Below are 57,671 nucleotides of genomic sequence, written 5' to 3'. Positions count from 1 at the left end.
CCGAGCGTGCCTTCCGCCCCGACGAACAGGCGGGTCAGGTCATAGCCGGCGGCCGACTTGCGGGCGCGCCCGCCGGTCTTGATGATCCGGCCGTCGGCCAGAACCACCGTCAGCCCCAGCACGTTCTCGCGCATGGTGCCGTAGCGCACGGCGTTGGTGCCGCTGGCGCGGGTGGAGGCCATGCCGCCGAGCGAGGCGTCGGCGCCGGGGTCGATCGGGAAGAACAGGCCGGTGTCGCGCAGATGCTCGTTGAGCTGCTTGCGGGTCACGCCGGCCTGGACGGTGACGTCGAGGTCCTCCGGGCTGACGCGCAGGACCTCCTTCATGTTCGACACGTCGATGCAGACGCCGCCGGCCAGCGCGGCGACGCCACCCTCCAGCGAGGTGCCGGTCCCGAAGGGAATGATCGGCAGCTTGTGCTTCGCGCAGAGCGTGACGATGGCGCTGACCTCCTCGGTGGAGGTGGCGAAGGCGACGCCGTCGGGCGGGAAGTTGGGGTGGTAGGACTCGTCCTTGCCGTGATGCTCGCGCACCGCCGCGGCGGTGGTGAAGCGGTCCCCAAGCAGGGCCTTGAACTCGGCCTTCATCTCGTCGGTGAAGGCGACGCGAGGCTGGGCGGCGGGTACGGCGGTCATGGACGATTCTCCCCGGGGGTCCTTTTGGCACGGTGCCGTGCGGTGGTAGGACCGGAGAAGCTAAGCCCCCCCGCCCGCGCAGACAAGCGACTCGCGCGCATGGGTGGGGGGCTTGCGCTTTTGGAAGCCCCTCGCCCCTCCGGGGAGAGGGAGGGGACCCGCGCCGCAGGCGCGGGAGGGTGGAGGGGTGGTCGGCGTTTGTCCGGTACGGTAGTCGCCGATCGCCGGACGTACTCGCCACCGCCGACCCACCCCTCCACTAACCCCTCTCCCCCGGAGGGGGAGAGGGGGATTGGCGCCGTCACGCCTCCTCGTAGCCGCCGCCGCCCGGGGTTTCGACGACCAGCACGTCGCCCTCCCCCATGGCGGTCTTGTCCTGGGGGCCGAGTTCCTCCACCGAGCCGTCGGTGCGCTGGACCCAGGTGCGCCCGATCTGGCCGGGGGCACCGCCCTTCAGACCGAAGGGGGGCACGCGGCGGTGGTTGGACAGGATGGCGGCGGTCATCGGCTCCAGGAACCTCAGACGCCGCACCACCCCGTCGCCACCACGCCAGCGCCCCGCCCCGCCCGATTCGCGGCGAATGCGGAAGCTGTCCAGCAGCACCGGGAAGCGCCATTCCAGCACCTCCGGGTCGGTCAGACGCGAGTTGGTCATGTGGGTGTGCACCGCATCCGTCCCGTCGAAGCCGGGACCGGCGCCGGAGCCGCCGCAGACCGTCTCGTAATACTGGTAGCGCTCGTTGCCGAAGGTCGTGTTGTTCATGGTCCCCTGGGCCGAGGCCAGCACGCCGAGCGCGCCGTACAGCGCGTCGGTGACGCACTGGCTGGTCTCCACGTTGCCGGCCACCACCGCGGCGGGGTAGCTGGGCGACAGCATGGTGCCCGGCGGGATGACGATCTCGATGGGCTTCAGGCAGCCCTCGTTCATCGGGATCTCGTCGTCGACCAGTGTGCGGAAGACGTAGAGCACCGCCGCCCGGCACACCGCCGTCGGGGCGTTGAAGTTGCTGGTGAGCTGCGGGCTGGTGCCGGTGAAGTCCACCCGCGCCGACCGCTCGTCCTTGTCGATGGTGATGCGGACCTTGATGACCGCGCCGTTGTCCAGCTCCTGCACGAACTCGCCGTCGGTCAGCACGTCGATGACGCGGCGGACCTGTTCCTCGGCGTTGTCCTGGACCAGCTTCATGTAGGCGTTGACCGTCTCCAGCCCGAACTGGGCGACGATGCGGCGAAGCTCCCGCGCGCCCTGCTCATTGGCGGCGATCTGGGCCTTCAGGTCGCCCAGGTTCTGCGCCACGTTGCGCGCCGGCTGCGGCCCGGCGGTGAAGAGGGCGACGACCTCCTCCTCCAGGAAGCGGCCGCGCTCGACCAGCTGGATGTTGTCGAGGAGGACGCCCTCCTGGTCGATGGTCGTGCTGTCCGGCGGCATCGAGCCGGGGGTGATCCCACCGACGTCGGCGTGGTGCCCGCGCGAGGCGACGTAGAACAGCACGCGCTCGCCGGCCTCGTCGAAGACCGGGGTGATGACGGTGATGTCCGGCAGATGCGTGCCCCCATGATAGGGGTCGTTCAGCATGTAGACGTCGCCGGGGTTCATCTCCCCCCGGCGCCGCTCGACGATGGCGCGCACGCTCTCGCCCATGGAGCCGAGATGCACCGGCATGTGCGGGGCGTTGGCGATCAGCCCGCCGTCGGCGTCGAACAGGGCGCAGGAGAAGTCCAGACGCTCCTTGATGTTCACGGAATAGGCGGTCTTCTCCAGCGTGAAGCCCATCTGCTCGGCGATGGACATGAAGAGGTTGTTGAAGACCTCCAGCATCACCGGATCGGCCTTGGTGCCGATGGCGAGGCGCTGCGGCAGCTCCTCGAAGCGGGTCAGCACGAGGTGGTTCTTGCGCGTCACCTCGGCGATCCAGCCGGGCTCGACCACCGTGGTGGCGATCTTCTCCTTGATGACGGCGGGGCCGGTCACACGGTTGCCGGGCTGGAGCTGGTCGCGGTCGTAGACCGGCGCCTCGCGGTCGGCGGCGCCGGTGTGCAGGGTGACGGTGGCGAGGCGGCGCGGCAGGGCGCCAGTGACGCTGGGCAGGTCCTGATCGTCGGCGCTCTCGGTGCGGCCCACCGCTTCCACCGACACGGCCTCGACCACCAGGGCCTTGCCCTCCATCATGAAGCCGTAGCGCTGGCGGTGCGCCGCCTCGAAGGCCGCGGCCATGGCGTCGAGCGGCCCGAAATCGACGACCAGCGGGCTGTCGGAGCCCTCCACCTTGATGTGCGCCTTGCGCAGGACGGCCAGCCGGTCCTCCGGCACGCCCTGGCGGGCCAGCTCCATCCGCCCCTCGGCCTCCAGCGCGGCGAGCGTGGCGGTCAGCTCGTCCACCAGGGCGTCGTCGAGGCGGGCCTCCACCGCGCGCTCGCGGATCGCCACCGTGTCGGCGAGGCCGATGCCGTAGGCGGACAGCACGCCGGCGTGCGGGTGGAGGAAGACCTTCCGCATGCCCAGCGCGTCGGCGACCAGACAGACATGCTGCCCCGCCGCCCCGCCGAAGCCGTTCAGCGTGTATTGGGTGACGTCGTAGCCGCGCTGGACCGAGATCTTCTTGATGGCGTTCGCCATGTTGTCCACGGCGATCTTCAGGAAGCCCTCGGCCACCTGATGCGGGGTCATCTCGGTGCCCAGCGCCTCGTTCACCTCCTCGGCCAGTTCGGCGAACCTCTCGCGCACGATGGTCGCGTCGAGCGGCTGGTCGGCCTCCGGCCCGAAGACGTGGGGGAAGAAGTCGGGGTGCAGCTTGCCGACCATCACGTTGCAGTCGGTCACGGTCAGCGGCCCGCCGCGGCGGTAGCAGGCCGGGCCGGGGTTGGCGCCGGCGCTCTCCGGCCCGACGCGGAAGCGCGCCCCGTCGAAGAAGCAGACCGAACCGCCGCCCGCCGCCACGGTGTGGATGTGCATCATCGGGGCGCGCATCCGCACCCCCGCCACCACCGTGTCGAAGGCGCGCTCATACTCCCCGGCGTAGTGCGACACGTCGGTGGAGGTGCCGCCCATGTCGAAGCCGATGACCCGGTCGAAGCCGGCCATGCGCGCGGTGCGCACCGCCCCGACGATGCCGCCCGCCGGGCCGGAGAGGATGGCGTCCTTGCCCTGGAACCAGCGCGCGTCGGTGAGCCCGCCGTTCGATTGCATGAACATCAGCCGCACGCCGGAGAGGTCCCCGGCCACCTGCTCCACATAGCGCCGCAGGATCGGCGACAGGTAGGCGTCGACAACGGTGGTGTCGCCGCGCCCGACGATCTTCATCAGCGGGCTGACCTGATGGCTGACCGACACCTGGGTGAAGCCGATGGAACGGGCCAGCGCCGCCACCTGCTTCTCATGGTCCGGGAAGCGGTAGCCGTGCATCAGCACCACCGCGGCGGCGCGGAAGCCGTCCTGGTAGGCCTGCTCCAGCTGGACCCGCACGGCGCGCAGGTCCACGGCCTTCAGCACCGTGCCGTCGGCCTTGACCCGCTCCGGCACCTCGGCCACCCGCTCGTAGAGCAGCTCGGGCAGCACGATATGGCGGGCGAAGATCTTCGGGCGGGCTTGGTAGCCGATGCGGAGCTGGTCGCCCAGCCCCTCGGTGATCAGCAGCAGCGTGCGCTCGCCCTTGCGCTCCAGAAGCGCGTTGGTGGCGACGGTGGTGCCCATCTTCACCGCCTCGACCGCCTCCGCCGGGATCGGCTGGCCGGAGGCGAGGCCCAGCAGGTCGCGGATGCCCTGGATGGCGGCGTCGCGGTAGCGTTCCGGATTCTCCGACAGCAGCTTGTGCGTGACCACCGACCCGTCCGGGCGTTTGGCCACGATGTCGGTGAAGGTGCCGCCGCGGTCGATCCAGAACTGCCACCGACCCTGCGCTTGGGACGCCATACCCAACTCCCTGATGTCTTGTCTCGACGCCTGATGTCTTGACGGGAGTGTGACGATACGCCGCCGCGGGTCAAGACGGGGTGCACGAAAGGGTGGGATGCGCCCCCTCCTCCTGCCCGTCCGGTCAGGCCGCCTTGAGCAGCGCGGGCAACCCGTCCAGCACAGCGCTTACCGCCCCTGCTCCGTCCTCGAACGCCTCCAGCGCCAGCGAGAATTGCGAGGGACGCGGCAGGTCGATGGTGATGGCGAACTCCCCGCCGTCGCGCTCCATGTGGCCGCCGAAGCGGCGCGACAGGACGCGCATGCGGGTGTTGTCGGACAGGCACATCAGGTGGACCTGCCGGATGCCCCGGTTGGCGGCGATGGACAGCGAGCGGCGGACCAGGGTGGAGCCGACGCCCCGCCCCTGAAACCCCTTCTCGACGCTGATCGCCAGCTCCGCCGCGCCGGGCCACAGCAGCCGATCGAAGCACAGCTCCACCGCGCCGCGCAGCTCGCCGCGGTCGAACAGGCCGACCAGCGTGGTCCGCGTCCAGTCGAGCGACTCGCAATGCTGGGCGATGACCTCGTCGGAGACGGTGCCGGTGAAGCGGGCGTAGCGGTCCGCCTTGTCCAGCCGCAGCAGATGCGCGCGGTACGGACCGCGCTCGGCGGGGAGAAGCTTGCGGATGGCGGACATGGGGGACTCGTGGCGCTGGTGATTCGGGACATCGCACCGCTTCGCGTCGTCCGCTTCCCCGTCGGCGGCCTGGACCAGCCACCCTCTTTTGTTGCGGCGCAACATGGAGAAGACGGGACCAAAGGGCAAGGCCCCTGGCGACGACGGCACGACTCTGTTGCAGTGCAGCAACATCCCGCCCCGCCGGAAAATCCCGTACCTCCAACGGATGAAAAGGACGCAGCGCACGAAGATTCTGGGAAACAACGAAAAAGTATGGGCCGGTTGGCGCGGCGCCGGACTGCCGGTATGCTGCTCCCGCGGGCGAAAGGCGGATAAAAATGAGCATCTGGGGCAGCGTCCTGGGCGGGGCGGCCGGTTTCACCGTCGGCGGCCCGATCGGGGGCCTGATCGGTTTGGCCGCCGGTTACGCGGTGGGGCGCGGCATCCGCGGCCTGTGCGGCCCGGCGGACGCCACCAAGTCCATCGCCTTCACCATCGGCGTGATCGCCCTGTCGGCGAAGATGGCCCGCGCCGACGGCGTGGTGAAGCGGGTGGAGGTGGACACCTTCAAGCGCCTGTTCCGCGTCCCGCCGGAGGAGCTGGACACGGTGGGCCACGTCTTCGACCTCGCCCGCAAGGACACCCACGGCTTCGAGGAATACGCCCAGCAGATCGCCGGCCTGTTCGATGACCGCCGCGCCGTTCTGGAGGAACTGCTCGACAGCCTGCTGGCCATCGCCGAGGCCGACGACGAGCTGCACGAGACGGAAGTCGAGTATCTGCGCACGGTCGCCCACATCTTCGGTTTCACCGACGAGGAGTTCGAGCGCATCGTCGCCGGCCACCACATCGCCGGCACGCCGAACGAGACCGATCCCTACGGCGTGCTCGGCGTCTCCCGCCGCGCCAGCGACGAGGCGATCAAGGCCGCGCACCGCCGCTTGGTGCGCGAGCATCATCCGGACGTGCTGATCGCCCAGGGCATGCCGCAGGAGTTCGTGGATCTGGCGACGCAGAAGGTCGCCGCCATCAACGCCGCCTTCGACCGGATCGAGAAGGAGCGCGCGCGCGGGTAAAGCCAGGCGTCGCGCCGTCCTTCCCTGCCGACGCATCCCCGCCCCGGCGCAATCGGGTGTCGCGAGCCTGCGGACCGCACGCTATATAAGCACACCTCCGCACACCGTACCGTTGGGTCATGGCTCCTCCCGCTCCGATCACCGCGCTCCAGGGCGTGTCCGTCACCTTCGGTGGCCGTCCGCTGTTCGAAACCATCGACCTGTCCATCGGGCGGGGCGACAAGGCCTGTCTGGTCGGGCGGAACGGGTCCGGCAAATCGACGCTGATGAAGGTGCTGGCCGGCATGATCCAGCCGGACGGCGGCACCGTCTTCACCCAGCCGGGCGCCCGCATCGCCTATCTGCCGCAGGAGCCGGACTTCACCGGCTGCGCCACCGTCCACGACTACGTCGCCGCCGGCCTGCCCGCCGACGAGCGGGACGAGACGCACCGGGTGGACGCCGTGCTGGACCGGCTCCAGGTGCCCGGCCATCTCGACCCCAACACGCTGTCCGGCGGCGAGGCGAGGCGCACGGCGCTGGCCCGCACGCTGGTCGGCGCCCCCGACGTCATGCTGCTCGACGAGCCGACCAACCACCTCGACCTCCCCACCATCGAGTGGCTGGAGGAGGAGCTGCTGGCCTACCGCGGCGGTCTGCTGCTGATCTCGCACGACCGCAGCTTCCTGAACCGGCTGGCCAAGCGCACGCTGTGGCTGGACCGCGGCACGGTGCGCGCCACCGACCGCGGCTTCGCCGAGTTCGAGACCTGGCAGGCCGAGGTGTTCGAATCGGAGGAGATCGCCGCCCAGAAGCTCGACCGCAAGATTGAAGGCGAGATGAAGTGGCTGCGCGAGGGCATCTCCGCCCGGCGCACCCGCAACATGGGCCGCGTGCGCGCCCTGCTCCAACTCCGCACCGACCGCGCCGAGCGCATCAAGGGCGGCCAGCAGGCCAAGCTCGCCGTCGCCGAGGCCGAGCGCGGCGGGCGCTTGGTCATCGAGGCCGAGCGCATCTCGAAGGGTTTCGACACGGCGGACGGCCGCAAGACCATCGTCAACGACTTCTCCACCCGCATCCTGCGCGGCGACCGGGTCGGGCTGATCGGGCCGAACGGCGCCGGCAAGACCACCCTGCTGAAGATGCTGACCGGCCAGATGGAGCCCGACAGCGGCACGGTCCGGCTGGGCACCAACATGGAAACCGCCTATTTCGACCAGCGGCGCGACGGGCTGGACCCCGAGGACACCATCCGCAAGGTGCTGTGCCCCTTCGGCGGCGACAGCGTGATGGTCAACGGCCAGCCGCGCCACGTCGCCGGCTACATGCGCGACTTCCTGTTCGACACGCGCCAGCTCGACAGCCCGGTCAAGGCGCTGTCCGGCGGTGAGCGCAACCGGCTGCTGCTCGCCCGCCTGTTCGCACGGCCGAGCAACATGATGATCCTCGACGAGCCGACCAACGACCTCGACATGGACACGCTCGACCTGCTGGAGGACGTGCTCGGCGACTACCAGGGCACGCTGCTGCTGGTCAGCCACGACCGCGACTTCCTCGACCGGCTGGTCACCAGCACCATCGCGGTGGAGGGGGACGGCGTGATCGCCGAGTATCCCGGCGGCTATTCCGACTATCTGGTGCAGCGCCCGCCGCCCAAGGAGAAGGCCGCCGCCCCGGCCAAGGCGAAGCCCGCCGCCCCGGCGGCCGCCAAGCCGAAGGGCAAGCTCAGCTACAAGGACCAGCGGGAGCTGGACGACCTGCCCGCCCGCATGGACAAGCTGACCGCGGAGGTGGCGAAGCTCGAAGCGGCGCTGGCCGATCCCGACCTGTTCGCCCGCGACGCCGCCAAGTTCCAGAAGACGTCCGATCAGTTGCAGGCGAAACAAAACGAGCTGGCCGGCGCCGAGGAGCGCTGGCTGGAGTTGGAGGCCCTGCGCGAGGAGCTGGAAGGCGGCCGCGGATGAGTCTGCGCGACTCGCTGCTGGCGCTCCTGGTCATGGCGACCTGGGGCCTGAACTTCGTTGTCGCGAAATGGGGGCTGGCCGAGTTCCCGCCGCTGTTCATCATGGCGCTGCGCTTCGTCGCGGTGGCGGCGCTGATCCTGCCCTTCAAGCGGATTCCGTGGAGCGCGGTGCGGCCCATCGCGATCCTGTCGGTGACGCTGGGGACCGTGCATTTCCCGCTGATGTTCACTGGGTTGAACGGCATCGACGCGGCCACCGCCTCGCTGGCCGCGCAGGCGCAGGTGCCCTTCTCCTCCCTGCTGGCCGCGCTGGTCTTCAAGGACAAGCTGGGCTGGCGCCGCGCCGCCGGGATGGCCGCCGCCTTCGCCGGCGTCATGGTCATCGCGGGGGAGCCGCGGCTGTCCGGATCGTTGCTGTCGCTGTTCATGATCCTGGGCGCCAGCTTCGCCTTCGCCGTCGCCAGCATCCAGATGAAGCTGATCGTCGGGGTGGACGGCTTCGCGCTGAACGGCTGGATGGCGCTGTTCGCCGCCCCGCAGCTGCTCCTGCTCTCCTTCCTGTTCGAGGAGGGGCAGATGGCCGCGCTCACCGACGCCACCCTGTGGGGCTGGGGCGCCATCGCCTACATGGCGGTGGGCGTGACGATCGGCGCCTATGGGATGTGGTACCCGCTGCTGCGCAAATACTCGGTCAACCAGACCATGCCCTTCCTGCTGACCGTGCCGGTCTTCGGCGTGCTGGCAGGCGTTCTGCTGATGGACGATCCCTTCACGCTCCGTCTGGTCCTGGGCGGGCTGTTGACCGTGGGCGGCATGGCCGTCATCGTGAAGCGGCGCCCGACGACGCTGGCGGAGAAGGTGACGAATCCGACCTGAGGAAGCCCGACCTGAGGACACCATGACGCGCACGGGCACCGGATGCATCGACCGCCCCTCCCCCAACCACGGGCCGCGCCCCGAGGGGGTGGGGGTGGAGCTGCTGATCCTCCATTACACGGGGATGCCCACCGCCGAGTCGGCGCTGAGCCGGCTGTGCGAGCCCGCCGCCCAGGTCAGCGCCCACTACACGGTGGACGAGGACGGCACCGTCTACGCCCATGTGCCGGAGGACCGGCGCGCTTGGCACGCCGGCCTGTCCTCCTGGCGGGGGCGGGCCGACGTCAACAGCCGCTCCATCGGAATCGAGATCGTCAATCCGGGGCACGAGTTCGGCTACCGCCCCTTCCCCGCCGCCCAGATGGCCGCCGTGGCCGATCTCTGCCTGGACATCATGGGCCGTCATGGGATCGCGCCCGCCGATGTGCTCGGCCACAGCGACATCGCCCCGGCTCGCAAGGAGGACCCCGGCGAGCTGTTCGACTGGCCGGGGCTGGCCGCGCGCGGGATCGGGCTGTGGCCCCAGCCCACCGCGGTGGACAACTCGCCGGTCGACTTGGCGGAGTCCGCAGAGGATGTGGCGGCGCTTCTGGGACGCTATGGGTACGACACCGCCGAATCGCGGGTCCTGCTGTCCTTCCAGCGCCATTTCCACCCCGAACGCCTGACCGGGAAGCCCGATCCGGAAACGCTGCGCCGCCTGCGCGCGCTGCTGCGGATGACCGGGCGCTGAGAATCCGAATCGCCCCCGAACACCGTTGCGAATCGAACGGCGACTCTGTACACAGTGCCGCGCCAGATGGCCGGATGGCCGCCTTCGACCTTTTGGATCGGGGGAGGAAAGTCCGGGCTCCACGGAAACACGGTGCCGGCTAACGGCCGGCGGGGGCGACCCTAGGGAAAGTGCCACAGAGAGCAAACCGCCACCGGCCTCGTGCCGGCGGTAAGGGTGAAAGGGTGCGGTAAGAGCGCACCGCGCGCCTGGCAACAGGGGCGGCACGGTAAACCCCACCGGGAGCAAGACCGAATAGGGGCGGCACGGCCCGCCATCTCCCCTGATCCTTGATCGGTTGGGATGGTTTGGGGCCAAGCGCGTTTCCGCGCCGCCGCCCGGGTTGGTTGCGTGAGGCGCCGGGCAACCGGCGTCCCAGATGAATGGCCATCCATCAGGGTAACCTGAGGACAAAACCCGGCTTACAGGCCATCTGGCGTTTATCCCCACCACCTCCGGATCACCGGACCACCCCTTTTCCGCGGCGCGGGACCGGGATGGCGCCCCCTTGTCCACAGATGTCCCCAGCTTCATCCACAGCCGGTGGATAACTGTGGGGCAAATTCCCATGCCGTCCCATGCCTCACCACGGCAGGTTACCCCAGCTGGCTATACCATTCGTAGGGTGCGATTCGCCTTTATGGAAAGCCACATGGTGGGAACCATTCGCGGGACTCACGGAACATCCTGCGAACTCTGTGGGGCAACGCCGCGTAATCGCTCATTAGCGCGCTGGTATATTGCCGATTCTCGCCGATTCGGTTCACCTATTTGCACGCTGGCAACACATCGCCCCAAAAGTCTTGACAGCACCATATGAATACTGGAGGGGGCGTTGACGCCCAAACTGTCCCATGCTATCCCATGAAAGCCCAGTTCGGAGGGGGAACTACCCAACCAAGGTAGCCAAACCGGGCGCGTTCAGCGGCAAGAGCGGATAGGGCTTCGCGACGGCGAAGACCGGCAACGGGATAAGGGGGGCGTTCGTCAGGCCGATGGCCATTTTCCTGTCCACATACGTCAACAAAGTTGACAGGAAAGGCCGCTGCTCCATCCCGGCGCAGTTCCGGCAGTCGCTTGCCAAGACGTCGGCTCCCGGCACCGTCTATCTCTGGCCTTCGCTGAATCATCAGGCGCTGGAAGGCGCCGACCAGGATTACCTCGACGTGCTTTCCGAAAGCTTGGAATCCCCCGATCTGGATTCGGACGAGCGCGACATGATCGAGACCTTCATCTTCGGCAAGCTGATCCCCGTCTCGCTGGACACCGAAGGCCGGATCGTCCTGCCCAAGGAACTCGCCGAATTCGCCGGAATCGACGAGGAAGCCGCCTTCATCGGCCGCCGCAAGACCTTCCAGATCTGGGAGCCCGGCGCCCTGAAGGCCCATGAACAAACGCTGCGCGACCAGGTCGTGCGCAAGGACATTTCGCTGAGCCAGATCGTCGCCAAGGCGTCCCGCGCCGCCGCCGGCCGGGGAGGGGAGGGCGCATGATCACCCCCGCCTCCATCTCCTCCGCTCCGGCCTCCCCCCACATCTCCGTCCTGCTGAACGAGGTCGTGGACGCGCTCTCCCCGCGCGACGGCGGCGTCTATGTGGACGGCACCTTCGGCGCCGGCGGCTATTCCCGCGCGATTCTCGATCGCGCCGACTGCCGGGTCTGGGGAATCGACCGTGACCCCGAAGCCATCGAGCGCGGCCGCCAACTCGCCCTCGCCTATCCGGGCCGGCTGGAGATCGTCGAAGGCCGATTCGGCGACATGGACCGGCTGCTCGCCGAGCACGGCGTCGAATCGGTGGACGGCGTGGCGCTGGACATCGGCGTCTCCTCCCCGCAGATCGACGAGCCGGAGCGCGGCTTCTCCTTCCGATTCGACGGTCCGCTCGACATGCGGATGGGACGCGATGGGCCGACCGCCGCCGACGTGGTGAACACCGCCACCCAGGACGAGCTGGCCGACATCATCTTCCATTACGGCGAGGAGCGCATGGCCCGCCGCGTGGCCCGCGCCATCATCGCCGCGCGTCTGGACACCCCGTTCGCGCGCACCAAGCAGCTGGCCGACGTGGTACGGTCGGTGGTGCCGAAGGGGAAGGGCGACGCCATCGACCCGGCGACCCGCACCTTCCAGGCGCTGCGCATCCATGTGAACGATGAGCTGGGCGAGCTGCGCCGCGGCCTTGCCGCCGCCGAATCGCTGCTGAAGCCCGGCGGCCGCCTCGCCGTCGTCTCCTTCCATTCGCTGGAGGACCGGGAAGTGAAGACGTTCCTGAAGGAACGCTCCTCGCCCCCGCCCTCCCCGTCCCGACACGCGCCGAGCCTTGCGGCGGACGCGCGTTCCCCATCCTTCCGGCTCCTGTCGCGCAAGCCCATCGTGCCGACGGATCAGGAAGCCCACAGCAACCCACGCGCGCGCTCTGCCCGGCTGCGCGCGGCTGAACGCACGGCGGCGCCGGCCTATCCGGCGCCCGGCAAGGAGGCGGCATGAAATACAAATCCGCACTTTTCTGGGGTGGCCTGATCGCCACCGCCGGCTTCGTTCTGTTCGAGACCAGCTACGAGGTTCAGGAGCTGGAGGAAAAGCTGGGCTCGCTCAACCGCAAGATCATGGTGGAGCAGGAGGCCATCCAGGTCCTCAAGGCCGAGTGGAGCTTCCTCAACGACCCGACCCGTCTTGAGAATCTGTCGCGCGAGCATCTGGCGCTGCAGCCGACCGAGGCACGCCAGTTCGTGGCGATGAACATCGTCCCGATGCGCCCCTCCCCCACCGTCGCGCCGGAGGAAGCTCCGCTGCCGCCGATGGTCCGCAACCAGACGCCGGGCAAGGCGCCGAACGTGGCGACGGCCTCCACCGGGGACAGCGTCGTGGGCGGCGGCGCCATCATTCAGGGTGGCGTGGTGATCCCGGCCTCGGCCTCGCCGATCAAGCCGGCCCCGATCAAGCCCTCGGCCATCGTGCCCGCCTCGGCCAAGGTCCCGCCCCTGCCCTCCGCCGCCAAGTCCGCCCCGGCTCCGGTGGTGACGACCAAGCCGACGGAGGTCGCCACCAAGCCGCCGGTCACCGCGCGGACGCTGGCGCCGCCGCCCGCGGCCCGTCCGCAGCCGCAGCAGGCCGGCTTCCAGGCCGCCCCGCCGCCGGCCGCGCCGGCCCAGCATGACAGCATCGGTCTTCTCGTCGCCCGTCTCGGAGCCAACCGATGAGCGTTCCGCCGCCCGGCATCGATCCCGCGCACGGCGCCTACAGCGTTCCGCCCCCGGCTTCCAAGCCGCGGACGTCGCTGTCGGTCGCGCTGGAGCAGAGCCGGAACCGGTTGATGGTGACCGCGGCCATGGTCGCCGTGGTCTTCTCCGCCATCGGCGTGAAGCTGGTGGACGCGACGCTGTTCAACCACGCGGCGGAACCGCGCCCGCGCATGGCCGCGGAGGTCGACGCCCCGCCGGTCAACCGTGCCGACATCGTGGACCGCAACGGCAACCTGCTGGCGACCTCGCTCGCCACGCAGTCGCTCTACGCCGACCCGAAGCTGATCAGCCGCCCGGACGAGGTGGCGCGCAAGCTGACCACCGCCCTTCCGGAGCTGGACTACAAGGACCTGCTGACCAAGCTCAGCGGCGACAAGCGGTTCGTCTGGATCAAGCGCAACCTGACGCCCAAGCAGCAGGCGGCGGTGTTCCGGCTCGGCCTGCCCGGCGTCTATTTCGAACGGGAGGAGCGCCGCTTCTACCCGGCCTCCAACCTGACCTCGCATCTGGTCGGCTTCACCGGCGTGGACAACAACGGCCTCGCCGGGCTGGAGCAGCAGTTCAACAAGCGGCTGACCACCGACCCCAAGCCGTTGCAGCTGTCGATCGACCTGCGCCTTCAGCACATCATGAAGAAGGAATTGCAGACGACGATCGACGAGTTCAGCGCCATCGGCGCCACCGGCATCATCTACGATGTCCGCAACGGCGAAGTCATGTCGATGGTCTCGCTGCCCGATTTCGATCCGCACAACCCGACGGGGCTCGACCCGGACACGCTGTTCAACCGCGCGACGCTCGGCGTGTACGAGATGGGCTCCACCTTCAAGATCTTCAACACGGCGATGTCGCTGGATTCGGGCAAGATCCGCGTCTCCGACACCTTCGACACGATCAACAACATCAAGGTGGGCCGTTTCACGATCCGTGAATACCACCCCTTCCGCCACAACCTGACGGTGGCGGAGGTGTTCCAGGAATCGTCGAACCTCGGGTCGGTGCGCATGGCCATGTCTCTGGGCGTGCAGCATCAGAAGTCCTTCATGACCAAGCTGGGCATGACCCGCCCGACCTCGCTGGAGCTGCCGGAGAACGGCTGGCCGCTGGTGCCGAATCCGTGGCGGGAGGTCAACACCATGACCATCTCTTTCGGCCACGGCATGTCGGTCAGCCCGATGCACACGGTCAACGCCGCCGCCTCGATCATCAATGGCGGCGTGCTGCACCCGCCGACCCTGCTGAAGCGCGACCCCGCGGTCGAAGTGCCGGGCGAGCAGGTCATCAGCCCGAAGACCTCGGCGATGATGCGCCGCCTGTTCCGCTTCGTGGTCACCGACGGCACGGCGAAGTCGGCCAACGCCAAGGGCTACGTCGTCGGCGGCAAGACCGGCACGGCGGAGAAGCAGAAGGGCCGGAGCTACGCCCGGAACTCCCGCATGTCGTCGTTCCTCGGCGCCTTCCCGATGCACGATCCCCGCTACATCGTCTATGTCCTGGTGGACGAGCCGAAGGGCACCAAGAAGACCTACGGCTTCGCCACCGGCGGCTGGGTCGCCGCTCCCGCGGTCGGCCGGATCGTGAAGCAGATCGGCCCGCTGCTGGGCGTCCAGCCGGTGGACGAGGCTTCCCCCGACGTCATCAACGCCACCTACATCAACACCGCCGGTCAGACGACCCCGCCCGCACCGCCGCCTCCGCCCGCGCAACCGAAAGGCAGCACCGTTGCTTCTGTCCCACCTGCTGGCAACAAGCCGCGCTGACGCTGCGTCCTCCTCCGTCGAGGTGCCAGCCGTCGAAGTGACCGGGTTGACCGCGGACAGCCGCGCGGTCAGGCCCGGTTTCGTCTTTGCCGCCCTGCCGGGCGCGAAGGCGGACGGGCGCGCCTTCATCGCCGACGCGCTCGCCAAGGGCGCCGTCGCAGTGGTGGCGCCCATCGGGACCGCGCTGCCCGCCGGCAGCGCCGCGACGCTGATTGCGGACGAGCAGCCGCGCCGCCTTTTCGCCCGCCTCGCCGCCGCCTTCCACGGGCAGCAGCCGGACACCGTGGTGGCGGTGACGGGGACCAACGGCAAGACCTCCACCGTGCAGTTCGCCCGCCAGATGTGGGACCTGATGGGCCTGAAGGCGGCCAGCCTGGGCACGCTGGGGCTGATCGGGCCGGGGCTGGACGATTACGGCGGGATGACCACGCCGGACCCGGTGTCGCTCCACCGCGACCTCGCCGCCGTCAAGGACAAGGGGATCGAGCATCTGGCGATGGAGGCGTCCAGCCACGGGCTGGAGCAGTTCCGTCTCGACGGCGTCGTCCTCAAGGCCGCGGGCTTCACCAACCTGACCCGTGACCATCTGGACTACCACGGTACGATGGAGGCCTATCTCCAGGCCAAGGCGATGCTGTTCGGACGGGTGTTGCCCGATGGGGGAACCGCCGTCCTGAACGCCGACAGCGGCACCTTTGCCGAGCTTGCCGGGATTTGTTCACAGCGCGGTCACCGCGTCTTCGGATACGGTCTGGCCGGTCGCGAGATCCGGGTGAACGGGGTCGAGCCGCTGGCCCACGGCCAGCGTCTGGACCTGACGGTCCTGGGCCGCGGCATCACCGTGGACCTGCCGCTGGCGGGCCGCTTCCAGGCGTGGAACGTGCTGTGCGCGCTCGGCCTGGTGATCGGCTCCGGCGCGGACCGTGACGAGGCTCTCGCCACCCTGACCCGCCTGGAAGGCGTGCCGGGACGCCTGCAGCACGTCGCGACCCACCCCTGCGGGGCGGCGGTCTATGTCGATTTCGCCCACACGCCCGACGCGCTGGAAACGGTGCTGCTGGCGCTGAAGCAGCACGCCCGGAACCGCCTGATCGCGGTGTTCGGGTGCGGCGGCGACCGCGACCGCGGGAAGCGGCCGGTGATGGGGGAGCTGGCCGGCCGTCTGGCCGACCGCGCCATCGTCACCGACGACAACCCGCGCACCGAGGTGCCGGCGGCCATCCGCAAGGAGGTCCTGGCGGGCCACCCGGCCCTGGAGGAGATCGGCGACCGGCGCGAGGCCATCCGCGCCGCCGTCCGCAGCCTTCGGCCCGGTGACGTCCTGGTCATCGCCGGCAAGGGACATGAGCATGGTCAGATCGTCGGGACGGAGGTCCTTCCCTTCGACGACGCGACCGAGGCACGAGCCGCCGTGGCAGAGGTTGGAGCAGCATGAGCGAGGCCAAGACCGTCCTGTGGACCGCTGAGGACGCCGCCGCCGCCACCAGCGGTCAGGCGACGCGCTCCTGGGCGGCGACCGGGGTCAGCATCGACAGCCGCAAGGTGGCGCCGGGCGACCTGTTCGTCGCCATCAAGGGGCCGAACTTCGACGGGCACGACTTCGTGGCGAAGGCGCTGGAGGCCGGCGCCGCCGCGGCGCTGGTCAGCACCGTGCCGCCCGGCGTGCCGGGCGACGCCTCCCTTCTGGCGGTGGAGCAGGACACGCTGGCGGCGCTGGGCGATCTCGGCCACGTCGCGCGGCTGCGCACCCAGGCCAAGGTGGTGGGCGTCACCGGCTCGGTCGGCAAGACCAGCACCAAGGAGGCGCTGCGCCACGTCCTGTCGGAGCAGGGCCGCACCTTCGCCACCGAAGGCAGCCTGAACAACCATTGGGGCGTGCCCCTGTCGCTGGCCCGCATGCCGGAGGACAGCGAGTTCGGCGTGTTCGAGCTTGGCATGAACCACGCCGGGGAGCTCGGGCCGCTGTCGCGGCAGGTGATGCCCGACGTCGCGATCATCACCACGGTCGAGGCGGCGCATCTGGAGTTCTTCGACTCCGTTGAGGCGATCGCCGACGCCAAGGCCGAGATCTTCGAGGGCATGAACCCCAACGGGGTCGCCGTCCTCAACCGCGACAACCCGCATTTCGCCCGTCTGCTGGCCGCCGCGCGGACCCAGGGGCTGAGCCGCATCTGGAGCTTCGGCTCCCACGCCGACGCCGACGCGCGTCTGGTGGAGTGCTCGCTGCACGCCACCTGCAGCGCGGTGACCGCGATCGTCCGGGGCGAGCGCATCCAGTACTGCCTCGCCTTGCCCGGCCGGCACTGGGTGATGAACAGCCTCGCCGTGCTGCTGGCGGTCAAGGCGCTGGGCGCCGACGTCGCCGCGGCGGCCCGCGCGCTGTCGACCATCGCGCCGGTCAAGGGCCGCGGCACGCGCAAGCGCGTCCAGGCCGCGCGGGGCGCCTTCACCCTGATCGACGAGAGCTACAACGCCAGCCCCGCCGCCATGACCGCGACCTTCGCGGTGCTCGGCAAGATCGACCCCGGCGCCGGCGGCCGGCGCCTCGCCGTGCTGGGCGACATGCGGGAGCTGGGCGACCGCGCCGACGCCCTGCACGCCGCGCTGGCCGAACCGCTGCGCGCCGCGCGTGTGGACGCGGTCTACGCCTGCGGTCCGCACATGCGCGCCCTGTTCGACCGTCTGCCCGCCGCCATGCGCGGCGCCTGGACGGAGACCAGCGCCGAGCTGGCCCCCCTCCTGGCCGGTGCGGTGCGCGGCGGCGACGTGATGCTGATCAAGGGTTCGCTGGGCAGCCGCATGGCGACGGTGGTGGACGCCCTGTCCGCCCTGGACACCAAAGACAGCAAACAAACCGAAAAGAACAACAACGGCTCCTCGCCCGCGGCTGACACGGATCAGACCGCGGCGCACGGGCACAAAGGCTGACCGCTTCACGATGCTCTACAACCTGCTCTTCCCTCTGGCGGACGTCTTCACGCCGTTCAACCTGTTCCGGTATCTGACCTTCCGGACGGGAGGCGCGGTGCTGACGGCGCTCGTCATCAGCTTCGTGTTCTTTCCGCGCCTGATCGCGTGGCTGAAACGCAAGCAGGGCGAGGGCCAGCCGATCCGCTCCGACGGGCCGGAAAGCCATGCGAAGAAGAAGGGCACGCCCACCATGGGCGGCCTGATGATCCTGATCGCCGTGTCGATCAGCACGCTGCTGTGGGTCGACCTGACCAACGCCTACACCTGGATCGTGCTGCTGGTGACGATCGGCTACGGGCTGATCGGCTTCGGCGACGACTACCTGAAGCTGACCAAGCGCAACACCAAGGGCCTGTCGGGCCGCTTCCGCCTGACCTGGGAAATCATCATCGGCGTCTCCGCCGCCGCCGCCATCATGTATGTGTCGGCGCCGCCGCTGTCGGGCGGTCTGGCCGTGCCCTTCGTGAAGGATTTCCTGATCCAGCTCTCCTGGTTCTTCATCCCGGTGGGCGCCTTCGTCATGGTCGGGGCGTCGAACGCGGTGAACCTGACGGACGGGCTGGACGGGCTGGCCATCGTGCCGACGATGATCGCGGCGGGCTGCTTCGGCCTGATCGCCTATCTGACCGGCAACGCGATCTTCGCCAACTATCTCCAGATCCACCATGTGCCCGGTGCTGGTGAGCTTGCCGTTTTCTGCGGGGCTCTGGTCGGTGCGGGGATCGGTTTCCTCTGGTACAACGCGCCCCCCGCCATGGTCTTCATGGGCGACACCGGCTCGCTGGCCCTCGGCGGCGCGCTGGGAGCCGTCAGCGTGGTCACCAAGCACGAGATCGTGCTGGCGATCATCGGCGGCCTGTTCGTGCTGGAGACCGTGTCGGTGATCGTCCAGGTCGCCTCGTTCAAGCTGACCGGCAAGCGGGTGTTCCGCATGGCGCCCCTGCACCATCACTTCGAGAAGAAGGGGTGGGCGGAGTCCACCGTGGTCATCCGCTTCTGGATCATCGCCTCCATCCTGGCCCTGGTCGGCCTGTCCACGCTGAAGCTCCGCTGAGGGTCGCCGCCCGATGATCAACCTGTTCTACATGGAAGGACTGCCGGTGGCGGTCATGGGGCTGGGCAAGTCGGGCCTCGCCACGGCGGAGGCGCTGACCCAGAGCGGCGCCGACGTGTGGGTGTGGGACGACAACGAGTCCAGCCGCGCGGACGCGCTGAGCAAGGGCTACAAGGTCGTCGACCTGACCACGGCGGACCTGACCGAGCTGACCACCATCGTCTGGTCGCCGGGCATCCCGCACACCCACCCGAAGCCCCACCCGGTGGCCCTGCGCGCCCGCGCCGCGAACATCGAGCTGGTCTGCGACATCGAGCTGCTGGCCCGGTCGGAGCGCGATTCGGCCTACATCGGCATCACCGGCACCAACGGGAAGTCCACCACCACGACCCTGATCGGTCATGTGATGGAAGCCGCCGGGCGGCGCATCGCGGTCGGCGGCAACCTGGGCACCCCGGCGCTGACCTTTCCCTCCGTGGGGGCCGGCGGCAGCTACGTTCTGGAGATGTCGAGCTACCAGCTTGAGCTGACCTACTCGATCACCTTCGACGTGGCGGTGCTGCTCAACATCACGCCGGACCATCTGACCCGGCATGGTGGCATGGACGGCTACGTCGCCGCCAAGAAACTGATTTTCCACCGCCAGACCAAGCCGCGCACCGCGGTGATCGGCGTGGACGACCCGATTTGCCGGGCGATCTGGGAGGAGCTGAAGGCCAAGGGCGACCAGGTGATCTGGCCGGTCTCCGCCCTGGGTCCGGTGGCCGGCGGCGTCTACGCCGCGGACGGCTGGCTGGTCGACGACACCTTCGGCGCCGCGGAGCGCGTGGCCGAGCTGGCCGCCTTCCCGGCGCTGCTCGGCACGCACAATTGGCAGAACGCCGCCGCGGCTTATGCCGCCTGCAAGGCGGCGGGCGTGCCGACCCCGGCCATCGTCGCCGCCATGACCACCTTCCCCGGCCTCGCCCACCGCCAGCAGTTGGTGCGGACCATCGACGGCGTGCGCTTCGTCAACGACAGCAAGGCGACCAACGCCGACGCGACGGAGAAGGCGCTGGCGACCTTCGACCCGATCTACTGGATCCTCGGTGGTCAGGCGAAGGAGACCGGTCTGGACGGGCTGGAGGCCTACGCGCCGCGCGTCCGCCACGCCTTCCTGATCGGCGAGGCGTCGGACCGTTTCGCCGCGTGGCTAGAGGCCAACAAGGTCCCGCACACCCGCTGCGGCACGCTGGACGTGGCGGTCAACGCCGCGGCTGAGCTGGCGCTGGCCGAAGCGCTGCCCGGCGCCTGCGTGCTGCTGTCGCCGGCCTGCGCCTCCTGGGACCAGTTCGCGAATTTCGAGAAGCGCGGCGAGGCCTTCGCCGACGCCGTGAACCGCCTCGAAGGCAACGCCGTTCCGGGGGACCGCGCCTGATGATGACCTTCGACCGCACCGACCAATCCATCTTCGGCCGCTGGTGGTGGACGGTCGACCGCTGGCAGCTCGCCGCGCTGGCGGTGCTGATGGCGCTCGGCACGGTCCTGATCACCGCGGCCAGCCCGCCGGTGGCGGAGCGCATCGGCATCCAGGACACCTTCTACTTCGTCGAACGCCATCTGATGATGCTGATCCCCAGCGTCGCCATCATGTGCGGCGTCTCTCTGCTCAGCCCACGCGGCGTGCGGCGGGCGGCGCTGGCGGTCTTCCTGATTTCGGTGGCGCTGGTCTACGCGACGCTGGTCGTCGGCGTCGAGATCAAGGGCGCGCGGCGCTGGATTCACATCCCCGGCCTGTCGATCCAGCCGTCGGAGTTCGTGAAGCCGGCCTTCGCGGTGGTCGGGGCGTGGCTGTTCTCGCTGTCGCGCACCAACCCCGGTTTTCCCGGCACGATCCTGTCGATCCTGCTCTACGGCCTCACCGTCGGCGGCCTGCTGCTCCAGCCCGACCTGGGCATGACGGTGGTGGTGTCGGCGGTGTGGTTCTCGCAGTTCTTCCTGGCCGGGCTGAACATCATGCTGGTCGGCGGCCTGGGTGTGCTGGGCGTCGCCGGCCTCGTCGGCGCCTATTTCACGCTGCCGCACGTCCACAGCCGCATCAACCGCTTCCTCGACCCGTCGAGCGGCGACACCTATCAGGTCAGCCGTTCGCTGGAGGCCTTCGCCAACGGCGGACTGATGGGCACCGGCCCCGGCCAGGGAACGGTGAAGTATTCGCTGCCGGACAGCCACGCCGACTTCATCTTCGCCGTCGCCGGCGAGGAGATGGGGCTGATCTTCTGCCTGATCATCATCATCCTGTTCGCCTTCATCGTGCTGCGCGGCTTCGCGCGGGTGTTCAACGACACCAACTACTTCGTGCTGCTGGCGGCGAGCGGCCTGCTGATCCAGTTCGGCCTGCAGGCGGCGATCAACATGGGCTCCGCCCTGCATCTGATGCCGACCAAGGGCATGACGCTGCCCTTCATCTCCTACGGCGGCTCCTCGCTGCTGGCGCTGGGCTTCGGCATGGGGATGGTGCTGGCGCTGACCCGCAAGCGCTTCGGCCCGGCGGAGTGACGACGATGGCCGACACCACGCAACGCCCCATCATCCTCGCCGCCGGCGGCACCGGCGGGCACTTCTTCCCGGCGGAAGCGCTGGCGCGCGAGCTGCTGGCCCGCGGCGAGGCGGTGGCGCTGGTCACCGACAAGCGCGGCCAAGCCTTCGGCGACAGCCTGCCGGAGGTGACGGTCCACCGCATCCGCTCCGCCGCCCCCGGCGGCAACCTGCTGGCCAAGGTGAACGCGGCGTGGCAGATGGGCCTCGGCCTGCTCGGCGCCAACGCGCTGATGCGCCACCTGAAGCCGGCGGCGGTCGTCGGCTTCGGCGGCTACCCCTCCGTCCCCACGGTCTACGCCGCCGCGCAGGGCCGCGTGCCGGTGATGCTGCACGAGCAGAACGCCGTGCTCGGCCGCGCCAACCGGATGCTCGCCGCCGCCGCCCGCCGCATCGCCGTCGCTTTCCCCGAGGTCGCCTCGGTAAAGGAGGAGCACCGGCCGCGCCTCGTCCGCACCGGCAACCCGGTCCGCCCCGCCATCGCCGCCCAGCGCGACGCCGCCTACGCCGTTCCCGGCGCCGGCGGCCCCGTCCGCATCCTGGTGATGGGCGGCAGCCAGGGCGCGCGCGTCTTCTCAGAGGTCATCCCCGAAGCGCTGGGCCGCCTGCCCACCGAACTGCGCGCCCGCATTCATCTGGCGCAGCAGTGCCGGCCCGAGGACCTGGAGGCCGCCCGCAACGCTTACGCCGGCATGGGTCTCGGCGGGCTGGAGCTGGAGAGCTTCTTCCGCGACGTGCCGGACCGGCTGGCCGCCTGCCATCTCGCCATCACGCGGGCCGGCGCCTCGACCATCGCCGAACTGACCTGCATCGGGCGCCCGGCCATTCTTGTGCCATATCCCCATGCCATGGACGACCACCAGACGGCCAACGCGCGGCAGCTCGCCGCCGCCGGGGCCGCCTGGGTGATGGCGCAGCCGGACTTCACCGCCGACGCGCTCGCCGCCCGCCTGACGGCGCTGCTGGAGTCGCCCGACGCGCTGACCGCAGCGGCGCAGGCCGCCCACGGCTGGGGCATGGCCGACGCCGCGCGCCGGCTGGCCGACGCCGTGCTCGACATGATCGCCAACCCCAACCACGCCCGAACCAAGGAAGCCGCGGAATGAACAAGGCAACGCGCAGCACCATCGCACGCCCCCGCTCGTCCCGGCCCCCCTTGTCCCGGCCCCTGGGCGATTGGCCGGCGGCCATGACGCGGACCGAAGGCGCCTGGGGCAACCGGCCCGACTGCCCGCTGCTGCCGCGCGCCGGCGCCGGCTTCCTGCGCGACCGGCTGCACGTCACGATCGGTTCCCAGCCCCTTCCCTACGGCCTGTCCGACATGGCCGTGGACGCCACCCTCAGCCTGATGCTCCGCCGCGGAAAGTAATCCAGACATGCGCGCCCTCCCCCTCTCGATCGGCACCATCCATTTCGTCGGCATCGGCGGCATCGGCATGAGCGGCATCGCCGAAGTGCTGCGCAACCTCGGCTACACCGTCCAGGGCTCCGACCTGGCGGAGAGCGCCAACGTCAAGCGCCTGCGCGGGCTGGGCATCCAGATCAGCATCGGCCACCGCGCGGAGAACATCGCCGGGGCCGCGGTCGTCGTCGTCTCCTCCGCCGTCAAGCGCGACAACCCGGAGGTCGTCGCCGCCCGCGCCGCCCTGGTCCCGGTCGTCCGCCGCGCCGAGATGCTGGGTGAGCTGATGCGCCTGAAATGGGCCATCGCCATCGGCGGCACCCACGGCAAGACCACGACGACCTCGATGGTCGGCAATATGCTGGAGCACGCCAACCTCGACCCCACGGTGATCAACGGCGGCATCATCAACGCCTACGGCACCAACACGCGGCTCGGCTCCGGTGACTGGATGGTCGTCGAGGCGGACGAGAGCGACGGCACCTTCATCAAGCTGCCGGCCTGCATCGCCGTGGTCACCAACATGGACCCGGAGCATCTGGACTATTACGGCACCTTCGACAACATGCGGGCCGCCTTCGACAGCTTCGTCCAGAACATCCCCTTCTATGGCTTCGCCGCGCTCTGCATCGACCATCCGGAGGTGCAGGCGATGATCCCGCGCGTGTCGGACCGCCGCATCATCACCTACGGCTTCAGCCCGCAGGCCGACGTGCGCGCCGTGAACATGCGGCTGGGCACCGAGGGGGCCGAGTACGACGTGGTGATCGACGACCGCCACACCGGGGAGAGCCGGACGATCATCGGCGTGCGCCTGCCGATGTACGGGCCGCACAACGTCCAGAACTCGCTGGCCTGCTTCGCCGTGGGCAACGAGATGGGCCTGCCCGACGTGGTGATGCGCGACAGCATGGCGAAGTTCCAGGGTGTCAAGCGCCGCTTCACCAAGACCGGCGAGTCGAACGGCATCACCGTCATCGACGATTACGGCCACCACCCGGTGGAGATCGCCGCCGTTCTGAAGGCCGCGCGCACCGCCGGCACCGGCCGCACCATCGCCGTCGTGCAGCCGCACCGCTATTCGCGCCTCGCCAACCTGTTCGAGGAGTTCTGCACCTGCTTCAACGACGCCGACGCGGTGATCGTGGCCGACGTCTACGCCGCCGGGGAGCAGCCGATCGAGAACGTCAACCGCGACAGCCTCGTCGAGGGCCTGCGCATGCACGGCCACCGTCAGGTGCTCGCCCTGCACGGCCCGGACGAGCTGCCGCAGCTGGTCCGCGAGATCGCGCGGTCCGGCGACCTCGTGGTCTGCCTGGGCGCCGGCAACATCACCCAGTGGGCCAACGCCCTGCCGGGTGAACTGGACAAGCTGTCGGGCAAGGCGTGACGGGTTCTCCGATGACAGCCACCACCGCCTCCCTCATCGACCGGATGCCCGCCTGCCGCGGACGGCTGACCGCCGCGGCGCCGCTGGCCAACGTGACGTGGTTCCGTGTCGGCGGTCCGGCGGAGGTCATGTTCCGGCCGGAGGACGCCGATGATCTGGCGGGCTTCCTGGCCGGACTGCCGGACGACGTGCCAGTGACGGTGCTGGGCGTCGCGTCCAACCTGCTGATCCGCGACGGCGGCATTCCTGGCGTGGTGATCCGGCTGGGCCGCGGCTTCGCCGGCATCGCGGCGGACGGGCTGACTCTGGAGGCCGGCGCCGCGGCGCTCGACCTGAACGTCGCCGCCGTGGCGCGCGACGCCGGCGTCGCCGGGCTGGAGTTCCTGTCGGGCATTCCCGGCACCATCGGCGGCGCGCTGCGCATGAACGGCGGCGCCTACGGCCACGAAATCAAGGACGTGCTGGTCTCCGCCCAGGGCGTGACCCGCCGTGGCGAACGCGTGTCCTACGACAACGCCGGCATGGGCTTCACCTACCGCCACGCCGGAGTGCCGGAGGACGTCATCTTCACCGGCGCCACCCTGCGCGGCACGGTCGGCGACCCGGCGGAGATCGCGCAGCGCATGGCGGAGATTTCCGGCAAGCGCGCCGACACCCAGCCGGTCCGCTCGCGCACCGGCGGCTCGACCTTCAAGAACCCGCCCGGCCACAAGGCGTGGGAGCTGATCGACCAGGCCGGCTGCCGCGGGCTGACCGTCGGCGGCGCGCAGGTGTCGGAGAAGCACTGCAACTTCCTCATCAACCAGGGCACCGCCACCGCGGCGGAGCTGGAGGCGCTGGGCGAAGAGGTCCGGCGCCGGGTGTTCGAGACCTCCGGCGTCACGCTGGAGTGGGAAATCAAGCGGGTCGGCGTGGCCCGCGAAGGAGCGTCCGCATGACCACCCCCCACAAGAAGCATGTCGCCGTCCTGATGGGCGGCTGGTCGGCGGAGCGCGAGGTGTCGCTGGTCAGCGGCGCCGGCGTCGCCAAGGCGCTGGAGGAGGAAGGCTACCGCGTCACCGCGGTGGACGTGCAGCGCGACCTGGAGGGGTTGCTGCGCGCGCTGACCGATCCGCGCCCCGACGCGGTGTTCAACGCCCTGCACGGGCGCGGCGGCGAGGACGGGACCATCCAGGGCGTGCTGGAATTCCTCGGCATTCCCTACACCCATTCCGGCGTGCGCGCCGCCGCCGTCGCCATGGACAAGGCGATGACGAAGGCGCTGCTCGCCCCGGTCGGCGTGCGCTCGCCCAAGGGCCTCGTCCTGACCAAGGGCGAGCTGACCGGCGGCGCCCACCCGATGCCCGCCCCCTACATCGTCAAGCCGGTGGACGAGGGTTCGACGGTCGGGGTCACGCTGGTGCGCGAGGGGCAGAACAGCCCGGTCGGCGACGCCTGGACCTTCGGCGAGCGCGCCCTGGTCGAGGAGTTCATCCCGGGCCGCGAGTTGACCGTGGGCGTCATGGGCGGGCTGGACGGCGAGTGCCGCCCCCTGACCGTGACGGAGATCCGCTTCGAAGCACAGGTGTATGACTACACGGCTAAATACAGCGCGGGCCATGCCGTTCATACTGTGCCCGCGCAGATTCCCGACCACGTCGCGGAAGAAGCCAAGAGGTTGGCGGTCCTGGCCCACCGGACCCTGGGGTGCCGCGGCGTTTCGCGCAGCGACTTCCGCTGGGATGATCGTAAAAGTGGGACCGACGGACTCTTTTTCCTGGAAATCAACAACCAGCCGGGCATGACGCCGCTGTCGCTGGTTCCCGAACAGGCCGCTGCCGTGGGGCTCTCCTACGGGGCTCTCGTCGCTTGGATGGTGGAGAACGCCGCATGTCAACTCGACTGAGCATCGATCCGCAGTTCCGCGCCGGCTTCGGGGGCTCTGCGAACCGGGGCCGCGAGGACATGCCCGTGCCGCCGCGCGCCATGGCGAAGTCGGCGCAGAAAGGCAACCGCCGCCGCGCCTGGCCGCGCTGGACCCGTCCCGCGGTCAAGGCGGCCATCCTGCTGACGCCCGTCCTGGTCGTCGCCGGCATGGCCGTGTCGGCGTGGCAGCGCGGCACCTTCGCCGAGACCACGGCGGCGCTTCAGGAAAGCCTGATCCAGACCAGCGCGTCCGCCGGCTTCGCCATCGCCGATGTGCTGGTCGAGGGCCGGACGGAGACCGACCCGGCCTCCATCCTGCGCGTGCTCGGCGTGCAGCGCGGCGACCCGATCCTCGCCATCACGCTGTCCGATGCCAAGGAGAAGCTGGAAAGCCTGCCCTGGGTGGCCTCGGCCTCCATCGAGCGCCACCTGCCCGGCATCCTGTTCGTCCGCCTGACCGAACGGCAGCCGATGGCGATCTGGCAGCACGACCGCAAGTTCACCGTCATCGACCGCGAAGGCCGCCCGCTGGCCGACGCGACCGAGCTGGCGCGCCGCGGCAACCGGCGGATCGAGACGCTGCCGCAGGTCGTCGGCGCCAACGCGCCGATGCAGGTGCCGAAGCTGCTCGCGGCCCTCGACAACGTGCCGGCGCTGCGCGAAAAGGTGAGCGCCGCCTCCTGGGTCGGCGACCGCCGCTGGGATCTCAAGCTGAAGAACGGTGTCGTGGTGAAGCTTCCGGAAGCCCGCATGCCGTCCGCGCTGCGCCAGTTGGCGGAGATGGACGCGACGGGTCAGGTCCTGGACCGCGACATCGTGGCCATCGACCTGCGCCAGAACGACCGCGCCGTGCTGCAGACCTCCGCCACCGCCGTCCTGCCCTGGACGGAGGAGGAGAACAAGAAGAAGCCGGGCAAGAAGACGTGATCCTCCCTCATCCCTTTTCCTGAACCCCTCTTTCTGAAACGCGGACGACCGGACGCATCGAGGCCATAGGGTTGTGCTGAACATGGGCTTCAACGGGGCGAAAAAGCCAAAACGAGCCACCCGCGGCGGGATCATCGCCGCGCTGGACGTCGGCTCGACCAAGGTGTGCTGCCTCATCGCCCGCGTCGAGGATGCGGGGGCCGTGCGCATCGTGGGGATCGGCCACCAGATCGCCACGGGGGTTCGCGCCGGCGCCATCATCGACATGGAGGCGGCGGAGACCTCCATCGGCGCCGCCGTCCACGCCGCCGAGCAGATGGCCAACGAGACGATCCGCGACGTGATCGTCAACGTGTCGTCCCCGATCTCCCACGGTTTCAACGCCGAGGTCCCCGTTTCCGGCCAGGAGGTGACGGAGAGCGACGTCCGCCGCGCACTGGCCCACGCCCGCAGCCTGCAGGTCGGCCCGGACCAGGCGCTGGTCCACGCGATCCCCGTCGGCTTCGCGCTCGACGGCAGCCGCGGCATCCGCGATCCCAAGGGCATGTACGGCGAGCGGCTGGGCGTCCAGGCCCACGTCATCACCTCGCCCGCCGGGGCCGTGCGCAACCTGCAGACCTGCGTGGCCCGCTGCCACCTCGACATCGAGGGTCTGGTCGCCAGCCCCTACGCGTCCGGCCTCGCCTGTCTGGTCGATGACGAGATGGAGATGGGCTCGGCCTGCATCGACATGGGCGGCGGCACCACGACGATCTCGGTCTTCTCCGAAGGCACGCTGGTCTGGTCGGACTGCATCCGGCTGGGCGGCAACCACGTCACCAACGACATCGCGCGCGGGCTGACCACGCCGGTCGTCCATGCGGAGCGCATGAAGACGCTGCACGGCAGCGCCATCACCAGCCCCGCCGACGAGCGCGAGATGATCGACGTCCCCCAGGTCGGCGAGGAGGAGCGCCTCGGCGCCAACAACCTGCCGAAATCCTATCTGGTGCGCATCATCCAGCCACGGCTGGAGGAAATCTTCGAGCATGTCCGCTCGCGGCTGGAGCATTCCGGCTACGCGAAGCTGGTCGGCCGGCGCGTCGTCCTGACGGGCGGCGCCAGCCAGCTTCCGGGCATGCGCGAACTGGCGCAGCTGATCCTGGACAAACAGGTCCGCATCGGGCGACCGACGCGGATCACCGGTCTGAACGAGGCGCAAGGCGGTCCGTCCTATTCGACCGCCGCGGGCCTCCTTCTCCACGCCGTGCGCAATCCGGCGGAACTTCCCGTGGCGGGCCATGAGGCTGGCGCCGGCACGGGGTTCTTCGGGCGCGTCGGCCTGTGGCTGCGGGAGAACCTTTGAACCGAACCCAAAAAGGCTCCCGGCACGCCGTGCCATTCCTGCCATACAAATCCACCCCGGAACCAACCGGGCAAGAACCCGCGACGCAAAGCATCGAACCAATCAAAAGGTTGTGGAGGCCATAACATGATCAACGTGACCATCCCCAGCATCGAACCCGAGCTGAAGCCCCGCATCACCGTCTTCGGTGTCGGCGGCGCCGGCGGCAACGCTGTGAACAACATGATTAAGTCCAACCTCGAAGGCGTGGACTTCGTGGTCGGCAACACCGACGCGCAGGCCCTCAAGGGCTCGCTCTGCGAGAAGCGCGTCCAGCTCGGCACCACCATGACCCGCGGCCTGGGCGCCGGCTCCAAGCCGGACGTCGGCCGGGCCTCCGCCGAGGAGCAGCTCGAGGAGATCATCGGTCACCTCGAAGGCGCCAACATGGTGTTCATCACCGCCGGCATGGGCGGCGGCACCGGCACGGGTGCGGCCCCGGTCATCGCCCGCGCGGCCCGCGAGCGCGGCCTGCTGACCGTCGGCGTGGTGACCAAGCCCTTCCATTTCGAGGGCGCGCACCGCATGCGGCTGGCCGAATCCGGCATCGCCGAGCTGCAGCAGTATGTCGACACGCTGATCATCATCCCGAACCAGAACCTGTTCCGCATCGCCAATGAGAAGACGACCTTCGCGGACGCCTTCAAGATGGCCGACGACGTTCTGCATTCCGGCGTGCGCGGCGTGACCGACCTGATGGTGATGCCCGGCCTCATCAACCTGGACTTCGCCGACATCCGCTCGGTGATGACCGAGATGGGCAAGGCGATGATGGGCACCGGCGAGGCCGGCGGCGAGCGCCGCGCCATCGAGGCCGCCGAGGCCGCCATCTCCAACCCGCTGCTCGACGACGTGTCGATGAAGGGTGCCCGCGGCGTCCTCATCAACATCACCGGCGGCTACGACATGACCCTGTTCGAGGTCGACGAGGCGGCGAACCGCGTCCGCGACGAGGTCGATCCGGACGCCAACATCATCTTCGGCTCGACCTTCGACAGCTCGCTGGACGGCGTGATGCGCGTGTCGGTGGTCGCCACCGGCATCGACGCCGCGGCCATGTCCAACCCGCGCACCCTGCACCCGGTCAACCTGTCGCTGGTCTCCGACCGCAACGGCGGCAACGCCGGCGCCAAGAAGCCCGCCGGCGCGACCGGCCTGACCCAGGCCGCCCCGGCGCCGCTCGCCTCCCCCGGTCAGGTCGCCCCGGCGATCCCCGGCGCCGGTCTGGCCCCGCGCCCGATGGGCGGAGTCGCGCAGCCCCAGGTTCAGCCGCCGCACCCGTCGGAGTTCCAGCAGCACGTTCCGCAGCAGCCGGCGCCGCAACCGGTCCAGCAGCCCATGGACCCGATGGTCCAGCACGCTCCGCAGCATGCGCCCCACCCGCACATGCCGATGAGCCATGACGCCATGCAGCCGGTGGAGTCCGCTCCGGCCCCCAACGTCGCCACCGGCCCGCTGCACAGCGAGCGCCGCGATGGCCACTTCATCGCCCCGAAGGCCGCCGACCCCGGCCCGCGCCAGCCGATGAACGCCCCGCCGATGGCGAGCCACGCCCCCCAGGCGGAGCCGCCGGCCCGCAAGCCGAACTTCCTGTTCGGTCTGGTCACCGGTCTGGCCGGCCGCAAGGCCGACCCGGCGCCGCAGCCGGCCCCGCAGCACCAGCCGCAGCATCACCATCAGCCCCAGCAGCATCATCAGCCGCAGCACCAGCAGCCGGTGATGCCGCAGCCGCCGATGGCCGCCCCGCAACCGCCGATGGCCCAGGCCCCGCGCCCGCAGGCGATGGGCGACGGCACCACCCAGAAGATCGACGAGGAAGCGCTGGACATCCCCGCCTTCCTGCGCCGTCAGGCCAACTGACGCGTCACAGAGGCTGGCCCAATTGATCTGAGGGCAACAGCAACCCGCCGGTCGCCGCCGCCTCTTTCGAAGCGGCATCGGCGGGCATCCACAACCTGTTTGACTTCAACCGCCTCCAGAGCTTCGCAAGAGCGCTCCGGGGGCGGTCTTTTCGTGTCTGGGGGATGCCCGTTTCGCGTCCGGCGACGGTGCTCTACCGCCCTGCAACAAACGGTAACAAAGAGTGATTTGTCCTCCATAGGGGCCAATGATACCTAGCATATGCGGTCATAAGCGCTGACCCGCCCCCTCCCAACGGAGACCGGCGGCACTTCGCGGACCGGCCGCACAAGACCAAGATTGAAACGGGACAGACACCGTGGCTCAGAATCGCATCAAGACCGAAGGCATGCTGCAGCGTACCCTGGCGAAGCCGGTGCGTTGCTCGGGCGTCGGGCTGCATACGGGCGCGACGGTCACCCTGACGATTTCCCCGGCCGAGCCGAACACCGGCATCGTCTTCCGCCGCACCGATCTCAGCGGCCCCGCCGCGGTGATCCCGGCGCGCTGGGATCATGTCGTCGACACCAAGCTGTGCACGGTCATCGGCAACGCCCACGGCACCACCATCGGCACCATCGAGCATCTGATGTCGGCGCTGGCCGGCTGCGGCGTGGACAACGCCGTGGTCGCGCTGGACAACATCGAGGTGCCGATCATGGACGGCAGCGCCGCCCCCTTCGTGGAGGCCATCGAGCGTGTCGGCACCGTGTCGCAGAACGCGCCGCGCCGGGCCATCCGCATCCTGAAGACGGTCACCGTGACCGAGGGCAACAAGAGCGCCACCTTCACGCCGGACCACACGACGGGCTTCAGCTTCGAGATCGACTTCGCCAGCAAGGCCATCGCCCAGCAGAGCCACGAGGTGGAGCTGGACGCCGAGACCTTCCGCGACGAGATCAGCGCCGCCCGCACCTTCGGCTTCCTGCACGAGGTCGAGGGGCTGCGCAAGATGGGCCTCGCCCGCGGCGGTTCGCTGGACAATGCGGTGGTCATCTCCGGTGACGAGGTGATGAACGAAGGCGGCCTGCGCTTCGACGACGAGTTCGTGCGCCACAAGATCCTGGACGCGGTCGGCGACCTCTATCTGGCCGGCGCGATGTTCGTCGGTCACTTCCACGGCGTCCGGTCCGGCCACGCCCTGAACAACCAGCTCCTGCACGCGCTGTTCGCCGACGCCAGTGCCTGGTGCTACGAAACCCCGCCGAGCACGGCGCTGCCGGGTGCCGTCTGGCACGCGACCGAGCGGCTGGCCGTCGCCTGATACGCACCTTACAGCGCCGCGTTGCCCCTGCCCTCCCCTTCCGGGGAGGGCATTTTCGTTTTGCGCACCCCCCTCCCCTCTCGGATTCGCGCGAGGCGAGTCGCGCACGCACTCCCCTCCCCTTCCGGGAGTGGAAGGACATGATTTCTGCGCCCTTTTCCCGGAATTGCAGAGATATTGAATTATATCAATATTTTATATGGTGTTTTTGAGACTTCGTCTGAGTTGACGCCGTCGAAGTCCCCTCTCCTGCCTCGGGAGAGGGGAAATGAAACAATTCACTGCTCCGCGGCGTAGGCGCCGAAACGGGTGTCTTCCTTCAGGATGTGCTGGCCCAGCCAGTCGGCGCAGAATTCGAACACCGCGTCGCCCGTGATGGTGTCGCGCTGGGCGTGGAAGCGCTCGCGGTAGGATTCCACATTGCGCGTCAGGGTGTCGTGCAAGGCCTTGTGCGCGGCGAAGGTCGGGTAATTGGCCTGCGCCATGTGCGCTTCTTCGCGTGCGAAATGATCCTTGGTGTAGTGGATCAGTTCGTCGAGGATCGCTTCGACGACGTCAGGAGAGGCGCGGTTTTCGTCCGCACCCAGCTTGTTGACGATGTCCACGAGAACGCGGTGGTCGTCATCGAGTTCTTCGATGCCGACGCTCATCCAGCGCGACCATTGAATGGAGTCCATAGCGATCCCCCGTCTCATTCTTCTTATGGTGCTTGACCCTTTATGGAACTGGCGGCGAGGGGCGTCAACGCGGCACACAGCCGCGCCGCCCCTCCCTTTCAGCCCCGGTCAGCCGGCGATCAGCTCGGCCCACTCCTGCTCGCTGAGGATGGTCACGCCCAGGTCGCGTGCCTTGGCGGCCTTGCTGCCCGCGTCCGCCCCGCAGATGACGTAGTCGGTCTTGGCCGAGACCGAGCCGGCGACCTTGGCGCCCAGCGACTCCGCGCGGGTCTTGGCCTCGGTGCGGGTCATGGTCTCCAGCGTGCCGGTGAAGACCACCGTCTTGCCGGCGACCGGGGAGCCGCTGGCCGCCTTCGGGCGCTCGGCATCGGCCACCCGCACGCCCGCGGCGCGCAGGTCATCGATGATGGCGCGGTTGCGCTCCTCCTGGAAGAAGCCGGCCAATTCCTCCGCGGCGACCTCGCCCACGTCCGGGATGGCGGCCAGCTCGCCCCAGCCGGGGCCGGGCTGCGCGGCCACGGCGGCGAGCATCGCCGCCTTCCAGTCCGCCAGCGCGCCGTAGCGCTCGGCCAGAGCCTGGGCGGCGCGGCTGTCCACCTTCTTGATGCCCAGCAGCTTGATGACGCTGTCCAGCCGCAGCGCCTCCTGGCCGGCGTAGAAGTCCAGCTTCGGCAGGTTCTCCGGGTCGGCGAACCAGGCGAGCAGAGCGTCGGCCTTTACCGGGCCGAGCCCGCTCAGCGCGTGCAGGTCGCGCCATGCCTCCCCCGGCATGTTGGCGACGGCGCGCTCCATCCCCTCCAGCCAGCCGTCGATCGAGCCGTACTGGCGGGCCAGCGACTTGGCCGTCACCTCGCCGATGTGGCGGATGCCCAGCGCGAAGATGAAGCGGTGCAGGTCGATGCGCTCGCGCCGCTGGTTGATGGCGGCGAACAGGTTCTCGACCGACTTCTCCTTCCAGCCCGGACGGCCGAGGATGGCGATCTCCCCCGCCGCCACCCGGCGCTCCAGCGTAAAGATGTCCACCGGGGAGCGGATCAGCCCGTCCTCCCAGAACTCCTCGATGGTCTTCTCGCCCAGCCCTTCGATGTCGAAGGCGTTGCGCGACACGAAATGGCGCAGCCGCTCCTTGGCCTGGGCGGCGCAGATCAGCCCGCCGGTGCAGCGGCGCACCGCCTCGTCCGGCTCGCGCACGGCGAGGCTGCCGCAGACCGGGCAATGGTCGGGGAAGACGTAGGGCACAGCGTCGTCGGGGCGCTGCCCCTCCACCACCCCGACGATCTGCGGGATCACGTCGCCGGCGCGCTGGACGGTCACCAGATCGCCGATCCGGACGTCCTTGCGGGCGATCTCGTCCTCGTTGTGCAGGGTGGCCCGGCTGACCACCACGCCGCCGACGGTGATGTCCTCCAGTTCCGCCACCGGAGTCAGGGCGCCGGTGCGGCCGACCTGGATGGTGATGCCCTTCAGCCGGGTCTGCGCCTGTTCCGCCGGGAACTTGTGGGCGATGGCCCAGCGCGGCGCCCGGCTGACGAAGCCCAGCCGCTGCTGAAGCTCCAGGCTGTTGACCTTGTAGACCACCCCGTCGATGTCGAAGGGCAGCGCCGAGCGCTCCTCGCCGATCTTGCGGTAATGGGTCAGCAGCGCCTCGGCGCCGTCGCACAGGTTGGCCGGGCGGTTCAGCGAGAAGCCCCAGCCGCGCAGCCGCTCGCGGATGCCCCATTGGGTGTCGGCGATCGGCTCCGACAGCTCGCCCAGCGCGTAGCCGAAGAAGCAGAGCGGGCGCGACGCGGTGATCTTCGAGTCCTTCTGGCGCAGCGACCCGGCGGCGGCGTTGCGCGGGTTGGCGAACAGGTCCTCCCCCCGCTCCGCATAGGCACGGTTCATGCCCAAGAAGTCGTCGCGGTTCATGTAGACCTCGCCGCGCACCTCCAGCACCGCGGGAAACGGCGCCTCCAGGGTTTGCGGCACGTCGCGGATGGTGCGGACGTTGGCGGTCACATCCTCCCCCTCCGTCCCGTCGCCGCGGGTGGCGGCCAGGACCAGCCGGCCGTTCTCGTAGCGCAGCGAGCAGGACAGCCCGTCGATCTTCGGCTCGGCCACGAACTCCAGCGGGGCGTCGTCGGACAGGCCGAGGAAGCGGCGGACGCGGGCGACGAATTCGTGCGCCTCCTCCGGCTCGAAGGCGTTGCCGAGCGACAGCATGGGCAGCGCGTGCCGCACCTTGCGGAAGGCCGACGACGGGGCGGCCCCGACACGCAGCGACGGCGAATCGGCCCGGCGCAGCTCCGGATAGCGCGCCTCGATCCCGTTGTTGCGGCGGACCAACGCATCGTAGGCGGCGTCGGAAATCTCCGGCTTGTCCTGCTGGTGATAGAGCCGGTCGTGGTGGGCGATCTCCTGGGCCAGCGCGGCCAGTTCCGCCTGCGCCTGCTCCACCGTCAGCTCCTCCACGGGGATGCTGCGGAGCGCGGCGGGGGTATCGAACAGGTCGTTCATGGCGGGTCTCTTCGGTGCCTTCTCATGAGGACGGCGCTGGATCGGCGGGCGCCGCCGGGCGCGCAGCATAGCGCCGCGGGGGCGTGCCGTGGAGTCCGGCCTTGAGCCGGTCTGGCATTCGACCCCGTGCGCACCAACCTTGAAACCGCCGAGATTGAGCAGACCTAGAAAGCTGCGGGGGCGCGAGGGTTGTGTGTATGATGAGCCGGCGCCCGTGAACGGATGTGCTGTATGACCGAGCCGACCAGCCGTGCGACCGCCGGCAGCCTGACTGCAGGCAGCCTGACCATCGACGATCGATTCGTCATCGCCGCGGCGCTTGACCGCATCCTGTACGACGATCCCGACCATTTCGCGACGGAGGACGCGCGCCTGCTGCGCCGGATGATCCCGCGCACCCGCTCCCCCTGGCTGCGGCTGGGCTTCCGCGCGGAAAGCCAGGGACCGTCCATGTCGGGCCGCGCCGCCGGCGTGGGCGACGTGAAGATGGACGGCGACAAGACGGTGGTCGAGGGCGGCGTGGGCGAATCCCCGGTCTGGCGCTGCGGCCAGTACAAGATCTCCAACCACGGCGACGACCTCGAGATCTGGCAGGTGATGAGCGACGAGTTCGCCGAGGAGCCGAAGGGCGCCCGCCTGGAATACGGCCCTACCGGCGCACCGGAGCGCCTGACCTTCTTCCAGCCCCGCGACCTGGAGTTGCGCATTCCCTTCACGGGCATCGCGGTCGGGCTTCGCCTGGGCGGCTGGCAGCCCTGGAAGCGCGCCGCCTGAGACCGGCATAGGCCTGCGCCCGGTTGTCGCATACCGGAGTATTAAAACGTTCCGACAGAGAACCTCCAGAGGGCAGAGCGGCTCTGGCGCGCCACATCTTTGCGAAATTTTTCAGAGACTTGATCTGTCGCCTTACTTCCTATGACCGCCATCAAGGCGTTGGTGTCTGAAATTATGTTGTTTCCGTGATTTTCTCTTTTCATCTCTCACAATTGGATAAGTTTAATATTTTACAGAGCTGCAATAGAGTGTGAAACCAATCGTTAAAATTGTCATGTCCATGATGCCTGCATGGTGATAGCCGGGCGGCGATCAGCCGGGAGGAGCCCCGGTCCCGCCGCAGTTCAACGCTTGCCAACCAAGAACAAAGAGACGAACACCATGGACAATGGCAATCAAGGCGGCAACCAAGGCGGCATTCAGGAACGCCTCTCCTTTCTGCGCATTGGCGGCGAGACGGCACCGCTTCTGAAGGAAGCCTGGAGCATCGCCGAGCCTCACCTGCCCGTCATTCTCAAAGACTTCTACGACCACCTTCTCGCCATTCCCGAACTCCGGAAGATCCTGGATGGAAAATCCGTCGAGCGGTTGAAGGAAGCCCAGGTCAACCACTGGCGACACCTGTTTTCCGGGAGCTTCGACGACGTCTACCTGACGCGCGTGAAGGCGGTGGGCCAGGCGCATTACCGCATCGGCCTGCACCCGCGCTGGTATTTCGGAGCCTACCGGCTGGTCATGGGGCGGCTGGGCGGTCTGATCGGCGAGCGGCACCGCCGCGACGCGCCGCGCGCCATGAAGATCATGGGGGCGGTGGAAACCGCGATCTTCCTCGATCTCGACCTGTCCTTCGACGCCTACAGCACCGCCGTGACGACCATGACCAACCGGATGCTGGTCGAGCTGGCGGAGAATTTCCGGGACACGGTGCAGGGCGCCATCGAGACCGTCGGACAGTCGGCGGCGGCGGTCAACGCGGCGACCGGCGCGGTGCGCGGCATTGCCCAGGACACCGGCGTGCGCACGGAGCATCTGACCGGCGCGGTGTCCGGCACCGCCAGCAACGCCCGGGCCATCGCCGCCGCCGCCGAGGAGTTGACCGCCACCAACCACAGCGTGGTGTCGCGCATGGAAAGCGCCTTCTCCATCGTCAACGAGGCCCAGGCCGCCACCCAGCGCTCCACCGACGCGGTCACCGCGCTGGCCGGCATCGCCGGGCGGATCGGCGGGACGCTGAAGCTGATCAACGCCATCGCCAACCAGACCAACCTTCTGGCTTTGAACGCCACCATCGAAGCGGCCCGCGCCGGCGAGGCCGGGCGCGGCTTTTCCGTGGTGGCGGCGGAGGTGAAGGTGCTCGCCAAGCAGACCGCCGGAGCGACGGAGGACATCACCCGCCTGCTTCAGGAAATCGACGGCGCGACCGGGCGGACCCGCGACGAAATCGCCGGGATCGGCACGGTGGTCGGGGCGTTGCGCGCCCATTCGCAGGACGTGCTGTCCATCATGGGCCAGCAGAACGAGGCGACCCGGGAAATCGCCCAGAACATCCACGAGGCCAGCCAGTCCGCGGAACGCATGTCCGACGAGGCCGGGCACCTCGCCGACGGCGCGCGGTCGGTCATGACGTCGGTCGAGGACGCCTTCCACACCACCGCCCGGCTGACCGGGACGGCGGAGGAGCTGCGCGCCGCGCTGGACAAGTTCCTGTCACACATGATGTCCCTGCGCGTGGCGGCGTGACCGGACCATCGGCAGGGGGATAGGGGGCGCGGGGATCGGAGGCGGAAATCGGAGACGGCAAGCCGTCGGGGATCAGGAATCGCCCAGGGCGTTCTCGTCCTCGTCGCCGATGAAATCGCCGCCGGCTCCAAGCCCGTTCAGCCCGCCCTGACCCGCGTCGGCGTCCTCGACGTCCTTTTCCCACTGGCCGTTGGGGGTTTCGATGACCTCCAACGTTTTCGGGGCCAGGGACGCCACCTCGATGCTGAAGACCTCGTCGGGGGCCAGCATGATGTCCTGCCCGTCGGGTCCGTCACCCTCGGCCCCCGGATTCCGTCCGTCCTTGTCGATGCGGCGGTAGACGGGCATTTCCGGCATGGTGTCCCAGATCATGCCGTTGGGCGTGGTCACATACATGTGCTGCGGCAGCACCTGCCCCGGAAGAAAGCGACCCCACAGACGGATGCCGCTGCCTTCCTGCGGTGCGAAGCCGAACTCCCGGCACAACAGAATCAGGCTGGACGGCGCGACCTGCGCCGCAGGCTGATCGGGTCCCGGACATTTCCAGATGTCGTTGTTGGTGACCGCCGTCAGCCCATTGGCGACGTTGTCGTCGACCGGGACGTCCTCCACCCCGTAGAGAAGATCGCCCAGCCTGGCGTAGCGTGTGTTGATTTCGACGGCCGTCTCGGGATCGCCGGACAGGGCGAAGACATGGCACGCCATGTCGTGATGGCTGTCGTTCCCGATGAATTTTTCCCTGGGCATCGCTCCTCCTCGATCGGCAGCGGTGCCGCCGGCGCCCGCGAAGGCGCGCACCGGCCGAACACCTCCGGAAAGGACGAAGCGGAGCGGACCTTCGTGAAGAGGCGACCGCCCTCAAACCATGTCGAGCGGATGCAGCGGGTCGGGGTGATGCTCCGCCAGAGCCGCGGCGTGGGCGTAGCCGTCCATCGACGGCACGGCCTCGTACAGCGACGCCGCATGATCCCCATGCGATGGGGCCGCCTCCAGCCCCTGCGCGACGAGATGCTGCCACACGGTGTCCTCGCCGTCTGTGGAGTGGGAGAGGGCCGACGCCACGGCCCCCGTCCCGGTGGCGGAGGGGAACCAGGACTTGTCGGCGTCGACGACCAGCGTGCCGCTCCACCACAGGCCGGCCTGCCCCTTGACCACATCCTTCCCGTCGAGCGCGCCCTTGTCGTAGGTGACGTTCGACGCCGTGGGGGCGACGGCGTGGCCGTTGATGGTGACCTTGTTGACGAACAGCGAGCGGTCCTGCCCGTTCACCACGGCGTCGTTGTCGTACTGGACCTGGACCTTGTGCGCCTGATCGGCGGTCAGGTTGGTGGCGAAGGTGAAGTCCTTGGCCGCCGTGCCGGCCACGCCCTCGCCGACCTTGTGGCCGTCGACCAGCAGGTTGAAGTGGGCGTTCACCCCGCCCGCCGCAGCACCGGAGGCGTTGACCGTGATGGTCGTGTTGGCGGGCGCCGTCTGGACTGGGAAATCCTTGGCCGGAGCATCGACCACCAGCGTGCCGCCCCACCACATGGAGGACTGGCCCTTCACCACGTCCTTGCCGTCGAGAGCGCCCTTGTCATAGGTGACGTTGGCGGCGGTCGGGCTGTGGGCGGTGCCGTTGATGGTGACCTTGTTGACGAACAGGTTGCGGTCCTGGCCGTTCACGAAGCCGTCGTTGTCGTACTGGACCTGGACCTTGTGCGCCTGGTCGGCGGTCAGGTTCGTGGTGAAGCTGTAGTCCTTCGCCGCCGAATCCACCGTGGCCTGCCCCACCGTCTTGCCGTCCACCAGCAGCTTGAAATGGGCGTTCACCCCGCCGGCCGGGGCGCCGGAGGCGTTGACGGTGATCGTCGTGGCGCTCTGCGCCGTGGAGACCGGAGCGGATTGGGCGATCTTGGCGAGCAGGGCATCGGTGTCCAGCTCGAAGTAGCCGGCGGTGCCCATGGCCTTGCCGGTGCTGCGGGCGAGGTCGAGGAACTCGTCCTGGGTCAGCCGGGTGCCGGTCTGTTCCACCCAGGCCTGCTGCGCTTTCGCCACCGCCGCGGTGACCGCCGGAGCGGCGAAGGAGGAGCCGTTGGCCGTGTAGGTGACGCCCGACAGATTGGTGATCCGCACGTCGGTGCCATCGGCGCAGACGTCGGTCAGGGACGGGCTGCGCTGCGCCCAGGACGGGAAGGCGCCGTCGCCGGTCGAGGCCGACACGCAGATCTGGTTCACGTCAGCCGAGTAGCTGGACACGCTCTGCGACACCCCGCCGTCGCCGCTGTTGCCGGCGGCGGCCACGGTCAGCACGCGCTTGGCCGCCAGAGCGGCCAGCTCGTCGGAGATCGAGGTGGTGGCCGCGGTCGTCTGCGCGCCGCCGCCCAGCGACAGGTTCACCGCCGTGATGTTGTAGGCGTCGGCGTTGGCGACGACCCACTGCAGGGCCTTCTCGATGTTGGCCTCGCTGGCGCCGCTGCCGTCGTCGGGCATGACCTTCAGCGCGATGATGCCGACGTCGGGCGCGTTCTCCAGGATTTCCGCGGTGACCAGGGCGCCGTGCGTGTTCGCGTTGGCGACCATGACGTCGTTGTCGTTTCCGTAGAAGTCATGCTGGTAGACCAGCCGGCCCGTGTTCCAGGCGGAGGACAGGCCACTGTCGATCACGACGACGTTGCCGGCGGAAGCGGAGCTGTTCGACATCTTGCCAACCTTGTTCGTTCTTGGGCGAACGGCGCCCGGTTACCGGACGCGCAGGGCTGGACTATGCGTGTTTTGCTGTGGCCGCCGTATGACCGCTGCGGGCGATTGCTGTGACCTGATACCGTCAAGCCAAGGACTTGGCTTGACGTATTGCGTTCAAACGCCACGCAGGCTTTTCGCGCCAAGCCAAATTCCATCTTAGGCGCGGCGCCCGGTCGGGCGCTCCGGCGAGCGGATGAATGGGGAAAGTCCATTCATCCGCTCACCGGGATCACGGTACCGAATTACCCCCGTCCGGCGATCAGGCTGTCGGCGGCGGCGCGGGCCTCGGCGGTGACGGTGGCGCCGGACAGCATGCGGGCGATCTCCTCGCGGCGGTCGTCGCCGTCCAGCTCGACCACGCCGGTCGTCACCTGCTCGCCCTTTACCGACTTCTGCACCTTGAGGTGGATGGAGCCGCGGGCGGCGACCTGCGGGCTGTGGGTGACCACGAGCACCTGAAGCCCCTGCCCGAGCGTCTTCAGACGCTCGCCCACCGCGGCGGCGACGGCGCCGCCGATGCCGGTGTCCACCTCGTCGAACACCAGCGTGCCGACGGTCGAGGTCTGGGCCAGCACCACCTTCAGCGCCAGCATGAAGCGCGCCAGCTCACCGCCCGACGCGATCTTGTTCAGCGCGCCGGGGGGCGAGCCGGGGTTGGTGGCGACCTGGAAGGCCACGCGGTCCATGCCCGATGCCGTCCAGTCCGACTCGTCGGCCAGCGGCTCGACCAGCGTGCGGAACTTCGCCTTCTCCAGCTTCAGCGGAGCGAGTTCCGTGGCAACGGCGGCGTCCAGGCGCCCGGCGGCCTGCTGGCGCTCCCGGCTCAGCGACTCGGCGGCCTTGCGGTAGGCGTCACGGGCGACCTCGGCCTCACGGGCGAGGCGGGCCAGCAGATCGCCCTGATCCTCGATCAGCAGCAGCCGGTCGGCCATGTCCTTGCGCAGGGGGGCCAGCGCGTCCACGTCCACCCCGTGCTTGCGGGCGGCGGCGCGCAGGGCGAACAGCCGCTCCTCCAGCTTCTCCAGTGCCTGCGGGTCCATGTCCACGTCGGAAGACACGGCCTGAAGACCGGCAATGGCCTCCCCTGCCTCGGTCGCGGCGCGGTCCAGAGCGGCAATGACCGGATCGAGCTTGCCGGCGGCCTTGTCGGCGATGCGGCTCAGCGTGCGGATGGCCGAGGACAGGGCGCGCTCCACCCCGCGGTCGCCCGACAGCTCCCCATAGGCGGCGTTCAGGGCGTCGACCAGCTTTTCCCGGTGCATCAGCACGGCGCGGGTCTCGGCCAGTTCCTCCTCCTCGCCAGCCTTGGGGGCGAGGGCATCCAGCTCGGCCACGGCGTGGCGGAGATACTCCTCCTCCGAGCGGGCGCGGGCGATCTCGGCGGCGGCGTTGGCGCGCGCGTCCTCGACCTGCCTCCACGCCCGGTGGGCGGCGGCGACCTGGGCAGCGTGGCCGGACAGCCCGGCGTAGGCGTCCAGCACGCCGCGGTGGGTTTGCGGATTCAGCAGGCCGTGGGTGTCGAACTGGCCATGGACCTCGACCAGCTCCTCGCCCAGCCGCTTCAGCAGGCCGACGCCGACCGCCTGATCGTTGACCCAGGCGCGGCTGCGCCCGTCGGCACTGACGGTGCGGCGGACGACCAGCCGCTCCTCGGGGTCGAGCCCCTGCTCCCTGAGGATGGCGAGCGCCGGGTGGTCGCCGGACAGGTCGAACTCCGCCGTCACCGACGCCTGATCGGCGCCGTGACGGACGAGGCCCGAATCGGCCCGCGCACCGAGCGCCAATCCCAGCGCGTCGAGCAGGATTGACTTGCCCGCACCGGTCTCGCCGGTGAGGACGCACAGCCCCTTGCGGAAGCCCAGCCCCAGCCGTTCGATCAGGACGACGTCCCGGATCGTCAGCGACGCCAGCATGGATCGTCCTAGAACAGGGAGCTCCAGGCTCTGCTGATCCAGGACTTCTCGTTTCGCTCCGGACGCACGTTGGCGTCCACCAGCAGTGCGTAGCTGTCCGTGTACCATTCGCTGCCGGGGAAGTTGTGGCCGAGCACGGCGGCGGCGGTCTTCGCCTCGTCCGTGATTCCCAGCGCCAGATAGCACTCCACCAACCGGTGCAGCGCCTCAGGGACGTGGGAGGTGGTCTGGTAGTTTTCAATCACCGTGCGGAACCGGCCGATGGCGGCAGTGTACTGACCCTGCTTCAGATAGAAGCGCCCGACCTCCATCTCCTTGCCGGCAAGATGGTCATTGGTCAGGTCGATCTTGATCTTGGCGTCGCGGGCGTACTGGCTGTCCGGGAAGCGGCGCACGACCTCCGACAGCGCGTCGAGCGCCAGACGGGTCATGCGCTGGTCGCGGCGGACGTCGGTGATCTGCTCGTAATAGGACAGCGCCCGCATGTAGTAGGCGTAGGCGACGTCGGGGCTGCCCGGATGAAGCTGGATGTAGCGGTCGAGCGCCAGGATCGCGTCGTCGTACTTCAGATCCTGGTAATGGGCGTAGGCCGCCATGATCTGCGCCTTGCCCGCCCATTCGGAATAGGGGTGCTGGCGCTCCACCTCGTCATAGAGCTTGGCGGCCACCTTGAACCGCTCCTCCCGCATGGCGGCGTCGGCCTCTTGGTAGATCTGCTCGGCCGGACGCTCGACATACTGGTCCTCGGTTTTGGTCGAGGAGCAGGCGGTCAGGACGGAAGCCAGGAGGAGGGCCGCAAGCGGCAGACGGGAAAAACGGCAGGGCATGGTCGTCGCGATGCTTTCGAAGTTGGCCCTATATAGCACGCCGGGGCGCGGGGGCGGCAAGCCGCTTCGGCGAACAAATTTCGAACCTCGCCGCCATGACGCGGACGGACACCCGGAATGGACGGCGATCAGCCGAACAGCGCGTCGATGTCGGCTTGGCTGATGTTGCCCATCTCCTGATGGTCGGCCGGGCCGTGCAGCTCCAGCGTCTCGTCCATCTTGGTGACGGTGGGCGGCAGCGGCATCGCCTCGAACTCGCGCTTGTTCCAGTGGCTCATCATCGCGTCGACGCGCTCTTCGATGAAGGACAGGGCGCGGACGACCTTGGTGATGCGCTGGCCGGTCAGATCCTGGAAGTTGCAGGCCTCGTAGATGCGGACGATCACGTCGTTCATGTCGTTGACGCGGTCGGCGTGGTAGCCCTCCGGCAGCGACGACTTCAGCTCGTGAACGACCTCCTCCAACTCCTCGGCGCAGGCCATGATGGTGTTGGTCGCGGCCTCCGTCGCCGAGACGACGGCGTTCAGTTCCTGCGACGCCTGCACGAACTTGTCGTCGCCGGCCAGCGGGTGGCGGATCGCCGCCATCTCCACCTTGGTGGCCTTGATGCGGCCCGAGATGTCGGCGATCTCGACCTGGATCTGGTCGATCTGCTGGGCGTCCATGGTCAGGAAGCGGTCGAGCTTCGCGCCGAGGTCGCTGATGGCGCGGATGACGTCGCTGTTGTCCACCGTGACCGGGCCGGACGGCAGCGACGCCAGCGCCGGCGCCAGGGCGGAGGCGTCATCCACCACCGCCTGATAGGGATTGCCGGTCCGGCGGGCCTTTTGAAGCTCCGCCATGAAGGGTTTCGAGAGATTCTTCATGCGGGCTGCGCCTCTTTCCGAAGGGACGTCCGGGGCATCCGCGCACGCCGGCCCGTCTGGTCAGGACTGCCCGCCAAGGCCGGCATCGGCCCGGCGGGCGACGATCGTCATAGCAAACTGCATGTCCCAATTCGCCCGCCGATTGGTGCGGCGGCAACTCTTCACAAATCCGACGCCGGACCGTCTTGTTGACCGTGAGGTCAGCCGAACAGGGCGTCGATGGCCGCCTGATCCAGCGGCGCCGGAGGCTCGTCCGCCGCGGGCGGCGGGGCGGCCGCCGGCTTGGCCGCCGAGGCCGGCTTCGGGGCGGGCTTGGCCGCCGAGGCCGGCTTCGGCACCGGCTTCTTGGCGGCGGGCGCCGGAGCCGGAGCGGAAGCCGGCGGAGTCGCGGCGGGAGCCGGACTGTCGAACAGGCTGTCGATGTCCGCCTGACTGGCCTTCGCCGGAGCGGCAGGGGCCGGTGCTGGGCTGTCGAACAGGCTGTCGATGTCCGCCTGGCTGGCCTTGGCTCCGGTCTGGGCCGCGGGGGCCGGAGGCGGCGCGGGCGGCGGTTCGGGAGCCGGCGGCGGTGCCGCCATCGCCGGACTGTCGAACATGCTGTCCACGTCGGCCTGGCTGACGCCGAGGCCGTCGAGCTGGGGACCGTTCAGCAGATGGGAGTCCGGCCGGGTGTCCGTGTTCTCAGGCGCGATCTGGAGGCCGGCGAGCTTCTCGACGCCCCAGATGTTGATCATCGCGTTGACCCGCTGCTCGATGTAGCGGAGCGCGTTGACCACCTTGCTGGTGCGCTGGCCGGTCAGGTCCTGGAACGAGCAGGCGGTGAAGATGTTGGTCACCTCCCCCTCGATCTCGGAGCACAGGCCGGGGTCGGCGCCGTCCGCCTTCAGCTTGCCCGACAGGTCCATCAGCCGCTCGGCGGCGTTCAGGATCTCGAAGGACGCGCGTTCGGTGGAGATGACGATGGCGTCCAGCTCGTTGGTGGCCGACGTGATCTTGTCGCCACCGGCGTCGGGCGGACGCAGGGCTGCGACCTCGCGCCGCGCCTGCTCGATGGAGGCAGCCATCTCCATCAGCTCGCGCCGCAGCACCTCGACGTGCTTGGAGGCTTCCACCACCTCGCTCTGCTGATGCCAGGAGCTGCGGAACTCCAGCAGCATCTTGCGCACCTCCTCCGCCGCGGCCCCGTGGGCCCGGCGGTGGAAGCGGCGCAGGAAGGCTCGCCCCTTGGTCGTGCGGGCGATCGCTTCCTCGATCTGGTCGAACTCTTCCTCGGAAAGCTGCGGAAGCTGATCCAACCCAACCACTCCTTACCCGCCGATGACGGCCTGGATCTTCTGCTTCAGGGTATCGGCGTTGAAAGGCTTGACGATGTAGTTGTTCACACCGGCCTGCTTGGCGGCGATCACGTTCTCGGTCTTGCTCTCGGCGGTGACCATGATGAACGGGGTCGAGGCGAGCTTGGCGTCGGCGCGGATCTCCTTGAGGAGCTGCAGGCCGGTCATCGGCTCCATGTTCCAATCGGAAATGATGAGGCCGAACTTGCTCTCGCGCAGCTTCTGCAGGGCCGAGACGCCGTCGCCGGCCTCGTCGATGTCCGTGTAGCCGATCTGGGTCAGGAGGTTCCGCACGATGCGCCGCATGGTGGCGTAGTCATCGACGACAAGGATCTTCATCTACGCGTCTCCGCATTCTTCCGTTGCTAGGCACCGGCCCGGCGTTCAGCCGCCCGGCGCTGCGTGGCGTGCGCCGGGGTCGGTCTGGTCCGACTGTGATGCCTTAAGTCTGCCGAAAAGTCATCCCTCACGGCCACAGTGACGTACGCCCGTAAATATCGGGTTACCAAGACCGCCGAATTTCCGCCGCTCCCCAAGGCGATGAGGCATCGCTTCAAGGCACGGACGCGCGTCCGGCGGCGGTCCGAACGGACATACCCCTGCGTCGGGTGGGGACCTTGCCAGATTTCACAGGCGAACGCACGGGCTGATTCTCGCGCGGCACGCCTTCCAACTGCCGGCAACGCTCCATCCCGGACCATGTCCCTCAGTCGATGATCGGCGAGGTCGCCTGCCTCAACCATTGCCTCACGGCGGCATCCCCCTCGCCCGCGAGCCGCGGCTCCAGCGCCTCGCGCACGTGGGTGTGATAGGCGTTCAGCCACGCGATCTCCGCCTGGGTCAGCAGCGCCGGCTCGACCAGAGTGCGGTCGATGGGGGCCAGGGTCAGCACCTCGAATCCCAGCATGGGCCGCTCCGCCATCGGCAGCTCGAGCGGCTGGACGACGATCAGGTTCTCGATGCGGATGCCGTAGGCGCCGGTCTTGTAGTAGCCGGGCTCGTTGGACAGGATCATGCCGGGCTGCAGCGCTACGCTGTTCGGCACCTTGGAGATCCGCTGCGGCCCCTCGTGCACCGACAGATAGCTGCCCACCCCGTGGCCGGTGCCGTGGTCGTAGTCCAGCCCCAGCGACCACAGCGGCAGGCGGGCCAGAGTGTCGAGCTGCGACCCGGTGGTGCCGCGCGGGAATCGCGCCGTGCTGACGGCGATGTGGCCCTTGAGGACCAGCGTGAAACGCTCGCGCATCTCCGGGGTCGGCGCGCCGATGGCGATGGTGCGCGTCACGTCGGTGGTGCCGTCCTGATACTGGGCGCCGCTGTCCAGCAGGAACAGGCTGCCCGGCTCCAGCCGGCGGTCGGTCGCCTCCGACACCCGGTAATGGACGATGGCGCCGTTTGGCCCCGCCCCGGAGATGGTGTCGAAGCTGAGGCCGCGGAAGCGGTCGTTGGCGCGGCGGAAGGCCAGCAGCCGGTCCGCCGCCGCGATCTCCGTCACCGTGCCCGACGGCGCCTCCTGCGACAGCCAGTGCAGGAAGCGGACGAGTGCCGCGCCGTCGCGGGCGTGGGCGGCGCGGGTGCCGGCCAGCTCCGCCTCGTTCTTGCAGGCCTTGGGCAGAGCGCAGGGGTCGGGGTCGCGCTCCAGCTTGGCGCCGGCCATGTGCAGCCGGTCGAAGATCCAGGCCGAGGTGCCGGCCGGGTCGGCCATCACCTTGCGCCCCTCGCGCCCCAGCCCGTCCAGAGCGGCGCCCAGCTCGTCCGGGGCGCGCACGGCGACCTGATTGCCGAGATGGGCCTCGACGCCCGGCGCCAGCTTGCGGCGGTCGATGAACAGGTCCACCTGTGCGTCGTCCTTCAGGATCGCGAAGGACAGCGGCAGCGGCGTGCAGGGCACGTCCGCGCCGCGCAGGTTGAGCAGCCACGCGATGGAGTCGGGCTGGGTCAGCACCACGGCGCCGATGCCGTTGCGCGCCAGGTCGCCGGCGATGCGGGCGCGCTTGTCGGCGGCGCTGTCCCCGGCGAAGACGAGGTCCTGGGCAACCACCGGGGCCAGCGGGGGCGGCGGCTGGTCCGTCCAGACGCGGTCCACCGGGTTGTCCGGGCAGGGCACCAGCGACAGGCCGATGCGCTCCAGCTGCTGGCGGGTGCGCTCCACCCAGCCGGCGGTGTGCAGCCACGGATCGTAGCCGAGCCGTCCGCCGCGCGGCAGCGCCTCTCCCGCCCATTCGGTCAGCGGGTCGTCGACCAGATGCCGGTATTCGTAGAGGTCGCCCGACACCTCCGTCTGGACCTGGAGGGTGTAACGCCCGTCCACGAAGATGGCCGCGCGCTGCCGCCCCACGACGGCGTGGCCGGCCGATCCGGTGAAGCCGGTCAGCCAGGCGAGGCGCTGGGCGCGCGGCGGCACATACTCGCCCTGATGCTCGTCGCCGCGCGGCACGATGAAGCCGTCGAGGTCGGCGCGCCCCAGGACACCGCGCAGGGCGGCGATGCGGGCGGGGTAATCCGGTGCCTCGGCGACACGGCCATCAGCAAGGTCGGCCTTCAGGGCGCGGAGCTGCCCGGCGAGATCCTCCGGAAGCCGCGCCCCGACCAGGACCATCCATCCGTCAGGGTCCTCCCCCTCCGGCGCGGCGAGCACCCCGGCGACGAGGCTGCGGATGTCCGCGGGGGTGTGGGGCAGGCCCGCTTGGGCCAGGAGCTGCGCCAGGGTTTCGTCGCCGCGGTAAGCGCTGGACACGGGGGCTGATCCTCATCCGGTGAAGCCGTCCGCGACAGGCTAGGCAGGGACGCCCCACCGCGCAAGCGCGGGAAAGGGCATAGCCGCGCGAAGGCCCCGGCGGGACGCCCTACAGCCCCGAATCGTCGGGCAGCCCCAGCCGCTCCAGGACGCGCTTGCGGGCGAGGCCACGATCGACGTCGGGCACATGGAGCAGGCCGCCGATGCGGCGCAGCAGGTTGGACTCCAGGTCGTTCAGCTCGCCATCGGCGTAGGCGACCTCCCACAGCATCTCGATGATCCACAGCCGCTTGTCCGGCGGGCAGTGGTCGTTGATCACCGTGACGTAGCGGTAGTAGGGCGAGGCGCCCTCCGTGTCGAACACGGCGGCGGACAGCAGGTCCTGCGCCTCCTCCTCGCTCAGGTGGAAGTGGCGGCGGGTGACGTCGAGGATGCGCTCGCGCTCCGCCGGGGAAATGGTGTTGTCGGTGCGTGCGGCCTCGACCAGAAGGGCGGCGGCGGCGGCCTCCAGCCTGTGGCGGTCGTCGCCGGGGTCGTTCTCCTGGAACAGCGCCCTGATCCGGTTCAGCATCGGTCCTCCGCGGGTCGTCCATACATTCGGAAGACATTGGCGGCGGGAGGACCGAAATCCAGGGGCGTCAGCCCTTTACGGCCGTCCGCTTCGGGCGCTTCACCACAAGGGTGGTCCATTCGCCGACCGGGATGCGCGCCACCAGATGCAGGCCCTGGGTGCGGTGCGCCTGGATGACGTGGCGCTCCTGCCGGTTCAGCAGGCCGGCCAGCACGGCGACCCCGCCGCGCTGCAGATGGCGCTTGAGCTTCGGCGCCATGCGGGCCAGCGGACGGGCCAGGATGTTGGCGGTGATCAAGCGGTAGGGCTTGTGCTTGCCCACGATGGCGGTGTGGTAGCCGTCGCCGCCCTGCGAGCGGATGCGGGCCTTCACCCCGTTGAGCGCGGCGTTGACGCGGGTGACGCGCACCGCCTCCGGGTCGATGTCCACGGCGGTGACGGGCACCCGCCAGCGCTTGGTCACCGCCAGCGCCAGGATGCCCGAACCGCAGCCCATGTCGAGCGCCCCGCCCCGCCCGGCGCGCGGCAGGCTCATCCGCCGGGCCAGCCGGTCCAGCGCCATCAGGCAGCCTTTGGTCGAGCCGTGCTCGCCCGTGCCGAAGGCGGTGGCGGCGTCGACCAGCAGCGGGATGCTGCCCGCTGGGACGATGCCCTCATGGTGGGAGCCATGAACGAAGAAGCGCCCGGCCTGGATCGGCGGAAAGCCCTGGTAGCTGTGCGACACCCAGTCGATCAGGGGCAGCTCCTCGACGATCAGCTTGGGCTCGGGGATGCCCATGGCCTCGGCCAGAACGGCGACGCGGGCGTTCAGCCGCGGCTCGTCCGGCTGCCCGTAGACCGTCGCCTCGACCAGCCAGTCGCCGTGCTCCTCCAGCTCGAAGGTGGACACCGCGTCGGCGTGATCGCCAATCGCCTCGGCGAACGCGGGGGCGTGGGCTTCGGGAATGACGAGCGCGATGCGCCAGAGCTTGGAGGAGGACATGGGAAGGTCGCCGATGATGGGGTGGTCGTTGTCTGGTGGGAGACTTAACCACAGAGACGCGGCGACACAAAGATTTCCTGCAGCCGGAACGTCCTGCAACCGCGCGCACGCGCCCATCGCGGCACAGGACTGCCGCATCCGGAAACGGGTCCACCGGGCTGGATCGACCGCAGTGTGCGACGTTTTGACCGGCGAAAGCACGTTACGGGCTTGCCGCCGCTTTTCTTACCACTTTTGAGCGGGCACACTGCACCCGGAGATCAGCGGATCGAGGGTTCCGCAAGAGCGACACGGGGGAGACGGGCTTGATGCAGCGCGTTAGCAAAGCGGCCAGGGCATGGATGGCGGCGCTGGTGGCGGTTTCGGGGGCGGCGATGGTGTCGGGCTGCGCGCTCGATCCGGTCGGGCTGGCGATCGGGGCGGTGAGCGCAGTGAACATGCCATCGGAAGCGTCGCTGGTGGCCGATATGGTTCCCTCCTACCGGGGCACGGACTGCAAGGCTCTGGCGTCGCTGCAGCGAGGGTACATCGACCAACTGCCTTCGTTGGACCCCGAATTCCACGAGGCCGTGATGGTCAACGTCAAGGCGGTGCGTCAAGTCATGGCGGAGCAGCGTTGCACGGCGGGCGCCGGTGCGGTGGCGGGTACAGGCTCCGCTTCGGCGGCGGCGGTCACAGCCGATCCCGCCGCAGCACCGGCAGCGCGCGAGCCGCAGGGGACGATGGGGGCGGCGGTGGAGCCCCTGACTCCCCATCTGATGCAGGCATTGGGGGTGGAATCGCCACGCGGTCTGGTGGTGACGGCGCTGATACCGGGCAAGGCGGCCGAGCTGTCAGACATCCGGGCCGGCGACGTGATCCTGGAAGTGCGCGGCGTCGCGGTGGGCGATGTGGTGCAGATGCGCGGTGTTCTGGGCGCGGTGCCCAGCGGGCAGAGCGTGCTGGTCAAGCTGTGGCGCGCCCGCGAGCCGCGCGAGCTGATCGTCGGCCCGATCATCAGCACGACCCCGGCCCTGCCGCCGGGTGCCGTGTACGCCGATGCGCCGGTCCTGGCGGCCGCGCCGGTGCGCGAGCGCTTCTGCGTGGCCCAGATGACCGGTTCGGGCCTGTTCTCGAGCAGCGTGCACTCGCCGCTGTTCACAGTGCGAAACGACGGCAGCGAGGCGGAAAGCGCCAAGCTGACGACGGCCTTTTGGGAGGCGGCGCGGAAGGCTCAACCCGGATACTGGCTGGCGCCGCACCCGCGGCCGACCTGCACCCGGGATTCGAAGGTCTGCACGTCGGCCAGCGCCGACTCCGACGTGCTGATGATGCTGTGCGAGACGGACCGCAGGAAGGGCGCGGAGATCTACGAAGCGCTGCGGCGGGACAAGCCGCAGACCGAACTCCCCTGGTCGCCGCCGGCGTCGTGAGGCGAAGCCGGCGGAATCACCGTCCCGACAGCCGGTCCGCGATGTCGTGCATCCCCTGCTCGCGCAGGATCGCCTGACGGTGGCGGATAAGGCGGCGGGCCAGCGCCTTCTCGACCTCGGCGCCGCCAAGCAGGCGCCCCTGCGGATCGCGCAGGTGGGTGGCGAGATGGTCGGCCAGCAGCGCCTCCTTCTTCGGGTCGCGGCGGTCGAGCGGCTGGGTGCCGTTCAGCGAGTGCTGGATGCGCTCCAGCAGGACGGCGCGGCAGCACGGCGCGCGCGCCTGGACGATCAGCGCGCCGACATGGGCCAACAGCGGGCTGACCGGTTCGCTCTTCGGCTGCGGGTCGCGGCCCAGGATCAGGTCGGCCAGAGCGCACAGCCCCAGGGCGAGGTTCGGCTGTGCGCCCAGAAGCTCCTTCACCAGCTCGGCGGAGCCCAGCGTGTCGGCCATCACCCCGTCGAGCAGGGCGAGGTGGCGCGGCTCCACCTCCGGCCCGATCAGGTCGAGCAGCATCTCCAGCTTGCCGGCCAGCGAATTGCGGTCGGCCAGATGAAACGTGAGCTGGCTGAGGAAGGCGAAGTCGTGCCCCTCCTCCCCCACCGCGGCGGCAAGGGCGCGGCTGGAGCGGGACAGGTCGGCGGGATCGAAGGCCGGCAGGGCCTTGCGCTCGGCCTGGAAGTCGCGGGCGCGGGTCATCACGACGTCGGCGAAGCCCCGCAGCTCGCGCGCCCGCGCCGGCACGGCGACGCCATGGCGATCCGCGTGGTGGCGGGCCACCGCCTGGAGCGCCGCGCCCAGCAGCAGGCCCTGCTCGTCGAGCTTGCGCAGGTAGGTCCAGCTGTGGAGAAGCTCGGTCGGGGTGATGCGGAACTTGTCGAGGAAGGGGCGCAGCAGCCGGCCGGTGACCACCCGTGACTCGAACCCGTAGAGATCGCCGGGGGCCGTGCAGTAGGGCGCGCCCTCCGCCGTGCCGCCCAGCGCCATGGGCTTGTCCTTCACCACCGGAACGGCCTTCTGGAAGATCACCGTCTCCAGCGACAGTCCGGCCAGCGAGCGGAACCTGAGGGCCTTGACCTCCTCAACCCCGCTGACCGCCAGCCAACTGCGGGCGGAGGCCAGGGCTCGGCGCTCCTCGTCGTAGGTCCCTTCGATGGTCCAGCGACCCTCGCGGCGGATCTGGACCTCGAACGCGGTGCTGCTCTTGCCGAACACTGTGCGGGTTCCGTGGCTGTGGGCACGATGTCTGTGCACAACCAGTAGCCGAACGCCGCCGCCCGGCCTGTGACGATCGTCACCGCGGCGGGGCGCTGCGGCAATCGGTCACCCTGCCCCGATCACCCCGCCCCGATCACCCCGCCTGTGTCAGCCCGCCTTCTCCGCCGGCACCACGAAGCTGTCCATCACCTTCTTGCTGCCGGCCTGATCGAAGTCGATCTCCAGCTTGTCCTGGTCGACCGCCGTGACGGTGCCGTAGCCGAACTTCTGGTGGAACACCCGCGCCCCCTTCGGGAAGGGCGCGTTCGGACGGGCGCGCGGGGCGACCTGATAGGAACCGCTGTCCAGCGTGATGGTGCGCGGCGACGGGGGCTGCTGGCGGCCTGCCGCCTGCTGGCCGGCGCGGAAGGCGGCGTAGCTCGACGAATCGCGGAAGCTCCCTCCCCCGCCAAATCCCCCGCCGCCGGCGTTGCCGCCCGGATAAAGGCCGCTCGCCGCCTCCGCCTCGACGTCGCCGCCGGGGATCTCCTCGACGAAGCGGGAGGGGATGGCGCTGACCCAGTTGCCGTAGAGGCGCCGGTTGGCGGCGTGGCTGATGTAGGCCCGCTTGCGCGCCCGGGTCAGCCCGACATAGGCGAGGCGGCGCTCCTCCTCCAACCCGGCGATGCCGGTCTCGTCCAGCGCGCGCTGGTTGGGGAACACGCCCTCCTCCCAGCCGGGCAGAAAGACCATGTCGAACTCCAGCCCCTTGGCCCCATGCAGGGTCATCACCGTGACCTGATCGACACCGGCGGCCTCGGCGTTCTCCATGACCAGCGCGACATGCTCCATAAAGCCCGACAGGTTCTCGAACTCCGCCATGGCGGTGATGAGTTCCTTCAGGTTCTCCAGCCGGCCCGGCGCCTCGGGCGTCTTGTCCTCCTGCCACATGCGGGTGTAGCCGGACTCGTCCAGCACCATGCGGGCCAGTTCGGTGTGCGGCATGGTCGCCGACAGGGTGCGCCAGCGGAAGAAGTCCTGAAGCAGGTTGCGCATCACGCCGCGCACCTTGGGCTTCAACTCGTCCGTCTCGGTCAGCGCCCAGCCCGCCTCGGTCAGCGGCATCCCGCGCGAGCGCGCCGCCTGATAGAGGCATTGCAGGGCCGCCGGGCCGACGCCGCGCTTGGGCACATTGACGATGCGCTCGAAGGCGAGATCGTCGTCGGGCGAGTTGACGACGCGCAGATAGGCCAGCGCGTCGCGGATCTCCTGCCGCTCGTAGAAGCGCGGGCCGCCGATCACCCGGTAGGGCAGGCCCAGCGTGATGAAGCGCTCTTCGAACTCGCGGGTCTGGAAGCCGGCGCGGACCAGGACGGCGATCTGGGCGAGCGAGACGCCCTGGCGCTGCAGCGCCTCGATCTCGTCGCCGACCCAGCGGGCCTCCTCCTCGCCATCCCAGACGCCGCGCACGCGCACCGGCTCGCCGCCGTCCGCCTGGGTCCACAGCGTCTTGCCGAGTCGCCCCTTGTTGTTGGCGATCAGGCCGGAGGCCGCCGACAGGATGTGGCCGGTGGAGCGGTAGTTCTGCTCCAGCTTGATGACGGTGGCGCCGGGGAAGTCGGCCTCGAAGCGCAGGATGTTGCCGATCTCGGCGCCGCGCCAGGCGTAGATCGACTGGTCCTCGTCGCCGACGCAGCAGATGTTCTTGTGGGCCTGCGAGAGGATGCGCAGCCACAGATACTGGGCGACGTTGGTGTCCTGATATTCGTCCACCAGGATGTATTTGAACTTGCGGTGGTATTCCGCCAGCACGTCCGGGTGCTTCTGGAACAGCGTGATGTTGTGCAGCAGCAGGTCGCCGAAGTCGCAGGCGTTCAGCGTGCGCAGCCGCTCCTGGTAGGCGCGGTAGAGCGCCACCACGCGCCCGCCGGCCACGTCGCCGCCGTCGCCCTCGTTCAGCCGGTCCGGGGTCAGGCCGCGGTCCTTCCAGCGCTCGATCACGCCCAGCACCTGCCGCGCCGGCCACTTCTTGGAATCGACGTTCGCCGCCTCCAGAAGCTGCTTGATCAGGCGGATCTGGTCGTCCGTGTCGAGGATGGTGAAGTTGGACTTCAGCCCCACCAGCTCGGCATGGCGGCGCAGGATGCGCGCGGCCAGCGCGTGGAAGGTGCCCAGCCACCAGCCTTCCGGCTCGATCCCCACCAGATGGGCGACGCGCTCGCGCATCTCGCGGGCGGCCTTGTTGGTGAAGGTCACCGCCAGGATCTGGAAGGCGGCGGCGCGGCGCGTCATCAGCAGATGGGCCAGCCGGGTGGTCAGCACGCGCGTCTTGCCCGTGCCGGCGCCGGCCAGCACCAGAACCGGACCGTCCAGCGCCTCGACCGCCTCGCGCTGCACGGGGTTCAGCCCGTCCAGATAGGCGAAACGCTGCGCCGGCGCGGGGGCCGGGGCGCCCGCGTGGCTGAGGGGATCATGGCCCAGCGGATCGTCGTAGGCGTAGGGATCGGACATGCGGCACCGGATTTCCTGGGTGGGCTCCCCCGCGGTCGGGAGACGCCCTTCATCGAAAGAGGACACCGTATATAGCACGCCCCCCGGCGCATCGAACCCCTTCCCTTGACGGAACGGCCAGGGCGCTCCGCCAATGGGCATGGACCTAGGCCCATGGGCAGGGATGGACGCGACCCGCACTATGTCCGACACCATAGCGCTTGTCTTACCACAATCGCTCGAAGTCACATCGGCCATAGGAGCCCAAGAATCACCCGCAGTCACAGACAAATCACAGGCAGAACCGAATTCAAGACCGATTGATTATTCCCGGTGAGACATTCGTGAATGGTTCGTTGGACGGTTTGTCTTATTTCGGCTTAGGGCATATGCCCATTGCGAGACATAACTTTTCCTTTGGGGAAATTTTCTGTTCCGCAAATCCGGGGTAAGGTCCAATCAGATCGTGGCACCCCGAAACCAAACGGACAGCCGCGGAGAGCGGCCCTCCCCCCGGACCGGATGTCCACGGAGGCGCCAGTCAACGACCGAATTGAAACAAACAGAGGGCGGGTAGGAACAATGGACCCCGTGAACGTTTTCCTGATCGACGCGAACAAGCTCTTCCGCGAAGGCATGAAGCGTCTGTTCGAGAACACGCCCTTCAAGGTGATGGGCGAGGCCGGCACCCTGCGCGAGGGCGTCCCCGCGGTCGAGGCGGCGGGCACCCAGCCCGACCTGGTCCTCATCGACCTCGTCAACGGCGGCGAGGACGAGGCCGACCAGCTCCGCGCCCTGCGCGACGGCCACCCCGGCATCCGCGTCGTCATCCTGACCACCGACCTGTGCACCCGCCGCCTGTCGGGCGCGCTCGGCGCCGGCGCCCACGGCTACCTGATGAAGGACATCGCCTGCGAAGCGCTGATGCAGTCGCTGAAGCTGGTGATGATGGGCGAGAAGGTGTTCCCCACCCACCTGGCCGAGCTGCTGATCAACGGCCGCAGCGATGAGCTGGCGACCGAGGTCCCGGCCCGCCGCAAGGGCCTGTCCCAGCGTGAGATCCAGATCCTGCGCTGCCTGCTGAACGGCAACTCCAACAAGATGATCGCCAACCACCTCCACATCACGGAGGCTACGGTGAAGGTCCATCTGAAGAGCCTGCTGCGCAAGATCAACGCCTCCAACCGCACCCAGGCGGCGATCTGGGCGCTGAACAACGGCATCGGCGACCAGCCGGCGGAAGCCGCCGGGATCAGCGCCAACGTGGTCTGATCCATCGTCCTGCTTCTTGCGGTTCTGCCTTCCCGGCACCCACAACGCCGGCCGCGCCATCCCGCGGCCGGCGTTGTCGCGTCCGGAGCACCCGTTTTGGGTGCGACGACACGCCATAAGTGGTGCGCCATAGGACCAAAGGCCCTCTTCCGCCTCGAAATGATGATGGCTATTTCGGCAATACGCTCCGAATTTGTTTGGATCGCAGCCCCGACACGATGAGCATCATGGAATACAGCGCGGAAAAGCCGACCCTGAACGTTCTGCTTGCCGACGATCACCTGCTGTTCCGGGACGGGCTGCGGCGTCTGCTCGCCCAGTCGGACGACAGCATGGTGTTTCACGAGGCCGGGACGTTCGACGACGTCCGCCGCCTGTGCGACGGCGCCATCGCCTTCGACCTGATCCTCCTGGATCTCGGCATGCCGGGATGGAACGGCTTCTCCCTGCTCGGCGAGATCCACCAGCGGCTTCCCAAGGCGCTGCTGGTCGTGGTGTCGGGATCGGAAAAGCGGTCGGACCTGCTGGCCGCGCTGGAGAACGGCGCCGCCGGCTTCATCCCGAAGTCGAGCAGCGCGAAGGTGCTGATGGGTGCCCTGCAGCTGGTGCTGGCCGGCGGCGTCTATCTGCCGGAACAGGCGATCCGCGGCGACCGGATGACCGACAGCGCGCCGCACGCCGGCAACGGCTCAGGCGACGCCGATCCGCTGGGCTCCCTGGCCGACGGGGCGGGCGACCAGTTGACCCCGCGCCAGCGCGACGTGCTGAACCGCCTGCGCGACGGCAAGTCCAACAAGCAGATCGCGCACGAACTGGGCCTGACCGAAGGCACCGTGAAGGTGCACGTGACGGCGATCCTGCGCCAGCTCGGTGTGCGCAACCGCACCCAGGCGGCGATCACTGCGAACGGTCTCTGACCGGACGCCCTTTCCGGGCCTGCTCCGCTCAGGCCCCTCCCCGCTCCACCGAAGCGACCAACGCGGCCAGAGCGCCGCGGATGGCCGATTCATGCTTGGCGGGCAGAACCTGCTGGCCGGGAACGGTCACCACCGTCAAGGTGCGGCAGCCGGTCAGGCGCTGCTCCAGGAAGGACGCGCCCGCAAAGCCGTCCGGCACGTCCTTCCCCTGCACCAGGGTGACCGGGACACGGACCGCGTCGAGCGCGGGCGCCATGGCCTGAAGCTCCGCCGCGCTGTCGCGGACGACCGGCGGCAGGATGCGGGCGGCGATGCGGCGGAACACGCCCGGCCGGGCGGCCTCCTCGGTCATCGGGTCGATCAGCAGAAGGCCGCCGACCAGTTCCGGGAAATCCAGCACGGCCCGCAGCGCCACCGGCACGCCGTTGCCACAGCCGATCAGCAGCGGCTTTCGCGAACGGCGGAGCGTCAGCAGAGGGCGCAGCGCCGCCGCCGGCACGCCGGGGTCGCCGCCGCGCAGCCGGGAGGCGCCGCTGATCGGCGCCGGGTCGGGACGCGGCACGGCCACCCACTCCTGCCCCGCCGGAACGGCGCGCAGCAGGCGGGTCCAGGCCCGGGATTCGCTCGACGCCGCATGGACCAGGATGATGCGCCGTCCGGCGGGATCGCCGGCGACGACGCAGCCCGGCCCCACCTCCCGCGATGCGCCGCAGCGTGACGTCGGCGCCTCGCCGGGCGACGACGGCACGATGCCGAACGCGGCCCCCGCGGGCCGCCCGGCGCTGCTGTGTATGGTCAAGGCTCCGCTCCCCGATTCCCGAACACGTCGCGGAGATCGTCTCCGCCGATTGACAGGGAGCCTAATGGAGGGTCTGCAGCCTTGTCCCGTACCATAAAAAGGCCCGAAATGGCGCGAACGGTGGCCGCAAATCCCGAAAATCGCAGGTTTTTACCCCAATTGTTGTGCAGTCCCGCCATTGCCGGCGAAATCCGCACAAGAATTGGGACTATCGAGGGCCGAAAACGTCAGTGGGCCGGCACCATCCCGGCACCGTCAGTGAATGGTGTTGCCATCGGGAAGCGCCTCGACCGGACGG

The 57,671-nt window shown here is 69.2% G+C and carries 46 protein-coding genes and 1 other RNA gene (2 of these 47 running past the window's edge); 28 read left to right on the top strand and 19 right to left on the bottom strand.

Annotated elements, in window-relative coordinates; translation table 11 throughout:
• From ABAZ39_RS02835 to ABAZ39_RS02825, 3 genes are all read right to left on the bottom strand, one after another.
• Positions 1-635: the start of an FAD-linked oxidase C-terminal domain-containing protein gene (locus ABAZ39_RS02835; RefSeq protein WP_038526541.1), read on the bottom strand. 769 nt of this gene lie to the left of the window's left edge; only the first 635 of its 1,404 coding nucleotides appear in the window; the start codon lies at positions 633-635; its stop codon lies beyond the left edge, outside the window.
• A 301-nt stretch (positions 636-936) separates the two neighbouring features.
• Positions 937-4,545 (bottom strand): hydantoinase B/oxoprolinase family protein, encoded by a 3,609-nt coding sequence (locus ABAZ39_RS02830; protein ID WP_038526538.1) that lies wholly within the window; start codon positions 4,543-4,545, stop codon positions 937-939.
• Between the two features lie 124 nt (positions 4,546-4,669).
• Positions 4,670-5,224, bottom strand: a complete 555-nt coding sequence (locus tag ABAZ39_RS02825; RefSeq protein WP_038530579.1) for a GNAT family N-acetyltransferase — start codon at positions 5,222-5,224, stop codon at positions 4,670-4,672.
• Between the two features lie 320 nt (positions 5,225-5,544).
• Between ABAZ39_RS02825 and ABAZ39_RS02820 the strand changes: the two genes are divergently transcribed.
• The 23 genes from ABAZ39_RS02820 to lpxC all read left to right on the top strand — a co-directional run bounded on the left by ABAZ39_RS02820 (position 5,545) and on the right by lpxC (position 31,647).
• Positions 5,545-6,282, top strand: coding sequence for a TerB family tellurite resistance protein (locus ABAZ39_RS02820; protein ID WP_038526535.1), 738 nt, complete (start codon positions 5,545-5,547; stop codon positions 6,280-6,282).
• Between the two features lie 119 nt (positions 6,283-6,401).
• Positions 6,402-8,225: an ATP-binding cassette domain-containing protein gene (locus ABAZ39_RS02815; RefSeq protein WP_038526532.1), complete on the top strand. Its 1,824-nt coding sequence runs from the start codon at positions 6,402-6,404 to the stop codon at positions 8,223-8,225.
• Complete coding sequence (locus tag ABAZ39_RS02810) at positions 8,222-9,100, top strand: DMT family transporter (RefSeq protein WP_038526530.1); 879 nt, start codon at positions 8,222-8,224, stop codon at positions 9,098-9,100. The genes ABAZ39_RS02815 and ABAZ39_RS02810 overlap by 4 nt, the downstream gene beginning before the upstream one ends.
• Before the next feature lie 22 nt (positions 9,101-9,122).
• Positions 9,123-9,833 (top strand): N-acetylmuramoyl-L-alanine amidase, encoded by a 711-nt coding sequence (locus ABAZ39_RS02805; protein ID WP_038526527.1) that lies wholly within the window; start codon positions 9,123-9,125, stop codon positions 9,831-9,833.
• A gap of 62 nt (positions 9,834-9,895) precedes the next feature.
• An RNA gene (rnpB, locus tag ABAZ39_RS33035) (RNase P RNA component class A) lies at positions 9,896-10,313 on the top strand.
• A 554-nt stretch (positions 10,314-10,867) separates the two neighbouring features.
• Positions 10,868-11,365, top strand: a complete 498-nt coding sequence (locus tag ABAZ39_RS02800; RefSeq protein WP_038526524.1) for a division/cell wall cluster transcriptional repressor MraZ — start codon at positions 10,868-10,870, stop codon at positions 11,363-11,365.
• A complete protein-coding gene (gene rsmH / locus ABAZ39_RS02795; RefSeq protein WP_051657766.1) occupies positions 11,362-12,360 on the top strand; it encodes a 16S rRNA (cytosine(1402)-N(4))-methyltransferase RsmH in 999 nt (332 codons plus the stop codon). The genes ABAZ39_RS02800 and rsmH overlap by 4 nt, the downstream gene beginning before the upstream one ends.
• Entirely contained in the window at positions 12,357-13,073 is a 717-nt protein-coding gene (ftsL, locus tag ABAZ39_RS02790; protein ID WP_038526521.1) for a cell division protein FtsL, read from the top strand. The genes rsmH and ftsL overlap by 4 nt, the downstream gene beginning before the upstream one ends.
• Positions 13,070-14,875: a peptidoglycan D,D-transpeptidase FtsI family protein gene (locus tag ABAZ39_RS02785; protein WP_038526519.1), complete on the top strand. Its 1,806-nt coding sequence runs from the start codon at positions 13,070-13,072 to the stop codon at positions 14,873-14,875. Before ftsL ends, ABAZ39_RS02785 begins: the two co-directional genes overlap by 4 nt.
• Positions 14,856-16,310 (top strand): UDP-N-acetylmuramoyl-L-alanyl-D-glutamate--2,6-diaminopimelate ligase, encoded by a 1,455-nt coding sequence (locus ABAZ39_RS02780; RefSeq protein WP_081863020.1) that lies wholly within the window; start codon positions 14,856-14,858, stop codon positions 16,308-16,310. The genes ABAZ39_RS02785 and ABAZ39_RS02780 overlap by 20 nt, the downstream gene beginning before the upstream one ends.
• The gene (locus ABAZ39_RS02775; RefSeq protein ID WP_038526514.1) at positions 16,307-17,803 is read left to right on the top strand and encodes a UDP-N-acetylmuramoylalanyl-D-glutamyl-2,6-diaminopimelate--D-alanyl-D-alanine ligase; all 1,497 of its coding nucleotides are present in this window, start codon (positions 16,307-16,309) and stop codon (positions 17,801-17,803) included. The genes ABAZ39_RS02780 and ABAZ39_RS02775 overlap by 4 nt, the downstream gene beginning before the upstream one ends.
• A 10-nt stretch (positions 17,804-17,813) precedes the next feature.
• Positions 17,814-18,899, top strand: a complete 1,086-nt coding sequence (gene mraY, locus ABAZ39_RS02770; RefSeq protein WP_035675379.1) for a phospho-N-acetylmuramoyl-pentapeptide-transferase — start codon at positions 17,814-17,816, stop codon at positions 18,897-18,899.
• A gap of 13 nt (positions 18,900-18,912) precedes the next feature.
• Positions 18,913-20,316: a UDP-N-acetylmuramoyl-L-alanine--D-glutamate ligase gene (murD, locus tag ABAZ39_RS02765; RefSeq protein WP_038526511.1), complete on the top strand. Its 1,404-nt coding sequence runs from the start codon at positions 18,913-18,915 to the stop codon at positions 20,314-20,316.
• Positions 20,316-21,437 (top strand): putative lipid II flippase FtsW, encoded by a 1,122-nt coding sequence (gene ftsW, locus ABAZ39_RS02760; RefSeq protein ID WP_173400344.1) that lies wholly within the window; start codon positions 20,316-20,318, stop codon positions 21,435-21,437. The genes murD and ftsW overlap by 1 nt, the downstream gene beginning before the upstream one ends.
• 5 nt (positions 21,438-21,442) lie before the next feature.
• Positions 21,443-22,582, top strand: a complete 1,140-nt coding sequence (murG, locus tag ABAZ39_RS02755) for an undecaprenyldiphospho-muramoylpentapeptide beta-N-acetylglucosaminyltransferase (protein ID WP_038526508.1) — start codon at positions 21,443-21,445, stop codon at positions 22,580-22,582.
• Positions 22,579-22,845, top strand: coding sequence for a hypothetical protein (locus ABAZ39_RS02750; RefSeq protein WP_014241222.1), 267 nt, complete (start codon positions 22,579-22,581; stop codon positions 22,843-22,845). The genes murG and ABAZ39_RS02750 overlap by 4 nt, the downstream gene beginning before the upstream one ends.
• A 7-nt stretch (positions 22,846-22,852) precedes the next feature.
• Positions 22,853-24,268: a UDP-N-acetylmuramate--L-alanine ligase gene (gene murC / locus ABAZ39_RS02745; RefSeq protein ID WP_014241223.1), complete on the top strand. Its 1,416-nt coding sequence runs from the start codon at positions 22,853-22,855 to the stop codon at positions 24,266-24,268.
• A gap of 11 nt (positions 24,269-24,279) precedes the next feature.
• A complete protein-coding gene (gene murB / locus ABAZ39_RS02740) occupies positions 24,280-25,206 on the top strand; it encodes a UDP-N-acetylmuramate dehydrogenase (protein WP_038526505.1) in 927 nt (308 codons plus the stop codon).
• A complete protein-coding gene (locus ABAZ39_RS02735; RefSeq protein ID WP_038526503.1) occupies positions 25,203-26,153 on the top strand; it encodes a D-alanine--D-alanine ligase in 951 nt (316 codons plus the stop codon). The genes murB and ABAZ39_RS02735 overlap by 4 nt, the downstream gene beginning before the upstream one ends.
• Positions 26,138-27,100 carry a cell division protein FtsQ/DivIB gene (locus ABAZ39_RS02730; protein WP_038526500.1) on the top strand — a complete coding sequence of 321 codons (963 nt, stop codon included), beginning with the start codon at positions 26,138-26,140 and terminating at the stop codon, positions 27,098-27,100. Before ABAZ39_RS02735 ends, ABAZ39_RS02730 begins: the two co-directional genes overlap by 16 nt.
• 82 nt (positions 27,101-27,182) lie before the next feature.
• Positions 27,183-28,445 (top strand): cell division protein FtsA, encoded by a 1,263-nt coding sequence (ftsA, locus tag ABAZ39_RS02725; protein ID WP_038530575.1) that lies wholly within the window; start codon positions 27,183-27,185, stop codon positions 28,443-28,445.
• Positions 28,446-28,571: 126 nt separating this feature from the next.
• Positions 28,572-30,344 carry a cell division protein FtsZ gene (gene ftsZ, locus ABAZ39_RS02720; RefSeq protein ID WP_038526497.1) on the top strand — a complete coding sequence of 591 codons (1,773 nt, stop codon included), beginning with the start codon at positions 28,572-28,574 and terminating at the stop codon, positions 30,342-30,344.
• A gap of 358 nt (positions 30,345-30,702) precedes the next feature.
• Positions 30,703-31,647 carry a UDP-3-O-acyl-N-acetylglucosamine deacetylase gene (lpxC, locus tag ABAZ39_RS02715; protein ID WP_051657765.1) on the top strand — a complete coding sequence of 315 codons (945 nt, stop codon included), beginning with the start codon at positions 30,703-30,705 and terminating at the stop codon, positions 31,645-31,647.
• A 278-nt stretch (positions 31,648-31,925) separates the two neighbouring features.
• Here lpxC and ABAZ39_RS02710 read toward each other — a convergent pair whose 3' ends face one another.
• Entirely contained in the window at positions 31,926-32,324 is a 399-nt protein-coding gene (locus tag ABAZ39_RS02710; RefSeq protein ID WP_038526494.1) for a bacteriohemerythrin, read from the bottom strand.
• Between the two features lie 108 nt (positions 32,325-32,432).
• Positions 32,433-34,820 carry an NAD-dependent DNA ligase LigA gene (ligA, locus tag ABAZ39_RS02705; RefSeq protein ID WP_038526491.1) on the bottom strand — a complete coding sequence of 796 codons (2,388 nt, stop codon included), beginning with the start codon at positions 34,818-34,820 and terminating at the stop codon, positions 32,433-32,435.
• 231 nt (positions 34,821-35,051) lie between these two features.
• Here ligA and ABAZ39_RS02700 point away from each other — a divergent pair, with 231 nt between their 5' ends.
• Positions 35,052-35,594, top strand: a complete 543-nt coding sequence (locus tag ABAZ39_RS02700; RefSeq protein WP_038526488.1) for a hypothetical protein — start codon at positions 35,052-35,054, stop codon at positions 35,592-35,594.
• 381 nt (positions 35,595-35,975) lie between these two features.
• Positions 35,976-37,334: a globin-coupled sensor protein gene (locus tag ABAZ39_RS02695; RefSeq protein ID WP_160174794.1), complete on the top strand. Its 1,359-nt coding sequence runs from the start codon at positions 35,976-35,978 to the stop codon at positions 37,332-37,334.
• Between the two features lie 72 nt (positions 37,335-37,406).
• Here ABAZ39_RS02695 and ABAZ39_RS02690 read toward each other — a convergent pair whose 3' ends face one another.
• The 10 genes from ABAZ39_RS02690 to ABAZ39_RS02645 all read right to left on the bottom strand — a co-directional run bounded on the left by ABAZ39_RS02690 (position 37,407) and on the right by ABAZ39_RS02645 (position 49,288).
• A complete protein-coding gene (locus ABAZ39_RS02690) occupies positions 37,407-38,081 on the bottom strand; it encodes a hypothetical protein (RefSeq protein WP_038526481.1) in 675 nt (224 codons plus the stop codon).
• Between the two features lie 111 nt (positions 38,082-38,192).
• A complete protein-coding gene (locus tag ABAZ39_RS36705; protein WP_051657764.1) occupies positions 38,193-40,016 on the bottom strand; it encodes a carbohydrate-binding domain-containing protein in 1,824 nt (607 codons plus the stop codon).
• A 284-nt stretch (positions 40,017-40,300) separates the two neighbouring features.
• Positions 40,301-41,971, bottom strand: coding sequence for a DNA repair protein RecN (gene recN / locus ABAZ39_RS02680; RefSeq protein WP_014241236.1), 1,671 nt, complete (start codon positions 41,969-41,971; stop codon positions 40,301-40,303).
• Between the two features lie 8 nt (positions 41,972-41,979).
• The gene (locus ABAZ39_RS02675) at positions 41,980-42,798 is read right to left on the bottom strand and encodes an outer membrane protein assembly factor BamD (RefSeq protein WP_038526478.1); all 819 of its coding nucleotides are present in this window, start codon (positions 42,796-42,798) and stop codon (positions 41,980-41,982) included.
• Between the two features lie 128 nt (positions 42,799-42,926).
• On the bottom strand, positions 42,927-43,664 hold the full coding sequence (locus tag ABAZ39_RS02670; protein WP_038526475.1) for a protein phosphatase CheZ: 738 nt from the start codon (positions 43,662-43,664) through the stop codon (positions 42,927-42,929).
• A gap of 200 nt (positions 43,665-43,864) precedes the next feature.
• Positions 43,865-44,968 (bottom strand): protein phosphatase CheZ, encoded by a 1,104-nt coding sequence (locus ABAZ39_RS37455; RefSeq protein ID WP_038526471.1) that lies wholly within the window; start codon positions 44,966-44,968, stop codon positions 43,865-43,867.
• 3 nt (positions 44,969-44,971) lie between these two features.
• Positions 44,972-45,337, bottom strand: a complete 366-nt coding sequence (locus ABAZ39_RS02660) for a chemotaxis response regulator CheY (protein WP_014241240.1) — start codon at positions 45,335-45,337, stop codon at positions 44,972-44,974.
• 367 nt (positions 45,338-45,704) lie between these two features.
• On the bottom strand, positions 45,705-47,735 hold the full coding sequence (locus ABAZ39_RS02655) for an aminopeptidase P family protein (protein WP_038526468.1): 2,031 nt from the start codon (positions 47,733-47,735) through the stop codon (positions 45,705-45,707).
• A 109-nt stretch (positions 47,736-47,844) separates the two neighbouring features.
• Positions 47,845-48,306 carry a tellurite resistance TerB family protein gene (locus ABAZ39_RS02650; protein WP_038526465.1) on the bottom strand — a complete coding sequence of 154 codons (462 nt, stop codon included), beginning with the start codon at positions 48,304-48,306 and terminating at the stop codon, positions 47,845-47,847.
• Positions 48,307-48,373: 67 nt separating this feature from the next.
• On the bottom strand, positions 48,374-49,288 hold the full coding sequence (locus ABAZ39_RS02645; protein WP_038526462.1) for a 50S ribosomal protein L11 methyltransferase: 915 nt from the start codon (positions 49,286-49,288) through the stop codon (positions 48,374-48,376).
• A gap of 308 nt (positions 49,289-49,596) precedes the next feature.
• Here ABAZ39_RS02645 and ABAZ39_RS02640 point away from each other — a divergent pair, with 308 nt between their 5' ends.
• Complete coding sequence (locus ABAZ39_RS02640) at positions 49,597-50,700, top strand: PDZ domain-containing protein (RefSeq protein WP_144243451.1); 1,104 nt, start codon at positions 49,597-49,599, stop codon at positions 50,698-50,700.
• A gap of 16 nt (positions 50,701-50,716) precedes the next feature.
• Here ABAZ39_RS02640 and ABAZ39_RS02635 read toward each other — a convergent pair whose 3' ends face one another.
• Positions 50,717-51,913 carry a hypothetical protein gene (locus ABAZ39_RS02635; RefSeq protein WP_038526457.1) on the bottom strand — a complete coding sequence of 399 codons (1,197 nt, stop codon included), beginning with the start codon at positions 51,911-51,913 and terminating at the stop codon, positions 50,717-50,719.
• Between the two features lie 150 nt (positions 51,914-52,063).
• Complete coding sequence (locus ABAZ39_RS02630) at positions 52,064-54,406, bottom strand: ATP-dependent helicase (RefSeq protein WP_038526454.1); 2,343 nt, start codon at positions 54,404-54,406, stop codon at positions 52,064-52,066.
• Between the two features lie 561 nt (positions 54,407-54,967).
• Between ABAZ39_RS02630 and ABAZ39_RS02625 the strand changes: the two genes are divergently transcribed.
• Positions 54,968-55,657: a LuxR C-terminal-related transcriptional regulator gene (locus ABAZ39_RS02625; protein WP_038526452.1), complete on the top strand. Its 690-nt coding sequence runs from the start codon at positions 54,968-54,970 to the stop codon at positions 55,655-55,657.
• 254 nt (positions 55,658-55,911) lie between these two features.
• Entirely contained in the window at positions 55,912-56,574 is a 663-nt protein-coding gene (locus tag ABAZ39_RS02620; protein ID WP_038530569.1) for a LuxR C-terminal-related transcriptional regulator, read from the top strand.
• A gap of 28 nt (positions 56,575-56,602) precedes the next feature.
• On the opposite strand, the gene ABAZ39_RS02615 is transcribed toward ABAZ39_RS02620, so the two are convergent.
• Complete coding sequence (locus tag ABAZ39_RS02615; protein WP_051657763.1) at positions 56,603-57,373, bottom strand: alpha/beta fold hydrolase; 771 nt, start codon at positions 57,371-57,373, stop codon at positions 56,603-56,605.
• A gap of 255 nt (positions 57,374-57,628) precedes the next feature.
• On the bottom strand, positions 57,629-57,671 hold the final stretch of the coding sequence (locus ABAZ39_RS02610; RefSeq protein WP_038526449.1) for a hypothetical protein. The gene runs 518 nt beyond the window's last position; only the last 43 of its 561 coding nucleotides appear in the window; the start codon falls outside the window, past its right edge; the stop codon is at positions 57,629-57,631.

It is taken from the genome of Azospirillum argentinense, from assembly GCF_000632475.1.
GTDB classification, from domain to species: domain Bacteria; phylum Pseudomonadota; class Alphaproteobacteria; order Azospirillales; family Azospirillaceae; genus Azospirillum; species Azospirillum baldaniorum.
The sequence above is the reverse complement of the archived record's forward strand: the minus strand, read 5'-3'. Positions and strand labels throughout refer to the sequence as shown.

What these genes read in the sequence shown, in the direction of transcription:
- ABAZ39_RS02830 (WP_038526538.1), bottom strand. Translation starts at nt 4,545, where the DNA reads ATGGCGTCCCAAGCGCAGGGTCGGTGGCAGTTCTGGATCGACCGCGGC.
- ABAZ39_RS02825 (WP_038530579.1), bottom strand. Translation starts at nt 5,224, where the DNA reads ATGTCCGCCATCCGCAAGCTTCTCCCCGCCGAGCGCGGTCCGTACCGC.
- ABAZ39_RS02820 (WP_038526535.1), top strand. Translation starts at nt 5,545, where the DNA reads ATGAGCATCTGGGGCAGCGTCCTGGGCGGGGCGGCCGGTTTCACCGTC.
- ABAZ39_RS02815 (WP_038526532.1), top strand. Translation starts at nt 6,402, where the DNA reads ATGGCTCCTCCCGCTCCGATCACCGCGCTCCAGGGCGTGTCCGTCACC.
- ABAZ39_RS02810 (WP_038526530.1), top strand. Translation starts at nt 8,222, where the DNA reads ATGAGTCTGCGCGACTCGCTGCTGGCGCTCCTGGTCATGGCGACCTGG.
- ABAZ39_RS02805 (WP_038526527.1), top strand. Translation starts at nt 9,123, where the DNA reads ATGACGCGCACGGGCACCGGATGCATCGACCGCCCCTCCCCCAACCAC.
- ABAZ39_RS02800 (WP_038526524.1), top strand. Translation starts at nt 10,868, where the DNA reads ATGGCCATTTTCCTGTCCACATACGTCAACAAAGTTGACAGGAAAGGC.
- rsmH (WP_051657766.1), top strand. Translation starts at nt 11,362, where the DNA reads ATGATCACCCCCGCCTCCATCTCCTCCGCTCCGGCCTCCCCCCACATC.
- ftsL (WP_038526521.1), top strand. Translation starts at nt 12,357, where the DNA reads ATGAAATACAAATCCGCACTTTTCTGGGGTGGCCTGATCGCCACCGCC.
- ABAZ39_RS02785 (WP_038526519.1), top strand. Translation starts at nt 13,070, where the DNA reads ATGAGCGTTCCGCCGCCCGGCATCGATCCCGCGCACGGCGCCTACAGC.
- ABAZ39_RS02775 (WP_038526514.1), top strand. Translation starts at nt 16,307, where the DNA reads ATGAGCGAGGCCAAGACCGTCCTGTGGACCGCTGAGGACGCCGCCGCC.
- mraY (WP_035675379.1), top strand. Translation starts at nt 17,814, where the DNA reads ATGCTCTACAACCTGCTCTTCCCTCTGGCGGACGTCTTCACGCCGTTC.
- murD (WP_038526511.1), top strand. Translation starts at nt 18,913, where the DNA reads ATGATCAACCTGTTCTACATGGAAGGACTGCCGGTGGCGGTCATGGGG.
- ftsW (WP_173400344.1), top strand. Translation starts at nt 20,316, where the DNA reads ATGATGACCTTCGACCGCACCGACCAATCCATCTTCGGCCGCTGGTGG.
- murG (WP_038526508.1), top strand. Translation starts at nt 21,443, where the DNA reads ATGGCCGACACCACGCAACGCCCCATCATCCTCGCCGCCGGCGGCACC.
- ABAZ39_RS02750 (WP_014241222.1), top strand. Translation starts at nt 22,579, where the DNA reads ATGAACAAGGCAACGCGCAGCACCATCGCACGCCCCCGCTCGTCCCGG.
- murC (WP_014241223.1), top strand. Translation starts at nt 22,853, where the DNA reads ATGCGCGCCCTCCCCCTCTCGATCGGCACCATCCATTTCGTCGGCATC.
- murB (WP_038526505.1), top strand. Translation starts at nt 24,280, where the DNA reads ATGACAGCCACCACCGCCTCCCTCATCGACCGGATGCCCGCCTGCCGC.
- ABAZ39_RS02735 (WP_038526503.1), top strand. Translation starts at nt 25,203, where the DNA reads ATGACCACCCCCCACAAGAAGCATGTCGCCGTCCTGATGGGCGGCTGG.
- ABAZ39_RS02730 (WP_038526500.1), top strand. Translation starts at nt 26,138, where the DNA reads ATGTCAACTCGACTGAGCATCGATCCGCAGTTCCGCGCCGGCTTCGGG.
- ftsA (WP_038530575.1), top strand. Translation starts at nt 27,183, where the DNA reads ATGGGCTTCAACGGGGCGAAAAAGCCAAAACGAGCCACCCGCGGCGGG.
- ftsZ (WP_038526497.1), top strand. Translation starts at nt 28,572, where the DNA reads ATGATCAACGTGACCATCCCCAGCATCGAACCCGAGCTGAAGCCCCGC.
- ABAZ39_RS02710 (WP_038526494.1), bottom strand. Translation starts at nt 32,324, where the DNA reads ATGGACTCCATTCAATGGTCGCGCTGGATGAGCGTCGGCATCGAAGAA.
- ligA (WP_038526491.1), bottom strand. Translation starts at nt 34,820, where the DNA reads ATGAACGACCTGTTCGATACCCCCGCCGCGCTCCGCAGCATCCCCGTG.
- ABAZ39_RS02700 (WP_038526488.1), top strand. Translation starts at nt 35,052, where the DNA reads ATGACCGAGCCGACCAGCCGTGCGACCGCCGGCAGCCTGACTGCAGGC.
- ABAZ39_RS02695 (WP_160174794.1), top strand. Translation starts at nt 35,976, where the DNA reads ATGGACAATGGCAATCAAGGCGGCAACCAAGGCGGCATTCAGGAACGC.
- ABAZ39_RS02690 (WP_038526481.1), bottom strand. Translation starts at nt 38,081, where the DNA reads ATGCCCAGGGAAAAATTCATCGGGAACGACAGCCATCACGACATGGCG.
- ABAZ39_RS36705 (WP_051657764.1), bottom strand. Translation starts at nt 40,016, where the DNA reads ATGTCGAACAGCTCCGCTTCCGCCGGCAACGTCGTCGTGATCGACAGT.
- recN (WP_014241236.1), bottom strand. Translation starts at nt 41,971, where the DNA reads ATGCTGGCGTCGCTGACGATCCGGGACGTCGTCCTGATCGAACGGCTG.
- ABAZ39_RS02675 (WP_038526478.1), bottom strand. Translation starts at nt 42,798, where the DNA reads ATGCCCTGCCGTTTTTCCCGTCTGCCGCTTGCGGCCCTCCTCCTGGCT.
- ABAZ39_RS02670 (WP_038526475.1), bottom strand. Translation starts at nt 43,664, where the DNA reads ATGAAGAATCTCTCGAAACCCTTCATGGCGGAGCTTCAAAAGGCCCGC.
- ABAZ39_RS02660 (WP_014241240.1), bottom strand. Translation starts at nt 45,337, where the DNA reads ATGAAGATCCTTGTCGTCGATGACTACGCCACCATGCGGCGCATCGTG.
- ABAZ39_RS02650 (WP_038526465.1), bottom strand. Translation starts at nt 48,306, where the DNA reads ATGCTGAACCGGATCAGGGCGCTGTTCCAGGAGAACGACCCCGGCGAC.
- ABAZ39_RS02645 (WP_038526462.1), bottom strand. Translation starts at nt 49,288, where the DNA reads ATGTCCTCCTCCAAGCTCTGGCGCATCGCGCTCGTCATTCCCGAAGCC.
- ABAZ39_RS02640 (WP_144243451.1), top strand. Translation starts at nt 49,597, where the DNA reads ATGCAGCGCGTTAGCAAAGCGGCCAGGGCATGGATGGCGGCGCTGGTG.
- ABAZ39_RS02630 (WP_038526454.1), bottom strand. Translation starts at nt 54,406, where the DNA reads ATGTCCGATCCCTACGCCTACGACGATCCGCTGGGCCATGATCCCCTC.
- ABAZ39_RS02625 (WP_038526452.1), top strand. Translation starts at nt 54,968, where the DNA reads ATGGACCCCGTGAACGTTTTCCTGATCGACGCGAACAAGCTCTTCCGC.